The 57,671-nt window shown below is 34.9% G+C and carries 54 protein-coding genes (1 of these 54 running past the window's edge); 19 read left to right on the top strand and 35 right to left on the bottom strand.

The genetic code is table 11. The features are described from left to right. Positions 1-328, top strand: the 3' portion of a protein-coding gene (gene rraB / locus GQ596_RS08370) for a ribonuclease E inhibitor RraB (protein WP_160401223.1). 68 nt of this gene lie to the left of the window's left edge; the window shows 328 of its 396 coding nt (coding positions 69-396); its start codon lies off the left edge, out of view; the stop codon is at positions 326-328. Between the two features lie 136 nt (positions 329-464). Here rraB and kdsA read toward each other — a convergent pair whose 3' ends face one another. The 3 genes from kdsA to prfA are packed head-to-tail and all read right to left on the bottom strand — an operon-like array spanning position 465 to position 3,254. Next, the gene (kdsA, locus tag GQ596_RS08365; protein WP_160401234.1) at positions 465-1,319 is read right to left on the bottom strand and encodes a 3-deoxy-8-phosphooctulonate synthase; all 855 of its coding nucleotides are present in this window, start codon (positions 1,317-1,319) and stop codon (positions 465-467) included. 16 nt (positions 1,320-1,335) lie between these two features. Further along, positions 1,336-2,172, bottom strand: coding sequence for a peptide chain release factor N(5)-glutamine methyltransferase (gene prmC / locus GQ596_RS08360; RefSeq protein ID WP_160401222.1), 837 nt, complete (start codon positions 2,170-2,172; stop codon positions 1,336-1,338). Then, positions 2,169-3,254 (bottom strand): peptide chain release factor 1, encoded by a 1,086-nt coding sequence (gene prfA, locus GQ596_RS08355; protein ID WP_160401221.1) that lies wholly within the window; start codon positions 3,252-3,254, stop codon positions 2,169-2,171. The genes prmC and prfA overlap by 4 nt, the downstream gene beginning before the upstream one ends. A gap of 542 nt (positions 3,255-3,796) precedes the next feature. On the opposite strand from prfA, the gene manA reads away from it, so the two are divergent. Next, positions 3,797-4,984 carry a mannose-6-phosphate isomerase, class I gene (gene manA, locus GQ596_RS08350; RefSeq protein ID WP_160401220.1) on the top strand — a complete coding sequence of 396 codons (1,188 nt, stop codon included), beginning with the start codon at positions 3,797-3,799 and terminating at the stop codon, positions 4,982-4,984. Positions 4,985-5,084: 100 nt separating this feature from the next. Further along, positions 5,085-5,813, top strand: a complete 729-nt coding sequence (locus GQ596_RS08345; RefSeq protein ID WP_160401219.1) for a GntR family transcriptional regulator — start codon at positions 5,085-5,087, stop codon at positions 5,811-5,813. 78 nt (positions 5,814-5,891) lie between these two features. On the opposite strand, the gene deoC is transcribed toward GQ596_RS08345, so the two are convergent. Next, on the bottom strand, positions 5,892-6,602 hold the full coding sequence (gene deoC / locus GQ596_RS08340) for a deoxyribose-phosphate aldolase (protein WP_160401218.1): 711 nt from the start codon (positions 6,600-6,602) through the stop codon (positions 5,892-5,894). A 184-nt stretch (positions 6,603-6,786) separates the two neighbouring features. On the opposite strand from deoC, the gene GQ596_RS08335 reads away from it, so the two are divergent. Genes GQ596_RS08335 through GQ596_RS08320 form a run of 4 tightly spaced genes read left to right on the top strand, consistent with a single transcriptional unit; the run spans position 6,787 to position 9,422 of the window. Next, positions 6,787-7,206, top strand: a complete 420-nt coding sequence (locus tag GQ596_RS08335; protein WP_160401217.1) for a PTS sugar transporter subunit IIA — start codon at positions 6,787-6,789, stop codon at positions 7,204-7,206. Positions 7,207-7,233: 27 nt separating this feature from the next. Further along, entirely contained in the window at positions 7,234-7,725 is a 492-nt protein-coding gene (locus tag GQ596_RS08330) for a PTS sugar transporter subunit IIB (protein WP_160401216.1), read from the top strand. Positions 7,726-7,749: 24 nt separating this feature from the next. Then, on the top strand, positions 7,750-8,580 hold the full coding sequence (locus GQ596_RS08325; protein ID WP_160401215.1) for a PTS sugar transporter subunit IIC: 831 nt from the start codon (positions 7,750-7,752) through the stop codon (positions 8,578-8,580). Between the two features lie 14 nt (positions 8,581-8,594). Next, positions 8,595-9,422: a PTS system mannose/fructose/sorbose family transporter subunit IID gene (locus GQ596_RS08320; protein WP_160401214.1), complete on the top strand. Its 828-nt coding sequence runs from the start codon at positions 8,595-8,597 to the stop codon at positions 9,420-9,422. Positions 9,423-9,519: 97 nt separating this feature from the next. Here the strand turns inward: GQ596_RS08320 and lpdA are convergent, their stop codons facing one another. From lpdA to aceE, 3 genes are read right to left on the bottom strand one after another with little or no spacing between them, the layout of a single operon-like run. Beyond that, positions 9,520-10,944, bottom strand: coding sequence for a dihydrolipoyl dehydrogenase (gene lpdA, locus GQ596_RS08315; RefSeq protein WP_160401213.1), 1,425 nt, complete (start codon positions 10,942-10,944; stop codon positions 9,520-9,522). Between the two features lie 11 nt (positions 10,945-10,955). Beyond that, positions 10,956-12,560: a pyruvate dehydrogenase complex dihydrolipoyllysine-residue acetyltransferase gene (aceF, locus tag GQ596_RS08310; protein ID WP_160401212.1), complete on the bottom strand. Its 1,605-nt coding sequence runs from the start codon at positions 12,558-12,560 to the stop codon at positions 10,956-10,958. A 12-nt stretch (positions 12,561-12,572) separates the two neighbouring features. Then, positions 12,573-15,239 carry a pyruvate dehydrogenase (acetyl-transferring), homodimeric type gene (gene aceE, locus GQ596_RS08305; RefSeq protein ID WP_160401211.1) on the bottom strand — a complete coding sequence of 889 codons (2,667 nt, stop codon included), beginning with the start codon at positions 15,237-15,239 and terminating at the stop codon, positions 12,573-12,575. A gap of 375 nt (positions 15,240-15,614) precedes the next feature. Here aceE and lipB point away from each other — a divergent pair, with 375 nt between their 5' ends. Next, a complete protein-coding gene (lipB, locus tag GQ596_RS08300; RefSeq protein WP_160401210.1) occupies positions 15,615-16,235 on the top strand; it encodes a lipoyl(octanoyl) transferase LipB in 621 nt (206 codons plus the stop codon). Positions 16,236-16,245: 10 nt separating this feature from the next. Beyond that, positions 16,246-17,205: a lipoyl synthase gene (lipA, locus tag GQ596_RS08295; RefSeq protein ID WP_160401209.1), complete on the top strand. Its 960-nt coding sequence runs from the start codon at positions 16,246-16,248 to the stop codon at positions 17,203-17,205. Between the two features lie 36 nt (positions 17,206-17,241). Here lipA and GQ596_RS08290 read toward each other — a convergent pair whose 3' ends face one another. Continuing rightward, positions 17,242-19,014, bottom strand: a complete 1,773-nt coding sequence (locus GQ596_RS08290) for a DUF3413 domain-containing protein (RefSeq protein WP_160401208.1) — start codon at positions 19,012-19,014, stop codon at positions 17,242-17,244. A gap of 386 nt (positions 19,015-19,400) precedes the next feature. Here GQ596_RS08290 and GQ596_RS08285 point away from each other — a divergent pair, with 386 nt between their 5' ends. The 3 genes from GQ596_RS08285 (at position 19,401) to GQ596_RS08275 (ending at position 22,279) form a co-directional block, all read left to right on the top strand. Continuing rightward, positions 19,401-20,978 carry an AAA family ATPase gene (locus GQ596_RS08285; protein ID WP_370516492.1) on the top strand — a complete coding sequence of 526 codons (1,578 nt, stop codon included), beginning with the start codon at positions 19,401-19,403 and terminating at the stop codon, positions 20,976-20,978. 107 nt (positions 20,979-21,085) lie between these two features. After that, positions 21,086-21,607: a bifunctional 3-hydroxydecanoyl-ACP dehydratase/trans-2-decenoyl-ACP isomerase gene (fabA, locus tag GQ596_RS08280; protein WP_160401207.1), complete on the top strand. Its 522-nt coding sequence runs from the start codon at positions 21,086-21,088 to the stop codon at positions 21,605-21,607. Between the two features lie 189 nt (positions 21,608-21,796). Then, positions 21,797-22,279 carry a thermonuclease family protein gene (locus GQ596_RS08275; protein ID WP_202113774.1) on the top strand — a complete coding sequence of 161 codons (483 nt, stop codon included), beginning with the start codon at positions 21,797-21,799 and terminating at the stop codon, positions 22,277-22,279. 16 nt (positions 22,280-22,295) lie between these two features. Here the strand turns inward: GQ596_RS08275 and GQ596_RS08270 are convergent, their stop codons facing one another. The 4 genes from GQ596_RS08270 to GQ596_RS08255 all read right to left on the bottom strand — a co-directional run bounded on the left by GQ596_RS08270 (position 22,296) and on the right by GQ596_RS08255 (position 25,130). Next, positions 22,296-22,577: a DUF5339 domain-containing protein gene (locus GQ596_RS08270; protein WP_160401206.1), complete on the bottom strand. Its 282-nt coding sequence runs from the start codon at positions 22,575-22,577 to the stop codon at positions 22,296-22,298. A 175-nt stretch (positions 22,578-22,752) separates the two neighbouring features. Beyond that, positions 22,753-22,962, bottom strand: a complete 210-nt coding sequence (locus GQ596_RS08265; protein WP_160401205.1) for a cold shock domain-containing protein — start codon at positions 22,960-22,962, stop codon at positions 22,753-22,755. 299 nt (positions 22,963-23,261) lie between these two features. Next, positions 23,262-24,071, bottom strand: a complete 810-nt coding sequence (gene proC / locus GQ596_RS08260) for a pyrroline-5-carboxylate reductase (protein WP_160401204.1) — start codon at positions 24,069-24,071, stop codon at positions 23,262-23,264. 117 nt (positions 24,072-24,188) lie between these two features. After that, positions 24,189-25,130, bottom strand: coding sequence for a type IV pilus twitching motility protein PilT (locus GQ596_RS08255; RefSeq protein WP_160401203.1), 942 nt, complete (start codon positions 25,128-25,130; stop codon positions 24,189-24,191). 37 nt (positions 25,131-25,167) lie between these two features. On the opposite strand from GQ596_RS08255, the gene GQ596_RS08250 reads away from it, so the two are divergent. After that, on the top strand, positions 25,168-25,869 hold the full coding sequence (locus GQ596_RS08250; protein WP_160401202.1) for a YggS family pyridoxal phosphate-dependent enzyme: 702 nt from the start codon (positions 25,168-25,170) through the stop codon (positions 25,867-25,869). A 36-nt stretch (positions 25,870-25,905) separates the two neighbouring features. After that, the gene (locus tag GQ596_RS08245; RefSeq protein WP_160401201.1) at positions 25,906-26,463 is read left to right on the top strand and encodes a YggT family protein; all 558 of its coding nucleotides are present in this window, start codon (positions 25,906-25,908) and stop codon (positions 26,461-26,463) included. Positions 26,464-26,737: 274 nt separating this feature from the next. Here the strand turns inward: GQ596_RS08245 and GQ596_RS08240 are convergent, their stop codons facing one another. The 4 genes from GQ596_RS08240 to corA form a co-directional block, all read right to left on the bottom strand. After that, positions 26,738-27,160 carry a YcgN family cysteine cluster protein gene (locus tag GQ596_RS08240; protein WP_160401200.1) on the bottom strand — a complete coding sequence of 141 codons (423 nt, stop codon included), beginning with the start codon at positions 27,158-27,160 and terminating at the stop codon, positions 26,738-26,740. Then, positions 27,157-27,405 carry a YcgL domain-containing protein gene (locus GQ596_RS08235; protein ID WP_160401199.1) on the bottom strand — a complete coding sequence of 83 codons (249 nt, stop codon included), beginning with the start codon at positions 27,403-27,405 and terminating at the stop codon, positions 27,157-27,159. Before GQ596_RS08235 ends, GQ596_RS08240 begins: the two co-directional genes overlap by 4 nt. A gap of 25 nt (positions 27,406-27,430) precedes the next feature. Further along, positions 27,431-28,390 (bottom strand): glucokinase, encoded by a 960-nt coding sequence (locus tag GQ596_RS08230; protein ID WP_160401198.1) that lies wholly within the window; start codon positions 28,388-28,390, stop codon positions 27,431-27,433. Between the two features lie 192 nt (positions 28,391-28,582). Next, positions 28,583-29,524, bottom strand: a complete 942-nt coding sequence (corA, locus tag GQ596_RS08225) for a magnesium/cobalt transporter CorA (RefSeq protein ID WP_091122078.1) — start codon at positions 29,522-29,524, stop codon at positions 28,583-28,585. A gap of 216 nt (positions 29,525-29,740) precedes the next feature. On the opposite strand from corA, the gene GQ596_RS08220 reads away from it, so the two are divergent. Continuing rightward, positions 29,741-30,259: a single-stranded DNA-binding protein gene (locus GQ596_RS08220; protein ID WP_160401197.1), complete on the top strand. Its 519-nt coding sequence runs from the start codon at positions 29,741-29,743 to the stop codon at positions 30,257-30,259. Between the two features lie 112 nt (positions 30,260-30,371). After that, a complete protein-coding gene (locus GQ596_RS08215) occupies positions 30,372-31,034 on the top strand; it encodes a MarC family NAAT transporter (protein ID WP_160401196.1) in 663 nt (220 codons plus the stop codon). Between the two features lie 22 nt (positions 31,035-31,056). Here the strand turns inward: GQ596_RS08215 and GQ596_RS08210 are convergent, their stop codons facing one another. The 12 genes from GQ596_RS08210 to prfC form a co-directional block, all read right to left on the bottom strand. After that, on the bottom strand, positions 31,057-31,749 hold the full coding sequence (locus tag GQ596_RS08210) for a DUF2461 domain-containing protein (protein WP_160401195.1): 693 nt from the start codon (positions 31,747-31,749) through the stop codon (positions 31,057-31,059). 3 nt (positions 31,750-31,752) lie between these two features. Beyond that, positions 31,753-32,517: a 3-deoxy-manno-octulosonate cytidylyltransferase gene (gene kdsB, locus GQ596_RS08205; RefSeq protein WP_160401194.1), complete on the bottom strand. Its 765-nt coding sequence runs from the start codon at positions 32,515-32,517 to the stop codon at positions 31,753-31,755. A gap of 18 nt (positions 32,518-32,535) precedes the next feature. Continuing rightward, entirely contained in the window at positions 32,536-32,721 is a 186-nt protein-coding gene (locus GQ596_RS08200; protein WP_160401193.1) for a Trm112 family protein, read from the bottom strand. Positions 32,722-32,724: 3 nt separating this feature from the next. Beyond that, on the bottom strand, positions 32,725-33,732 hold the full coding sequence (lpxK, locus tag GQ596_RS08195) for a tetraacyldisaccharide 4'-kinase (RefSeq protein ID WP_160401192.1): 1,008 nt from the start codon (positions 33,730-33,732) through the stop codon (positions 32,725-32,727). 100 nt (positions 33,733-33,832) lie between these two features. After that, complete coding sequence (locus tag GQ596_RS08190) at positions 33,833-36,142, bottom strand: DNA internalization-related competence protein ComEC/Rec2 (protein WP_160401191.1); 2,310 nt, start codon at positions 36,140-36,142, stop codon at positions 33,833-33,835. Between the two features lie 332 nt (positions 36,143-36,474). Continuing rightward, positions 36,475-36,765: an integration host factor subunit beta gene (ihfB, locus tag GQ596_RS08185; RefSeq protein WP_160401190.1), complete on the bottom strand. Its 291-nt coding sequence runs from the start codon at positions 36,763-36,765 to the stop codon at positions 36,475-36,477. Positions 36,766-36,863: 98 nt separating this feature from the next. Further along, a complete protein-coding gene (gene rpsA, locus GQ596_RS08180; protein WP_160401189.1) occupies positions 36,864-38,546 on the bottom strand; it encodes a 30S ribosomal protein S1 in 1,683 nt (560 codons plus the stop codon). Positions 38,547-38,662: 116 nt separating this feature from the next. After that, positions 38,663-39,343 carry a (d)CMP kinase gene (gene cmk / locus GQ596_RS08175; protein ID WP_160401188.1) on the bottom strand — a complete coding sequence of 227 codons (681 nt, stop codon included), beginning with the start codon at positions 39,341-39,343 and terminating at the stop codon, positions 38,663-38,665. A 4-nt stretch (positions 39,344-39,347) separates the two neighbouring features. After that, the gene (gene aroA, locus GQ596_RS08170) at positions 39,348-40,628 is read right to left on the bottom strand and encodes a 3-phosphoshikimate 1-carboxyvinyltransferase (RefSeq protein ID WP_370516491.1); all 1,281 of its coding nucleotides are present in this window, start codon (positions 40,626-40,628) and stop codon (positions 39,348-39,350) included. 26 nt (positions 40,629-40,654) lie between these two features. After that, the gene (locus tag GQ596_RS08165; RefSeq protein ID WP_160401186.1) at positions 40,655-41,527 is read right to left on the bottom strand and encodes a helix-turn-helix transcriptional regulator; all 873 of its coding nucleotides are present in this window, start codon (positions 41,525-41,527) and stop codon (positions 40,655-40,657) included. A 114-nt stretch (positions 41,528-41,641) separates the two neighbouring features. After that, the gene (gene ptrA / locus GQ596_RS08160; RefSeq protein ID WP_160401185.1) at positions 41,642-44,530 is read right to left on the bottom strand and encodes a pitrilysin; all 2,889 of its coding nucleotides are present in this window, start codon (positions 44,528-44,530) and stop codon (positions 41,642-41,644) included. 97 nt (positions 44,531-44,627) lie between these two features. Beyond that, positions 44,628-46,220: a peptide chain release factor 3 gene (prfC, locus tag GQ596_RS08155; protein ID WP_160401184.1), complete on the bottom strand. Its 1,593-nt coding sequence runs from the start codon at positions 46,218-46,220 to the stop codon at positions 44,628-44,630. A 208-nt stretch (positions 46,221-46,428) separates the two neighbouring features. Here prfC and ilvY point away from each other — a divergent pair, with 208 nt between their 5' ends. Both ilvY and GQ596_RS08145 read left to right on the top strand, forming a co-directional pair. Then, on the top strand, positions 46,429-47,331 hold the full coding sequence (gene ilvY / locus GQ596_RS08150) for an HTH-type transcriptional activator IlvY (RefSeq protein WP_160401183.1): 903 nt from the start codon (positions 46,429-46,431) through the stop codon (positions 47,329-47,331). A 129-nt stretch (positions 47,332-47,460) separates the two neighbouring features. Then, complete coding sequence (locus tag GQ596_RS08145; RefSeq protein ID WP_160401182.1) at positions 47,461-49,698, top strand: 3-hydroxybutyrate oligomer hydrolase family protein; 2,238 nt, start codon at positions 47,461-47,463, stop codon at positions 49,696-49,698. 104 nt (positions 49,699-49,802) lie between these two features. Here GQ596_RS08145 and GQ596_RS08140 read toward each other — a convergent pair whose 3' ends face one another. The 4 genes from GQ596_RS08140 to GQ596_RS08125 all read right to left on the bottom strand — a co-directional run bounded on the left by GQ596_RS08140 (position 49,803) and on the right by GQ596_RS08125 (position 54,165). Continuing rightward, positions 49,803-50,384, bottom strand: a complete 582-nt coding sequence (locus GQ596_RS08140; protein WP_160401181.1) for an ACP phosphodiesterase — start codon at positions 50,382-50,384, stop codon at positions 49,803-49,805. A gap of 18 nt (positions 50,385-50,402) precedes the next feature. Continuing rightward, positions 50,403-51,209 (bottom strand): siderophore-interacting protein, encoded by an 807-nt coding sequence (locus GQ596_RS08135; protein WP_160401180.1) that lies wholly within the window; start codon positions 51,207-51,209, stop codon positions 50,403-50,405. A 233-nt stretch (positions 51,210-51,442) separates the two neighbouring features. Beyond that, positions 51,443-52,948 carry a glycine betaine/L-proline transporter ProP gene (gene proP, locus GQ596_RS08130; RefSeq protein WP_160401179.1) on the bottom strand — a complete coding sequence of 502 codons (1,506 nt, stop codon included), beginning with the start codon at positions 52,946-52,948 and terminating at the stop codon, positions 51,443-51,445. A 323-nt stretch (positions 52,949-53,271) separates the two neighbouring features. Then, positions 53,272-54,165 carry a DMT family transporter gene (locus GQ596_RS08125; RefSeq protein ID WP_160401178.1) on the bottom strand — a complete coding sequence of 298 codons (894 nt, stop codon included), beginning with the start codon at positions 54,163-54,165 and terminating at the stop codon, positions 53,272-53,274. 219 nt (positions 54,166-54,384) lie between these two features. Between GQ596_RS08125 and GQ596_RS08120 the strand changes: the two genes are divergently transcribed. After that, positions 54,385-55,242, top strand: a complete 858-nt coding sequence (locus tag GQ596_RS08120; RefSeq protein WP_160401177.1) for a neutral zinc metallopeptidase — start codon at positions 54,385-54,387, stop codon at positions 55,240-55,242. A 73-nt stretch (positions 55,243-55,315) separates the two neighbouring features. Here GQ596_RS08120 and GQ596_RS08115 read toward each other — a convergent pair whose 3' ends face one another. The 3 genes from GQ596_RS08115 to GQ596_RS08105 form a co-directional block, all read right to left on the bottom strand. Beyond that, positions 55,316-56,512, bottom strand: a complete 1,197-nt coding sequence (locus tag GQ596_RS08115) for a sugar efflux transporter (protein WP_160401176.1) — start codon at positions 56,510-56,512, stop codon at positions 55,316-55,318. Between the two features lie 236 nt (positions 56,513-56,748). Next, a complete protein-coding gene (locus tag GQ596_RS08110) occupies positions 56,749-57,168 on the bottom strand; it encodes a four helix bundle protein (RefSeq protein WP_160401175.1) in 420 nt (139 codons plus the stop codon). A 46-nt stretch (positions 57,169-57,214) separates the two neighbouring features. Continuing rightward, on the bottom strand, positions 57,215-57,373 hold the full coding sequence (locus GQ596_RS08105; RefSeq protein WP_160401174.1) for a hypothetical protein: 159 nt from the start codon (positions 57,371-57,373) through the stop codon (positions 57,215-57,217). Positions 57,374-57,671: the final 298 nt, after the last annotated feature.

Raw genomic sequence — 57,671 nt, 5'->3', positions numbered from 1 at the left:
TAGCGATCCTCATGCGCTTTATATCATTGAACACCACGTTTCATCACAAGATTTTGATAAATTAGAAAAAGTAGCAGTAGAAGTCTATAAATTAGGTTATGAAGCAACCGATCCTGATGAAGATATAGACGATACAGGCAATGTTGTTATCGCTTTTGATATTGTTACCGAAAGTCCACTCAATGCTGAACTAATAAATGCTCAAATTGCAGAAATCATCGTACTTACTACTCAATTTGGTGTCAATTATGATGGTTGGGGCACTTATTTTGAAGATGGGAATGATGACGATTTTGATGAAACTGAACTAATGAAAACGCTTCATTAAATATCATCAATTCCCTTTCTTACGCGTTATTCTTATCCAGTAACTGGATAAGAATATTTATAGTTTTTCTAACTTAACGACATAACAAACAAAAAAGAGAAATAATTCACATTTCTCTTTTCTTAATATCTATATATTAACTTTCTGTATCAATTTCATCAAAGCTTTTTACTAGCTCATCAATAGCTTTCATCTGTTTTAAGAAAGGTTCGAGTTTTGCTAGTGGTAAAGCTGATGGTCCGTCACATTTTGCATGATTTGGATCTGGATGTGATTCTAAAAATAGTCCAGCAATTCCAACAGCCATACCTGAACGAGCTAGTTCAGTTACTTGACCACGGCGGCCACCTGAGGCCGCTCCCATAGGATCACGACATTGCAGTGCATGAGTAACATCAAAAATAACGGGTGATCCGTTGCTTGCTTTTTTCATAATGTTAAACCCAAGCATATCCACAACTAAATTGTCATAACCAAAACAACTACCACGATCACAAAGAATGATTTGATCATTACCCGCTTCTTCAAATTTTTCGACAATATTGCCCATTTGTCCTGGGCTGACAAATTGAGGTTTTTTAACATTAATGACCGCTCCAGTTTTAGCCATAGCGACAACTAAATCAGTTTGTCTTGCTAAAAAAGCGGGTAATTGAATTACATCTACGACATCAGCAACAGGCTGACATTGCGCTTCAGTATGGACATCGGTAATAATTTTAATACCAAACTGTTGCTTAAGCTCTTGGAAGATTTTAAGCCCTTCTTCTAAACCAGGACCACGATAAGAATGCACTGATGAGCGATTAGCTTTATCAAAAGAAGCCTTAAAAATATAGGGGATATTTAGTTTATTAGTAACTGTCACGTAATGTTCACAGATTTTCATTGCTAAGTCACGAGATTCGAGCACATTCATACCACCAAATAGTACAAATGGGAGATCGTTAGCGACCGTAATATTACCAACATTGACTTTTTTTTGCTGCATCATAAAATTTTCCTAGTTAGGGTTTAAACCAGCGACCAAGAGTAACTCTATCATTACCACTATAGTCGGTAAAGGTTTCTACTAATTGAAATCCGTGTTGTTTAAAAATGGTTTGTACTGCTTCGCCTTGTTTCCAGCCATGTTCTATTAGTAACCAACCATATTGATTTAAGTGTTTAGTTGCGCCTTGTACAATAAGTTTTATATCAGCTAAACCATCATCTTCTGAAACTAATGCACTTCTTGGTTCATAACGAACATCACCTTGTGATAAGTGAATATCAGTTGGTTCGATATAAGGTGGATTACTGACAATCATTGAAAATTTACGGTTTTTTATTGGTTTATACCAATCACCTTGTAAAAAATAGACATTATTTACCCCTATTTGAGCTGCATTTTGTTGCGCTAATATTAGAGCATCTTTACTTTTTTCAATGGCGGTAAATAAGCAGTCTTGGCGTTCAGTTGCCATAGCAATCACTATCGCCCCAGTACCAGTACCAAGATCCAATACTTCACAAGGTACTTTAGGTAAATATTCTAAACTTAGTTCGACTAATTTTTCAGTATCAGGCCTAGGTATTAACGTCGCACTGGAGACATTAAATTTCAAAGACCAAAACTCTTTTTCGCCAGTAATATAAGCGATAGGCTCACCATTTTTCCTGCGTTCTAAACATTCAGATAAAGCGATCAATTCTTCATCAGTTAGCAATGTTTCACTGAACGCCATTAAAAATGTCCGCGTTTTTTGCGTAACAAAACTCAGTAAAATTTCAGCATCTCGCTTTGGGCTTTCACTATCTGTTAAGGTTTGAGATGCACTTTTAAGCCATTGTAAATAGGTCATTCATCTTGTTCCGATAAAGCGGCTAATTGATCGGCTTGATATTCTTGTACAATTGGTTCGATCAACATGTCTAACTTCCCTTCCATAACTTCATCCAAACGGTAAAGCGTTAGGTTAATTCGATGATCAGTAACACGACCTTGTGGATAATTATATGTTCTGATTCTATCTGAACGATCACCCGAACCTAATAAATTACGTCTTGTAGATGCTTCTTCTTGTTGGCGTTTACGTAGTTCCGCATCTTGAATACGAGCGGCTAAAACTGACATCGCTTTAGCTCTGTTTTTATGTTGCGATCGCTCATCTTGACATTCAACAACGATGCCCGTAGGAATGTGGGTAATACGAATAGCAGAATCTGTTGTATTAACATGCTGACCACCGGCTCCAGATGAGCGATAGGTATCAATTTTTAAATCAGCTGGGTTGATTTCAGGCATTTCTGCTTCAGGGACTTCTGGTAAAACAGCAACAGTACAAGCAGAAGTATGAATTCGACCTTGTGATTCGGTTTCTGGCACACGCTGAACTCGGTGTCCACCCGATTCGAATTTTAAATTACCATACACCCCATCACCACTCACTAACATAATGACTTCTTTATAACCGCCATGTTCGCCATCATTTGCGCTCATAATTTCAACTCGCCAATGGCGCGACTCGGCAAATCTTGTATACATTCGAGCTAAATCACCAGCAAAAATAGCCGCTTCATCACCACCCGTTCCTGCTCTAACTTCAACAAAGCAGTTATAATCGTCATTGGGATCTTTTGGTAATAATAGTACTTGTAATTGTGTTTCTTGTTCTTCAACCCGACTAAGTGCTTCGTTGAGTTCTTCTTGTGCCATTTCGCTCATTTCAGGGTCAGACAGCATCATTTTGGCTGTTTCAATATCCTCTTGGGTTTGCTTCCAGTCGGTAAAACACTTAACTACACCAGTTAATTGTGAATATTCTTTAGACAAAGTGCGAAAGCGATTTTGATCGGCAATAACCGAAGCATCAGACAATAGAGCTTGAACTTCTTCATAACGCTCTTGTAGCGTTTCTAACTTACTGATAATTGAAGATTTCATAAAAATATATTTTTATAGAGATTAGTTGAATTTGCGTGGCATTATATACTTAATTGCCTTGAAAATATAGTTTAGGCTTATCCTTGCAATGCCCAAGCTAATTTATGTAACAAAGAAAATTTGTAATTCATGATAAATCAATATGCTAAAAATGTTACTCGTGTCACAGAAATAAATTTTTAATGTTTTAAAAAAAACAATCACCCTATAACATCCAAAACAGAAAAAAGAAAAATATTGTTTTTTCTTCCTGTTTTATCGTGGGAAATGAGTAATTTTTTCAGCAATTACCACTAAAACTAACATAATAAAAAATACTTATAGTTATTATGATAGCGATCAAATCATTTTATCAGTCATAAAGCGCAGAGGGGTAGTACAATATTTTCTTAAAATAGAAGGATTAGAATCCAGCCAATAAAAAGCTAAAATCAATACTAACTTTATTTATATGAATTCTAAAGATGAAAAAAATAATCATCGGTACTGACATCACATAGGAAAATATTGACATTACTAGATAAATTTTGGGAGGCAAAAATATGAACCAAACTATCTGGAAACTTGAAAATACTTTCAAAAATTATTACTGGGGTAGTGTTGATAATATCCCCAAATTATTTGGATTCAAAAATTCAACACGAGAGCCAATTGCAGAAGTTTGGATGGGGGCCCATACTATGGGGTGTTCTTTAGCTGTTATTAACAAAAATCACAAAATCCGGCTTGATGAACTTATTAAAAATAATCCTTTAGATACTTTGGGTGAAAAAACGACCACTCAATTTGCTTCTCTTCCTTTTTTGTTTAAGATTCTTTCAGCAAATAAAGCTTTATCAATTCAAGTCCACCCAACCAAGATAAATGCCGAACAGGGATTTGAACGAGAAAACTTAATCGGTATTGCAATTGATAGTCCTAGTCGAAATTATAAAGATTCTAATCATAAACCAGAACTGATTTATGCTTTAACACCATTTAAAGCCATGCGTTCATTTCGACCTATTAATGAGATTTTATCTTTTTTTGAAAATTTAGATTTACCTGTTATTAATTTACAAATATCACTTCTTCGGAAAAATCGCACTCCTTTTCAGTTAAAGAAATTCATTGAATTTTTACTTAATCTTTCACAAGAAGATAAAGCCCATGCGATTAAACAATTATTAGTCAATATTACTAAACTTGATCAGGAACCTTATACAACAATTAAATCACTAATTAATGATTACCCGAATGATATTGGTCTTTTTATGCCATTAATTTTAAATATTATAGAACTACAACCTGGACAAGCGATGTTTTTAGAAGCTGAAACGCCTCACGCTTATTTATGCGGTACAGGACTTGAGATTATGGCAAATTCAGATAATGTTTTAAGAGCTGGTTTGACAAATAAATTAATTAATACGCAAGAGTTTATTCAAAATACCAATTTTGAAAGTCTAAAATTAGAACAGTTATTAATAAAACCAGTAAAGATGCAAAATAAAGACATTTTTTCGGTACCTGTAAATGACTTTAAATTTGAAATTATTCAAAGTAATAACCAGCTACATGAAGAGCAAGTAAACAGCCCTCAAATTGTTTTATGCATTACTGGAGAAATAACCATCACAACGAAATCTAAATCATTAACGTTAACAAATGGTGAATCAGCTTTTATTGCATATAATACTAAAATTTATCGATACAAAGGAAATGGTATTTTGGCTAAGGTTTTTAATTAAACTATACCTATATAATATAACTAGTTTTAGGATAATAATTTTACATACTAAAAACAATATATTAACATGTATTAACATATTAATACATGTTATCATCATTATGAGTCATAAAAATAAAATTCCACGTCATCTCTTCATCCAACAAGATTTATTGAAAAAAATTCAATCAGGTGAGTATGCACAAGGTCAATTAATTCCTAAAGAAGCTGAATTGACAGAGATTTATCAAGTCAGTAGACCCACCGTGCGTCAAGCAATTCAATATTTAGTTAATGATGGCTACCTTGAACGTAGAAAACGCCGAGGAACTATAGTCAAACAACAAAAAATAAATCAAGAGTTTACACATATTATTGAAAGTTATGATTTGGAAATGAATAGAAAAGGTCTTCATCCTAAAACACAAGTTATTACATTCAAAATTGATAGAGCAACTAATGATATAGCGAACCATTTAGAAATCAATGAACAAGATGAAATTTATAAATTAGTCCGCTTACGTTATGCAGAAAATAAACCAATTGTATTAGTCACTACTTATTTGCCATTAAAACTTTTACCTGACTTTTTGAATAATGACTTTGAACAAGAAAAGCTATATTCAGTATTACAAAAAATGAATTTTCCAATATTACAAATTCGTAGAAAGCTGGATGTTATCAAAGCTGATGAAACAACAAGTGATTTATTAGATATAGAAGAAGGGAACCCCATTTTTTATTTCCATTCAATTGGTTACACGCATAGAAGAACACCAATTGAATATTCAATTTCTAAATATCGTGGCGATATCAATTCATTTATTTTTGAGTTAAATCACACTGCTTAAACTATAAGTTATGATAAAGATACCCACTTATTAGTGGGTATTTTAAGACGTGAAAAAACTGCTTAGATATAGATTATATTAAATCACAATCATGTCTTTTTTGCTGTTTTTTAATTCTTGTTTTAGCTCTTCAATAATAGTAATACCAGCACTTGTACCTATCCGCTCTGCACCAGCTGCAATCATTTGCTTAAATGTTTTAGCATTACGTATTCCTCCCGCAGCTTTTACCTTTACAGTATCTCCTACATGTTTTTTCATTAATTCAACATCAGCAAGAGTTGCTCCCGAAGGCCCAAATCCTGTCGATGTTTTTATAAAGTCAGGTTTGACTAGAACAGCAATTTTGCACAGTGTTATTTTTTCTTCTTTTGTTAGATAGCAATTTTCAAAAATAACTTTCGAGACTACATTATGTTTGCGACATATATTAACAATTTGAGTCATTTCATCTTCTATATATTTCAGGTTTTTAGCCTTTAATTCAGATATATTAATTACATAATCAATTTCAGTTGCTCCATTTTCGATCGCATTTTGCGTTTCAAAGCATTTTGACTCAATGCTTGTTTGACCAAGGGGAAAAGCAATTGCAGCACCTATATCTACTTTAGTGTGTTTTAATAATCCTGCACATAACTTCGATTGAACCTGGTTAATCGCTACCATTTTAAAATTATAGTCGCTTGCTTCTTTACAAAGCTTTTCCATCATAGCGGCTGTTGCATCAGGTTTTAAATTTGTGTGATCAATAAATTTGCTTAACTCTAATAAAGAATAACTTTTCATAATGTTCCTCACCTTAAATATGTAATTACATTATATTAAAAAAAATAAAATCATTGTCAATACCATTTGTTTTAAAAGCGTGATTAAGCTCTCAATTACTGAAAAACACAACTCAATTCATTTGTTTTAGCAAAAATAATATGTAAATATATATTTAAACAATAATCACAAGGAGTCCATCATAATGAAAATAGTTATAACGTCACATGGCGATTTATGTGAAGGTATTTTAACGAGTTATAAAATGATTGCAGGTGATACTTCAAATATCATTGCAGTCAAACTTGATGAAAACGGAATTGGCGATTTTTCATTTAGATTGACGAAAGTTCTTGACGAACAAATAAGTAATAATAAAGCGGTGATCGTTTTAAGTGACATAATGGGAGGGACTCCTTACAACGAGACATTACGTTACATGCTTGCTCATCCTGATAAAGTTTTTTTATTTGCTGGATTAAATTTACCTATGCTAATCCAAGCAGGCACTTCATTAGAAGAATCCAATACACCGGATATGCTTAATTCAATTTTAGAAGCTGGCAAAACTTCGGTTTTATTGGCTCCGATTACAATAAATAATGATGAAGACATTGATTTTTAATAAATTATAAGATAGGAGCTAGAATTTATGACAATTACATTAACCAGAGTAGATGATCGTGTCATTCATGGTCAAATAATGACACGTTGGACAAAAGTCAGACCGGTGGATGGGATATTAGTTGTAGGTGACAATATTGCCTCGGACGAATTACGTAAACGTGTATTAAAAGCAGCTGCAGGTACATTAAAAATTGGTATTTATACCGTTGAACAAGGTGTAGATAAGATAAAACAAGGTATGGAATCAACAAAAAACTTTTTTTTAATTAGTGATTCACCACAAACGTTTGAAAAACTCCTCAGGGCTGGAGCTAAACTCAATCCAACATTAAATATAGGATGTATGAATACTAGAGAAGGAGCCAAAGTATTAGGACGAACAGTTGCTATTGATGAAAATGACTATAAAGCTTTTGAATATATTGAGGCTCAAGGTATCAAGATTGAATTTCAACTTTTACCAGACGATGAGCCTAAAAGTTGGTCAATTATGAAAAAAAAATATGACACGTTATAAAGTTCATCCATTGAGGAGAATATTATGGAAACAACACTCTTTATTCCAGCTTTACTTACAGGAATATTTTGTTATTTAGGCGCAATAGAATCACCTTGGTTATTTGGTATGTCAGGCGGTTTTTATATTGTAGGTAGACCCATAGTTGCAGGACTATTGGTTGGATTTGCTTTTGGGAATGTACAAGCAGGTGTTTTGTGTGGTTTGGCTGTTCAAGCTGTTTTTATTGCTAATTTATCAACAGGAGGAGCCACTAATAGTGAGATCACTTATGCTGCTTATGGTGGTATTGGTTTAGCTTTAGCAACAACAAAAGAACCTGCTGTAGCTGTAACATTATCGGTATTATTGGGACAAACTTTTGGTTTAATATTTTACAATACTCGAATGGCACTTTACTCCTTCTGGAATAATAAAGCTCAACAAGCTGCAGAACATAATGATACTCGAGGTATTATGTTGAATCATTTGCTTTACCCTCAAGTAACAACATTTTTATTACGTGCCGTCCCTATCTTTTTAGCTATTTTTTATGGTTCAGGTTTAGTTGATTGGCTATTAAGTAATGTCCCTGAAGTTATCACAAAAATTATTTCTGTTTTAGGTGGCGTCTTACCTGCGCTTGGTATTGCCATGTTAATGAATATAGTTATTAAGTCAAAAATTCAGCTTATATTCTTTTTTGCTGGTTTTGTTTTATTAGCTTTTGCCGGTTTAAGTATGATCGCGTTGGTGTTTATTTCTGCTTTAGTTGCTTACTTATATTATATGGCAATTAACAAACCAACTACTTCAGCTGTTAAAGAATCTAGTAACTCAAATTCAGATGTTTTTGAAGATGATGATCTATTTTGATAGGAGAATTAAAAATGCACAAAAAAACGAATGACCAATCAAAATTAACCAAAAAAGAATTACGTCAAATTTGGTATCGATGGGGATTTACTCATTTATCATCTATGAGTTATGAAAAGTTACAAGCACATGCTTGGGCATTTTCTTATATTCCATTCGCTGAAAAGTATTACAAAAATGATCCTGAAGCAAAACGTCGATTACTAACAAGACATTCAATGTTTTACAATACAGAACCACAAACAGGCCAAATTATAAATGGTATTGTTGCTTCAATGGAAGAAGAAATAGCATTAGGAAATAATGTGCCAGAAGAATTACCAGTGAATATTAAAGCTACATTAATGGGTCCATTAGCTGGTATAGGTGATTCTTTAATTCAAGGTATTATCGTTCCTATTTTGTTATCAATCGCTATGGGAATGGCAGCTGGAGGAAATGCGATTGGTCCGATTTTTTATATTTTATCTTATGGTATTTTAGGTCCTTTAATTTCTTATATGAGCTTCCATTATGGCTATAAACTTGGTGTAAATGCCATTGATAATATTATTGGCGATAATGTAAAACGAATTACCGATGCTTTTAATATATTGGGAATTATGGTAGTTGGAGGTCTTGCTGCTGGTAATATTGTGCTAAACTCACAACTAGAAATTCCAATGGGTGATAGCATACGGTCATTACAAAGTGTACTTGATGGTATATTTCCCAAAATACTACCTTTATCTATGGTTTTACTTGCTTGGTGGTTAGTATCTGCGAAACAAATGACAGCCACAAAAGTTATCTTAATTCTGACTGCTATTACATCACTTGGTGTAATTATTGGTATATTTTAATCTAATAAGTAAATAAATATCAGAAGTCGAAAAAAATAAAAATGCCGTTAGTTTAAACTAACGGCATTTTATTAAGTAAATAAATTATTTATTGTTACTATTTCTTCTTCGCTTTAGCATTTGGTAAATCAGTGACAGAGCCTTCATAAATTTCAGAGGCTAAGCCAATTGATTCATGCAATGTTGGGTGAGCATGAATTGTTAATGCAATATCTTCGGCATCACAACCCATTTCAACAGCTAAGGTGATTTCACCAAGTAATTCACCGCCATTTGCGCCAACAACTGCACCACCTAATAGGCGATTATCTGCTTTATTGAAGATCAGTTTTGTCATCCCTTCAGAGCAATCAGAAGCAATAGCTCGTCCTGAAGCTGCCCATGGGAAGATTGATACTTCATAATCAATACCTTTTTCTTTCGCTTCTTTTTCAGTTAAACCAACCCAAGCAACTTCGGGTTCGGTATAAGCGATAGAAGGAATGGTTTTTGGATCAAAGAAGTGTTTTTTACCTGCAATTACTTCTGCTGCCACATGACCTTCGTGTACGCCTTTGTGCGCAAGCATTGGTTGGCCAACAATATCTCCAATTGCATAGATATGTGGAACATTGGTACGCATCTGTTTATCGACTTCAATAAATCCGCGATCGGTAACATTAACGCCAGCATTTTCTGCACTAATTAATTTACCATTTGGTGTACGACCAATAGCCACTAATACCGCATCATAAGTATGGGTTTCGGTGGTACCGTCTTTCTTTTCCATGGTGACATAAATAGCATCATGTTTTGCTTCAACGGTAGTAACTTTAGTTTCCAATCGTAAAGTGAATTTCTTTTGGATCTGTTTAGTAAAGACTTTAATCACGTCTTTATCGGCAGCCGGAATCACTTGGTCAAACATTTCAACTACATCAACTTCTGAACCAAGCGCATGGTATACAGTCCCCATTTCAAGACCTATAATTCCACCACCCATTAATAATAATTTTTTAGGAATAGTGGTTAAAGCTAAGGCATCTGTAGAATCCCAAATACGAGGATCATCATGCGGAATAAAAGGCAACTTAATTGGACGAGAACCCGCTGCAATAATTGCATTATCAAAGGTGATTTTAGTAATTCCTTTTGAAGATGTCACATCCATGGTATGACTACCTGTAAATTGAGCTTCACCTTGAATCACATTGACTTTGCGCATTTTTGCCATACCGGCAAGTCCATTAGTTAGCTGGCTTATAACTTTTTCCTTCCAACCTCGGACTTTATCAAGTTCCAATCTAGGTGTACCAAAGTGGATACCATGTTCGGTTAATGATTTGGCTTCATCCATTACTTTAGCAACATGAAGCAATGCTTTTGATGGAATACAGCCTACATTTAAACAAACACCACCAAGTGTTGAATAACGTTCAACAAGAGTAACTTCTAATCCAAGATCGGCTGCACGGAACGCAGCGGAATACCCCGCTGGTCCTGCACCCAAAACAACAACTTGAGTTTTAACTTCTTGACTCATAATATTTCCTCCTACATCACTAAACGACGTAAGTCGGATAAGACGTTAACAATATGGCTTAAGAAACGCGCGCCATCAGCACCATCAATCACACGGTGATCAAATGATAATGATAAAGGTAACATTAAGCGTGGTGTAAACTCTTTACCATTCCAAACTGGTTTCATGCTAGAGCGAGATACACCTAAAATACCGACTTCTGGCGCATTAACAATTGGTGTAAATGAGGTTGTACCAATACCACCAAGACTAGAAATAGTGAAGCAGCCACCTTGCATATCGCTACCAGTTAATTTACCTTCACGTGCTTTTTTAGAAATTGTAGCAAGCTCACGAGAAAGCTCAACAATACCCTTTTTATCAACATCTTTAAATACTGGCACGACAAGACCATTTGGTGTATCAACAGCAACACCAATATTAATGTATTTTTTGATAATTAAGGTTTGGGCATCTTCAGATAATGAGCTATTAAAGCGTGGATACGCTGTTAATGCACTTGCTACCGCTTTCATGATAAACACAAGTGGCGTGATCTTAAGATCAAGTTTCTTCTTGTCTGCTTCTGCATTTTGTTGCTTACGGAATGCTTCTAAATCAGTAATATCCGTTTCATCAAATTCTGTCACATGCGGAATCATTACCCAGTTACGGTGTAAATTGGCACCTGAGACTTTTTGGATCTTCGTTAATGGTAAGCTTTCAACTTCACCAAATTTACTGAAATCAACTTTAGGCCATGGTAATAAACCAGGTAATGCACCACCAGTAGCACCACTTTCAATTTGTTTTACCGCATTTTTTACATAAGTTTGAATGTCTTCACGTAAGATACGATGTTTAGGCCCCGTTGCAGTAACTTTAGCTAGATTAACACCAAATTCACGTGCTAAACGTCGAACCGATGGTGTTGCATGTGCATAGGCATCATTTTCGACAAAATCGTTACCTGCTGGCGTTGCTGCCACAGCGGCTGTCACTGGTGCACTACTACTTGTAACAGGTGCTGCTGGTGCTGGTTTTTCAGCCACAGCAGGAGCTGCGTTAGCAACTGTAGCAGGAGCATTACTTGCAACAGTTTCAAATTCCATAATTTTGGAACCTGTTTTTACTTTATCGCCCACTTTTACCGTAATGCTTTTAACTGTACCGGCAATAGTTGCAGGAATTTCCATTGACGCTTTATCACCCTCAACAGTAATTAACGAATCATCAACAGATATAGTATCACCTACTTTTACCAAGATTTCGGTCACTTCAACTTCGTCACCACCGATATCAGGTACATTAACATCAACCGTTTGGCTAGCTGTCGCCACCGCAGGTGCTACTTCAGATTTTGGTGCTTCTTGTGCTGGAGCAGGGGCAGCCGATGCAACTCCGCCCTCTTCATCAAAGACCATGATGTCAACACCTGTTTTGACTTTATCACCAATTTTTACTGAAATGGATTTGACAATACCAGCTTGTGGGGCTGGAATTTCCATTGACGCTTTGTCACCTTCGACAGTCATGATTGACTGATCTGCTTCAACTTTATCACCAACATTAACCAGAATTTCGGTCACTTCTACTTCATCACCACCGATATCAGGTAATTTAATTTGAATACTCATTATGACAACCTCTTATGCAATTCTTGGGTTAAGTTTATCAGCATTGATTTCGAACTTTTTGATCGCTTCTTCAACAACACTTGTGTCAATATCACCGCGTTTAGCAAGTTCACCCAATGCAGCAACAACAACATAAGATGCATCGACTTCAAAATGATGACGTAAATTTTCACGGCTATCACTGCGACCAAAACCATCTGTACCAAGTACTCGGTAACTTTCAGCTGGGACAAATCCGCGAATTTGTTCAGCAAAGAGCTTCATATAATCAGTTGAAACCACAGCAGGGTTGTTATTCATAATCTGAGCTACATAAGGAACTTTAGGTGTTTCACTTGGATGTAACATATTGTAACGTTCACAATCTTGTCCATCACGAGCAAGCTCTGTAAATGATGTTACGCTATAAACTTCAGAGCTAATACCATAGTTTTTCGCTAAGATATCAGCTGCTTCACGTACATGACGTAAAATTGAACCAGAACCTAATAACTGTACCGTCGGTTTACCTTTTTGACCTTCAACAGTATCAAGTTTATAAATACCACGACGAATACCTTCTTCTGCATCTTGTGGCATTGCAGGTTGTGCATAATTTTCATTAAGTGTTGTAATGTAGTAATAAACATTTTCTTGCTCACCATACATACGACGTAAACCATCTTGCATAATCACAGCAACTTCATACGCATAAGCTGGATCGTATGATATACAATTAGGGATGGTTAATGCTTGAATGTGGCTGTGACCATCTTGATGTTGTAAGCCTTCACCATTTAGTGTTGTACGACCAGAAGTACCACCAATCATGAATCCTCGAGCTTGCTGGTCACCCGCTGCCCACATTAAATCGCCAATGCGTTGGAAACCAAACATAGAGTAATAAATATAGAATGGGATCATTGGGAAGTCGTTAGTGCTATATGAAGTTGCTGCAGCTAACCATGAAGCAGTCGCACCACATTCATTGATTCCTTCCTGCAGAATTTGACCTTTTTCGTCTTCACGATAGTAAGCCACTTGCTCTTTATCTTGTGGTGTATATTGTTGACCATGTGGGTTATAAATCCCAATTTGGCGGAATAAGCCTTCCATACCAAAAGTACGAGCTTCATCAGCTAAAATTGGCACTAATCTTGGCGCTAATTCTTTGTCCTTAAGCATAATGTTAAGTGCACGAACAAACGCAATTGTAGTTGATATTTCTTTCGATTGAGCTTCAAGTAATGGCGCAAATTCGCTTAATTCAGGAATAGAAACTTTTCCTGAAAAATGAGTTAATCTTGAAGGGATATAACCATGTAAGGCATTACGGCGCTCATGAATATATTTGTATTCAGGAGTGTGCTCTTCAAATTTGATGTAAGGCAATTTTTCAAGCGCTTCATCGGTTACTGGAATATTGAAGAAATCACGCACATGACGCACACCATCCATATTCATTTTTTTCACTTGGTGTGCAATATTTTTCGCTTCAGCAGCTTCACCCATACCATAACCTTTAATGGTGTGAGCTAAAATAACTGTTGGACGATCTTTTGTTTCTTTTGCACGTTGAAATGCAGCAAACATTTTAGCAGGATCTTGACCACCACGGTTTAATCTAAAGATTTCTTCGTCAGACATGTCTTTAACTAATTCTGCAGTTTCAGGATATTTACCAAAGAAATGCTCACGAACATAAGCACCATCTTTAGATTTTAAGGTTTGATAGTCACCATCAAGCGTTTCATTCATCAATCGGATTAATTTACCAGACTTATCCTTTTGAAGGAGTTTATCCCAACGGTCACCCCAAAGAACTTTGATGACATTCCAACCAGCTCCTCCAAAAACGCCTTCTAATTCATTAATTATTTTACCATTACCGGTTACTGGACCATCTAATCGTTGTAAGTTACAGTTGATAACAAACACTAAATTATCGAGTTTTTCACGTGTTGCAACAGTAATTGCCCCTTTTGATTCTGGCTCATCCATCTCGCCATCGCCTAAGAAAGCGTAAACAGTTTGTTCAGAGGTATCTTTAAGACCACGATGATTTAAGTATTTTAAGAATCGTGCTTGGTAAATAGCACTAACAGGACCTAATCCCATAGAAACAGTTGGAAATTGCCAAAATTCAGGCATTAATTTAGGGTGAGGATAAGATGATAACCCTTTGCCATGCACTTCTTGACGGAAATTATCGAGTTGTTCTTCAGTTAAACGACCTTCAATAAAAGCTCTCGAATAGATACCCGGTGAAATATGCCCTTGGAAGTAAACTAAGTCACCACCATCTTTTTCATTGCGAGCACGGAAAAAGTGGTTAAAACAAACTTCATAAAATGTAGCAGCAGACTGGAACGATGCCATGTGCCCACCAAGTTCTAGATCTTTTTTTGAAGCCCTTAGTACCATCATAATTGCATTCCAACGAACAATTGAACGAATGCGTCTTTCTATTTCCCAATCGCCAGGATAAGCAGGTTGTTCTTCTACTGGGATAGTATTTATATAATTACTTGTTGAAGAACCAAAAAGTAGTGGCACACCACCATCTCTCGCTTTATTGACTATTTGTTCAATAATATACTGCGCACGTTCGATTCCCTCTTCGCGAATAATTGACTCAACACTTTTAAGCCAATCTTGAGTTTCAATGGGATCGATATCATTCATTTGCATGTCTGACATATAAAAACCTCTTTTTTGTTTAGAAAAATGCAGTATTTGCTATCCTTAATTAAATTGAAAAACATAACTAAACAAGCTAAAACTCTGCATTATGGAGCTTTATTCGTATCAGTCTGCCATTTATAAAAAAAAAGTAAAGCAAACTGCCTCTTTGAAAAGAATGTTAATTCCTATCAAATTAATCAACTATTTCAATACTAATAATTAAATCAACATTATTTATTTGATAAATAACAACATTTAACTTAATAGTAAATATAAATATTATTTTTAATAGCTATACTGAGAATAACTACAAGTTGTCAAGTTATTATAAAATCTGTTATATAACTGTAAAAATTACGGTAATACTACTTGAAGATAACAAAAAAAACTATGATCATTAATAATATCATAATCAAAGACTTAAAAATTAAACCATATGCGTACACCTATCAAGCTATGCATAACTTTACGAAACAACGTAATGAGAATTCCTTTGATGAAATCTGGTTAGTCGAACATGAACCTGTATTTACACAAGGTAAAGTTGGTAAAGCTGAACATATATTAAATCAGACGAATATTCCCGTTATTCAAACCGATCGCGGTGGACAAATTACTTATCATGCTCCAGGTCAACAAATCATGTATATTTTATTTGATTTAAAAAGACTTAAAATAGGTATCCGAGATGTAGTTAGTTATTTAGAAAATAGTGTCATTCAAACATTGCTCCATTATGGTATTATAGCTCATGCAAAACCTGATGCACCGGGTGTTTATATCAACCAAAAAAAAATTTGCTCACTTGGTTTGCATATCAGTCGAGGTTGCACTTTACATGGACTTGCATTTAATGTTGATATGGACCTTTCCCCTTTTAATAACATTAACCCTTGTGGCTATTCCGGATTACAAATGACTCAACTGAAAGAATATGTCTCTAAAATTAACCATAAAGAGATAAAACAACTATTAACTAATAACTTTATTAAACAGTTACCTCAAAGGTAAGATACTAATTATGCAAAATAATGAAACAATAATCAGAAGCACAAAATATCGCGATGCAGATAAAACACGCTTAATTCCAACAATAACATTAGAAGATGCAGCGCCACTAAAAAAACCAGAATGGATGCGAATTAAATTATCTGCTCACTCTGATAATATTGCGCACATTAAAAATACTATGCGCAAACATGGATTACATTCAGTTTGTGAAGAAGCTTCTTGTCCTAATTTAGCTGAATGTTTTAATCACGGTACAGCTACTTTTATGATTTTGGGCGACATTTGTACCCGCCGCTGCCCTTTTTGCGATGTCGCACATGGAAGGCCATTACCACCAGACAGCAAAGAACCAATTAAACTAGCACAAACCATTCAAGAAATGAAATTACGGTATGTTGTTATTACCTCGGTTGATAGAGATGATTTAAAAGATGGTGGAGCTAGCCATTTTGCTAATTGTACTCGAGAAATAAGAGCATTAAACCCAAATATAAAGGTTGAAACATTAACACCTGACTTCCGTGGTTGTATTCATGAAGCAATTGAAGTTTTAAGTGATAATCCACCTGATGTATTTAATCATAATTTAGAAAATATACCTCGCTTATATAAGAGAATCCGTCCTGGCGCTAGCTATGAAGGATCACTTAAATTATTGGCAGCGTTTAAAGAACAACATCCAGAAATTCCTACAAAATCTGGTTTAATGGTAGGACTTGGTGAAACCAATCAAGAATTAGTTCAAGTGTTAAAAGATCTGCGCAGTCATGGTGTTACTATGTTGACACTTGGTCAATATTTACAACCAAGTAAATATCACTTACCAGTGGAGCGTTATGTTTCACCACAAGAGTTTGAAGAATTGAAGCAAACGGCGTTAAATATGGGATTCACTCATGCCGCTTGTGGACCATTTGTGCGTTCATCTTATCATGCTGATTTACAGGCAATGGGCAAAGAGGTGAAGTAATCTTCACCTCTTTTATTATTCCATTCAAAAATTAAATCAATTATCTACTACCATAAAACGGCGATTTTCGGTAACGATTTGTAAAAAAATCGGTAAGCTAATTTTTTCGCCTTTTCGTAATTTACCATTAAGATCATAAATTTTAGAACGCCCAAAAGCATCTAAAACTACTGTTTTATCATCATACAGTGCAGCAATAGTATTTTCACTACCTGCAACTAACCATTGTCTAGAATTAAGATTAAATAGATTTCTACCTTGGCTATACTGTTTTGGCGGTGTAGTAACATAAAATACATCTTGCATTAATGTACGCATAATATCAGTTTGCGAAGTTACTTCTGTTATCTGGGCTTTCCCTTTATTTGGCCATGACATAATTAAAGGTACTTTTAATGATGCTCGATTAAAATCATTACCTACATTGCGTAATGCTAATTTTTTTGCTTCATCAATTTTAATATCATTCGTTCCAGTAATAATAATAACCGTATTATTATAAGCATTAGATAATTTTAAATAAGCAATTAATGATTCAATATACTGATCTAGCTTTTTAGCATCAGATTGTAGTTCAGATATCGAAACTTTTTTGTTTATATTACCTAATGAATATTGGATTATAGAAAACAAAGGTGCATGATTATCAAGCTTATTCTGTTCTTCATGCCATGCCATCCAGTTTTCGGTTATTTTTTTATTAGATTGTTTTTTAGGTTCTGGTATTGAAAAATTAGATAATAATGCAGAACGATATAATGGTTCTGCAAAACCATCTGCTGAAAATAATCCCAAATTATATTGCTGGTTAGTAACAACATCGAACAATACAGACGGTTTATGCCCGACGAGAATACTGTTGTAGTAATTCGGATCCAATCCATAAAACAGTGAAAAATCATTCAAATAAGATTGATTACTTGCACCATAGTGATTAATAAAAACAATATTATCTTGAGAAAACTCATTAAGCCACGACATATGTTTAGTTAATAAATTAGTATTCCATCCATCAATAACAATCATTAATACGTTATTTTTTATTGGTGGTTGATCATAAACAATGCGCCCCAAAGGATACTCAATTGTCATTGCAAACGGATTTCCTTCTTGAGTAATACGATCGTGATAATCATTTTCTTTCATGAAACCATAACGCTCAAGAAAGTGACGAGCGGTTAAAGGATAAGAAAGCGGAAGGCTTGAACGCTGCATAGTAATTGGTCGATAAAAATTAGCATCCGCCCAGATATGAATCAAATGAGAAGTAATGAAGCAAACAATAAAAATTATAACGACTGGTTTAGCGTAGCGTTTACGTTTACTTAAACTACGTAGTTTTTTCCAGCTCCAGGCTGAAAATAAGATCTCAATCAATAAAATAAATGGTATAGCAATAAATACTGTACTCAAATAAGAAACTTTTTGTGATGAAAACAATTGCCAAATTGATAAATTAAGATGCATCCTAAAATGAGAAAAAACTTGAATATCAATAATCAGTAACGAAAGCCCTACTGTTGCAAAAAATGTCGCAATAATCCTTTGCCATCGAGAAGAATGAATAAAAAAGCTTAACGGAAAAATTAAAATTAAATAACCAACAAAAGTTAAATAACTAAAATGACCAATAGCACTAATAATTGCATAAAATCGCCCCATAAAGGTACGAGGCCAATCGGCAATAAGTAAATATTGACTACCAAGTAAAATGACAACAAAAATATTAAACAACGTAAACCAGTGACCCCAGCTAACAATTTGTGAGGCACGATCGTCTTTGAAGTAAGTATTTTTGATTTTGAGCATATTTAATTGTTGATAATGGTAGTAATGAAGTAAAACAAACAGCAAATTGTGACTTAGTTTACCCGATTTTAAAAAATCTTTCTGTAATTTTTTTATTCGTTAGCATAAAGATTTTGGTAATCTGTTGGCGATACAATCGATACTTGTTATAATTTAAAGATGAAAATAAGCTAACAAAAAAGACAATAATTTTGGCAATTACACAACTCAACGTACAACAGATCCAACCTGATTTAACATATATTTCTGAACTGAAAAACCAAACTAATACTTCAAAAACATTAGAGGAAAAAAAGTCAGAACATTTACTCATGTGGCAACCACGTGTTGCATCTGCCTTGTCACTGTTATGCCCCAACAAAAGAAAATACTATAGCCCACGCTTTATGTTGCTTAAAGCACCTGAAAGTGAGCTTTTTTTTGATCTATTACAGCAAGCTATTAAATGTAATTTGCCTTCATCACAATTAGGTTACAGTTATTTTTTTAGTGAAAACAAAATTACACTTACCAAAGCAAAAAGTAAACAAGATAATTTTGCTGCTCAAGACAATTGTTTATTTGCATCTTCTGTGGATGCTGAAAAGCTTTTTGGCTGTGTTAGACAACCAGAAAGTAACCCTATAAAATTACAAGCAGGACTTGTTCATCAGGCTAATGGTGGCATTTTAATTTTGGGTCTTCGCTCTCTACTGAGCCAACCTTTACTATGGACAAGACTAAAACAAATGGTAATAAAACAAGAGTTTGAGTGGGTTTCAACAGATGAATCTCATCCTTTACCTTTGTCGATTCCACCAATGCCTCTTGACTTGCGCATAGTATTGGTTGGGGACAGACTAAGTTTAGCTGAATTACAAGATTTTGAGCCTGAATTTTATTCAACGTCTATTTATGCTGAATTTGAAAATGAATTACAAGTCACATCAGCATCGCAAATTAAGCAATGGTTTAATTATTTAAACTTTATCGCAAACAAACAACAATTACCGAATATTGACACATTAGCGTTTGAAAAAATTCACAAAGAAGCAACACGTTATACCGGTGATCAATATTACTTACCGCTTTCAGTTGATTGGTTGAATTCGCTATTAGTCAATGCGGCTCACTTTACAAAAAAAAGCACTATTGACCAATCAGCGGTCGAAGAAGCGATAAAACAAAAATCGTGGCATGAAGATTATTTGAAAGAAAGACTACTCGATGAGATCTTCAGTCATCAAATAATGATTAATACTAAAGATCAAGTTGTTGGCCAAATAAATGGATTATCAGTCATTGAATATCCAGGGTATCCAAAAGCTATTGGAGAACCAACACGGTTAAGTTGTCTTATTCATTTTGGTGATGGAGAACTAATTGATATTGAACGAAAAACAGAACTAGCGGGTAACATTCATTCAAAAGGGATGATGATAATGCAGGCATTTATTATGTCTGAATTTGCGATTAATCACCAATTACCTTTTTCAACTTCTTTGGTGTTTGAACAATCCTACAATGAAATTGATGGCGATAGTGCTTCACTTGCAGGACTTTGCGCTATCATTAGTGCATTATCCCAACAGCCAATCGATCAACAATTAGCTGTTACTGGTTCAGTAGATCAGTTCGGGCATGTTCAATCAATTGGTGGTGTGAACGAAAAAATTGAAGGATTTTTTGCTGTTTGTAAGCATCAAGGGTTAACAGGGCAACAAGGTGTAATCATTCCTGCTACCAACCAACGTCACTTAAGCTTAAGTGATGAAGTCATTGAAGCAATCAAACAAGAAAAGTTTTCGGTATGGACAGTTGAACATATTGCTGATGCGCTTTATTTACTGACAGGCATTCCTTACAAAGATAAAAGCAGTATTAATCTTTACCAGTTAATACATGCTCGTATGCAATCAGTATTATTACAAGATAAAAAACAAGATAGTTGGCTAAGTAAATGGCAAAAATATTGCAAAAAGTAACAATACCCAATAAACTCTAAACCCAAATTTTATTAAAAATAAAAATAACTAGGCAACTTTCAATTTTTAAAATATGTTTTAATTTATATTAAATAAAAGGTTTTTTTATGACATTTGAACGTAAATCATCATACGATAAAGCAGATTTAATTAAATCAGGAAATAATGAACTATTTGGTCATGATGGGCCACCATTACCGTCTGACTCAATGTTAATGATGGATCGTGTTATCGAGATGAATGAAAATGGCGGTAATTTTGGCAAAGGATTTGTCGAAGCAGAGCTTGATATTAATCCTGATTTATGGTTTTTTAAATGTCATTTCAAAAATGATCCAGTTATGCCAGGCTGCCTTGGGCTTGATGCTATGTGGCAATTAGTTGGCTTTTATTTAGGCTGGATTGGTGGTAAAGGTAAAGGTCGTGCTTTAGGTGTTGGTGAAGTAAAATTTACAGGGCAAGTATTACCAACCAATAAAAAAGTGACTTATAAAATCCATTTTAAACGTGTAATTAATCGTAAACTAATTATGGGAATTGGTGATGGTGAGGTTTTTGTTGATGGCAAACTCATTTACCAAGCGTCCGATTTAAAAGTAGGTCTATTCCAAGATACCAACGCATTTTAATTTAACATTCTCTTTTGTCAGCTTTACTCTATATGAGTGAAGCTGCATATCATGGATTTTTTTATCATATTCAAAACATGAACAATTGTGAAATAACTCATTAATTGTCAATTAAAAAAACATCGCAGCTTACTGAGTTTCAATAACCAATGTATAATGCTACAAATTTCATTTTTTCCTTAATTAATAATGAATCACATAAAACATCTATTTGTTTGTATTATTTTATTTTGTTTATCAAACACATTAGCTTACGCTGATTTCAGCGGTAAAGTTGTCAAAGTCATTGACGGCGATACCGTCGATATTCTAACCTTCACAAAACAAAAAATCCGCGTTCGTTTACTTGATGTCGATGCACCTGAACGCAGTCAAGCTTATGGCAATGCATCGCGAAAACACTTAGCCTTACTCATTGCAGGGAAAAACGTGTTCGTTAAAGAAAATAAAAAAGATATCTATAAAAGAGCCTTAGGTACTATTTTCTTAAATAAAGTCAATATCAATGCCAAAATGGTCGAAGATGGTTATGCTTGGGCCTATCGTTATCACAACACAGCTAACAACAAAGCAATGGTAAAACTAGAAGAAATTGCTAAACAAAACAAAAAAGGACTATGGAAGGATAAACATCCAATAGCCCCATGGGATTATCGTCACAATAAACAATAATCACGTTCAGAAGTACTTATTTTTTAGGAATTGAAGCTTCAAGTTGTTTAAGCAAACCCATACCTTGTTTACAAGCTGACTCTTGTTTGTCTTCGGGCATTGAGGAAATTTGTTGTTTTCCCATTTCTAAGTTTTGTTTAATCATATCAGATTGTTGCTTCGTTAGAGAACCTTCAGGAATAGCTTTAACTAAACTATCAACTTTATCAAAATAGGTTTTACATGATTCAGATAAATCCTCCGCCATAGAAATGGTAGAGAAACTTAGTAACACAACAGATAATAATAATTTTTTCATTTTACTTTTCTTTCCTTACATCATAAATTTATTAGAAATATCATAAAAAATGATAATTAATGCTAAAAATAGCCAAAGTATAATAAAAAATTTAAAGTGGCAAGTCTATATACAAAAATACCCTACCAGTAACTACTTACTGATAGGGTATTAATCAAAAAATAAAGTCTAAATTTTAGATAACGGTAACATCAGCAGCCGCGGGACCACGTGGACTATCTTGAATAGAAAATTCTACTTGTTGACCTTCACCTAAGGTTTTAAAACCATCGCCTGAAATTGCAGAAAAGTGTACAAATACATCTTTGCTACCATCAGCAGGAGAAATAAAACCAAAACCTTTACTTTCGTTGAACCATTTAACTTGACCAGTTTTCTTAGACATAATAATCTTCCTATAAATAAATTAATCTCAGCCACTAAGGGCTATATTCAAAAACATAAAACCTAGATTACTTATTAACACTAAGAAGAAGATACTAAAGAAAACTAATTCCAAAGACGAGTAAACTACAAACTACATATATCTAAATGTTATAAAATAAATCCGCATGTCATATGCTTATGACTATTTACGCATAAAAAGATCACTAATGCAAGCAATCTTTTGAAAGATTTATTTAAGAAACGAGCATAAAAAAATTATAGTTTGTTTATTCAATGGGATAACATTATAAACTTATATTAGCTTTCTGCCATTTGTTTCGATTTTTTTATCGTAGCTTCAACTGCATCAATCACAGCTGCTCTAAATCCATTTTCTTCTAGCGCATGAACGCCTTCAATAGTTGTACCTGCAGGAGAACAGACCATATCTTTTAACTCGCCTGGGTGCTTACCTGTTTCTAATAATAGTTTTGCCGATCCCAAAACAGCTTGTGCAGCAAACTTATAAGCTTGTTTTCTGGATAATCCCCCTTTTACTGCACCATCAGCAAGTGCTTCAATAAACATAAAAACAAAAGCTGGAGAAGATCCACTAGCACCAATAACAGCATCAATTAAATACTCAGGCACAACTTCTGTTTCACCAATACAATTTAATAACTGTTGAACGACAGACAATTCCTCATCGGTAACTTCAGTATTCGGTGTAATTGAACACATAGCTGCATTAACAAGCGCGGGGGTATTTGGCATAACACGAACAATTTTTTGCTCATAACCAACACATTTTGCAATTGTTTTAATAGTAACACCTGCTGCAATTGAAATAACGATAGTGTTCTTTTTTAATTCTTTTTGAATATCACTAAGTACATCCACAATCACATTAGGTTTAACGGCAACAAAAACAATATCCGACTCACGAGCAACATCTCTTGCAGAATCAAGATTATAAATAGAATAATTTTGATTAAGAACTTGACCTTTATCAGGATGAGGGTCATAAACATACATTTGTGTTCCAGATACGATATTACTTGCTAAAATACCTTGTAATATCGCATTACCCATATTGCCTAAACCGATAAAACCAATTCGTTGTTCCATTTATTACCCTCTTTTAAGAAAGACTATTTAAAAGATTATAAATGATTTTAAATAGAAATCTCAAAATTTTGTATTAAAAAAACTCAACATCAAGTTCTATAAAAATAATAAATTATGTTAATTTTCTGGCATCACTTGCATTCCATATTGCTGTCCTGTCTGCATAAGGGATAAAATCTGCTTAATTTTGCCTTCATTGATTAAATTACTTACAGCAGGAGTGTTAATAAGTACTTCAAATAAAGCTTTACGTCCATTTTCGGTGTTGACTAGTTTCTGACTTATTATTGCCTTTAAACTATGAGATAATTGAGTACGAATAAAATCTCGTGAACTCTCTTCAAATACATCAATAATACGATTAATAGTCTGAATAGCAGAATTTGTATGCAAAGTAGCAAAAACTAAATGTCCTGTTTCAGCTACTGTTAATGCGGTTTGAATAGCTTTTTTATTACGTAACTCTCCAAGCAAGATTATGTCAGGATCTTGCCTTAAAAGGCTATCAAGTGCATGATCAAAAGTTGTAAGTTCCCTTTGTTGAATTAGTGAATATTGATTGTGATAAATAAATTCAATAGGATCTTCTAAAGTAATAATGTGTTTAGATTGAGTCAAATTAATGTACTCAATTAATGATGCAAGTGTCGTTGATTTACCACTTCCTGTGGCGCCTGTCACTAAAATAATACCGCTTTCATGCATTATTAGCTTTTTGAAAACCTCAGGAGCACCTATTTCAGCCAGATCTGGAATATCATTTTTAATGATTCGAAACACAGCCGAAATACCACGTTGTTGATAAAAAATATTGACTCTAAAACGCCCTATTTCAGGAGATTGATAGGCTAAATCAATTTGTTTTTCCTGTTGTAATTGTATTTTTTGTGATTGATTGAGTAACGTTAATAATTCAGTTTCTAACGCTAAAGGTGATAACTTTTCATTTGATAAACACTGTAATTGTCCATTAATGCGAATGCGTGCAACTTCACCACTTGAAAGGTGCAAATCGGACGCTTTTTGCGTTACACTAAGCGACAACATTGAATTTAACATTACATTTGACCTATTGGTTTATTAATTGGGAATTAACATGAATACAGTACGTGACAATTTACTTACTATCAGAAGCACAATTCAAAAAATAACCGAAAAATGCGAAAGAGATCCCAATACAATCGAACTTATTGCGGTCAGTAAAACAAAACCCGTGACCTTAATCAAACAAGCAATAGATGCCGGTCAACTTTCTTTTGGTGAAAACTATGTTCAAGAAGGTGTTGAAAAGATCCTGCACTTTAAACAAACCCATCCCAACACGCCATTAACATGGCATTTTATTGGTCCATTACAATCGAACAAAAGTAAATTAGTCGCCGAACACTTCGATTGGATGCATACCATTGATCGTTTTAAAATTGCTAAACGCTTAAATGACCAGCGCCCTACATCAATGGCTAAATTAAATGTATTAATTCAGGTCAATATTAGCCAAGAAGCAAGTAAATCAGGGATTTTACCTAACGAAGTAGCAGATTTGGCTAAGCAAATCCTTACACTACCCAATTTGAATTTGCGTGGTTTAATGGCCATTCCTGAAATTGAAAATGATTTTGACAAACAATTACATGTCTTTATTAAAATGCAGGAACTACTACATTCTTTACAAGCCGATTATCCATTTATGGACACATTATCTATGGGCATGAGTAACGACATGCAAGCAGCGATTATTGCTGGTAGCACAATGGTTCGCATTGGCACGGCAATTTTTGGAGCAAGACAGTATTTGTGATATATTGCCTAGATAGTTTATTTTAAGGAGTCTTAAATGGCATCGCTTTATTTTTTAGGAAAAACCCTTTTAACGGTATGCTTATACGTTTTAATTCTACGTTTATGGATGCAACGTGTACGGGTCAATTTCTATAATCCATTTACCCAATTTATTGTTCGAATAACCCAACCAATTATTGCACCACTCCGCAAAGTTATTCCCTCTATAAAACATATAGATACAGCTACATGGGTTCTTTTATACTTTTTTGCTTTCATAAAAATTACGTTTATTGGCTATTATGGAATCATCAATAATTTAAACTGGCCTGTTGGATATCTTTTATATGCTATTGCGGCTATCGCTCACGCATTTGGGCATTTATTATTTTGGTTATTACTATTTAGAGCAATTTTAAGTTGGGTAAGCCGAGGGCAATCGAATGCTGATGAATTGCTTGCCCAGCTAACAGAACCACTTATAGCACCAATTCGACGCATCGTACCACCTATTGGCATGATCGATATTTCATTTATGATTTTTGTATTTATTTTGATGTTTTTAAATATGTTTGCTATTGATATTGTAGGATATTTATGGCTTGTACTTTAAATCCAAATAACAGGGAGCAATAGCAACCTTAGCTTGTTAACAAAAAGCGCGCTTTTTAGCGGGCTTTTTTGATCTAATCGCACAATAGACAAATAACAACAAACCTTGCTAAGTTTGAAAATCGCCCACTAAAAAGTGATTTTATTACGAATAAAAACCGTCAGAAAAGGTATTGATTTTATTTAATTTTTCAAAACAAGATCATATCATCAATATGCTAGTTAAATTAAATGATATCAAGGCGGATAAACAAGCTGATAATGCCATAGCTTTTTTAGATAATATGATCTTCCCAACAAATTACATCTTTTTCATAAACAATGCGATTTTTAACCGAAATTTTTAGCTTGTGCATAAGTTTCTTATTGCCCGTAATAAGCGGATGCCAATCAGGTAATTGCCCCGTTTCAGAAAAATAACGATAAGTACAAGTTAATGGTAACCATTCAATAGTGAGAAGGTTATCACGAGTTAACTTGATACAATCAGGTTCATAATCGAAGCGATTATAATAGTGTTTACATTGACAAGTATTAGAATCAAGCAAATTGCAAGCGACATTGGTATATAATATTTCGTCAGTATCTTCATCCATCAATTTATTTAAGCAACACTGACCGCAACCATCGCAAAGTTGTTCCCATTCATCGTCGCTCATCTGTTCTAACGTTTTATGCTCCCAAAATGGCTCAATCATACTTTAAAATCATCTTCTTTTAACATTTGTAAAAAAAATCCATCTGTTTTGATTTTTTTTTCAATTTCATCCGAAGTCCCCACAACAAAACGTCTTTTGCCATCAAGAAGCACTTTCATCACAAATACCGGCGAACCAAAAATAGACATTATTTTTTCAGGAATAGCTGAAAAATCATTTTCATTTTCCATATATAAATAACAATTTTCTTTTTTGGTACTTCGATAAATATAACACCACATCATAAAATAAAACCTTCACTCATCAATATTATGTAAGACAATTTTGTAAATAAACACCAGCGCCAAATAGACCAGGGTCATCATGTGTTATCACATAAACAGGGATTTTCTTGACTAAATATGACATACGACCTTTATGTTCAAAAGCCTGTCTAAATGGTGATGTTTTAAAAAATTCAATAAAACGTGGTACAATCCCACCAGCAATATAAACACCGCCTTGTGTATTAAGTGTTAATGCTAAATTACCACCAAAACGCCCCATAAAAGTACAAAAATAGGTTAATGTTTGTAAGCAAAGTGGACAGCTTTTTGATAATGCTTTTTTGACAATAATATCGGGTGTAATTTCTTCTATTGGTTCATTGTTAATATGTTGTAAGGCTTGATAAATATTAACAATCCCATTACCCGATAAAAACCGCTCTGTAGAGACACGCCCAAATTTTTTTCGTAGTTCGGCTAAAATACGATCTTCATCATCGCTTGTCATTGGCAATTCAGTATGTCCGCCCTCTCCTGATAACGTAATCCAATGTTCATTGACTTTAATCAAATGTGACACACCAAGCCCTGTTCCAGCACCATAAATCGCAATGGGGTAATTTAAATTAGGTTCGTCACCACCAATTTTTACAAGATCTTGTTTTGGTAATTTAGCAATTGACATTGATACTGCTGTAAAATCATTAATCACTTCAAGCTTAGTCAAATTTAATTCTTTAACAAGCTCTGAACGTGAAAATGACAAATTGTTATTTGTCATTTTTATCACATCACTATCATCGATCGGGCAAGCAATAGCAATACATGCCATTTTAACGATTACCGATTGGGATGCTAAATAGTTTTTAACTAATGTTAATAACACATCATCTTTTGCAATAAGCACTTTAGTAATTGATGATAATTCATTAGTTGCTAAGTTATAAAGTGCAAATCTGGCATTGGTTCCACCGATATCGGTAACTAGAGCATATTGACTCATGTTATTTCCTTTATGATAAATCAATTTTTTTATTTAAATGACAAGCATTAACTATCAATTGAAGAAAGTATAACTGCTAATGCCCTTAAATACTGACATAAAACTCACTCAATTACCTAAAATGATAACCACAAAGATGATCTCCATTAATTCACAAAGTATTAACGGATAAAGATAATAAGATAGAGTAATCTATAGCCACTTCTTAAGCTTAAAATAAATATAAGGTGCAACACCCGCTAATAACATCAATAGTAATGAAAATGGGTAACCATATTCCCATTTTAATTCAGGCATAAATTCAAAGTTCATACCGTAAGCTGATGCCACCACTGTTGGTGGTAAAAACACAACCGAAACCACCGAGAAAATTTTAATAATTCGACTTTGTTCAATATTAATAAAACTGGTTGCAGCCTGCATTAAAAAGTTCACTTTTTGAAATAATGATTCATTATGTGGCACAAGCGATTCAATATCTCGAATCACCTCACGAGCTTGTTCTAGCTGATCCACAGGCATTTTAGCTCGACGAACTAAATAATTGACCGCACGCTGGCTATCCATTAAACAAAGACGCACTTTCCAAGCAGTATCTTCAAGTTCAGCTAACGAAGTAATGGCTTCATCATAATGTTCTTGAGCTGAGCGATCCATAATAATTAAGCTCAACTCTTCAAGTTCACTATAAATATTTTCAATTTGATCGGCTAACTGTTCAACTTTAACTTCAAATAAATCAAGTAATACTTCGTAAGGATTTCCATCACCCATAGTTTGATAACGTGAACGCATTCGATATAAACGGAATGCAGGTAAATCGCGTTCACGCAATGTAAACAAACGTCCATTATGCACAGTGAAAGCCACTGTCGAGTTACCAGCTCGATCTTCAGCATCTTCGTAAAAAAAGAATGAGTGGACATGTAAACCTTCATTATCTTCAAAAAAACGCGCTGATGCTTCGATATCATCTAGCTCAATACTGGTTGCTAAGTTTTGTCCTAAATGTGTTAAAACAAAATCACGATCGGCTTCTTCTGGTTCAATTAAATCAATCCAGGTCGCATTATTGATATCGCCTTCATTAATTTTTACTAATTGTTTGTTTTTTAATCCAAACGCATTAATCATAAGGCCTCCTATTGAGGGAATTTTTTAGAACATTACATTAACAAATGCTTGGTATTATACTCGTTATAGCAACAAATTCCTATGTCCACACCAATCTTTCTATATCTTTATAAAAAGAGAGCAAAATTCCATAATTGAATTAAATTCGCTGATATTACTGTAGTCTCATGTTACAATACGCAACTTAAATATTTATGCAATTTTTAGGAGTCAATAATGGCCAATCGAGGAATAAATAAAGTCATTTTAGTTGGTAACTTAGGTCAAGATCCCGAAGTTCGTTACATGTCTAATGGTAACGCCGTTGCCAATATTAGTATTGCAACGTCAGAAACATGGAAGGATAAACAAACTGGTGAAAACCGTGATCGTACTGAATGGCATCGCGTTGTTATATTTGGTAAATTAGCTGAAATTGCGGGCGAATACCTAAAAAAAGGTTCACAAGTTTATCTTGAAGGACAATTACAAACTCGAAAATGGCAAGATCAGTCAGGACAAGATCGTTACACAACAGAAGTTGTAATTAACCCTATTGGTGGTACTTTACAGATTTTAGGCGGACGCAATAATGGTGAAAACATGGGCGACAGTTCACAAAATTGGGGACAAAGTGCCAATAACACATCATCTGCACCAGCGGCTCAATCCCGTTCTACAACACAAAATGCACCAGCACAACCTGCAGCAACACCAGAACCGCCTATGGATTTTGATGACGATATTCCATTCTAAATTTACCTATTATCTCTTACCCAATATTGGGCGTTAACTTACGCCCAATATATCATTTTCTGTTTATTTCAATTATACTTAGCTGTAATTTTTAATAGAATTAAATAAATTTATGTTGGAACTTATACAAACTGTCGGCTTTGGTTTAATTTTGTTTATCCCCCTAACGAATCCTTTAACCACTGTAGTACTTTTATTGGGTCTATCTGGTGATATGACCAATGAAGAGCGTAATTACCAGTCAAAGTTAACCTGCATTTACGTTTTCATGATTATGGTTGTGTCATTTTATTGCGGACAATTAGTAATGAGTACATTTGGCATATCAATCCCCGGATTACGCATCGCTGGTGGTATGATTGTGGGGATTATTGGTTTTAGAATGTTGTTTCCACAACAGCCATCACATAAAACCCTTGAAGCCGATGCCAAAAAGAAAGAAATTTCAAATAATATTGCTTTTGTACCACTCGCTATGCCAAGTACTGCAGGACCAGGAACCATAGCAATGATAATTAGTATGTCATCAACAGTAAAAAGTGGCGGTTACGATGTTTCAAATTGGGTTGTATATACCGCTTCCATTTTAGTGCCTTTATTATTATGTATTATTCTTTGGTTTTGTATGCGCAGTGCAGGCAGTATAATGCGTTTTATGGGAAAAAGTGGCATTGAAGCCACTTCAAGAATTATGGGATTTTTATTAGTTTGCGTTGGAACACAGTTTATAATTAATGGTATTAAAGAGCTTATATTGAATTTTCCTAATATTTAATATTAAAACTAATTTAAAAAAGCTAAAGAGTTGGTATGTTTTTTATCATTTCTACTCGCATTAAATAATCATAAAGCGGAACTAACTGTTTAAACCCTTTAACTAATTTTTGGGGTAAGTCACTATTTAACACATCTTCAATATGATTACTTGTGACCATAACTGCAAGATTTTTTCTGTTATACCATGTTGCAATTTTTTCATCCTGCTCTTTGATTAAAGGACGTTTATAACTTTCTCCAACAAGTTCAAATGGTTTTTTGACACAACGTGTCATGGATAAAAACTTCTTAGTATCGTTAAGAATTTCATCTCGAAAAATATCCATCGTTTGTTTTGATGAACAATAATAGCCAAGTCCATATTGATAGCTGCTTGGGCTAATTTCAAAAAAATAAGCAGGTGCTTCTTTCCAATCTCTATTAGGTCTTTTAAATGTCAACCATAATCGGCTACGATAAAGTGATTTATCATTTGAAAAACGGGTATCTCGATGTATACGTGAAATCGTTTTACCAATAGCGGGGCGAGTTTCAAACCACTCGTCAATTTTAAGCATTTCTGGTGCTAATTGTTCAACTAAAAGCCTAAATGGTTTAACTAAATCGTTATCATAAATAGCACGATGTTCTTCAAACCATGGTTTGCTGTTATTTATCCAAGCATCTTGTAAGAAATTAAGTCCCTCTTGCGTAAATCCAGTAAAGTTTGCCATTGCTTACTCCTTGAATAACGCTCTGACTTTTTCTAAATCTTCCAAAGTATCAACACCAATCGCTGGAAATTGTTTTGCCACGGCAACATGGATCCTTTCGCCATACCAAAGCACTCTAAGTTGTTCAAGCATTTCAATTTGCTCAAGTAAAGATGGTGCCCAATTAATATACTGACGAATAAAACCAGCACGATAGGCATAAATACCAATATGACGAAGATAAAAATCACCAATGCAGGACTGTTTTAATAGATTGGTCGATTTTGCAAATCGATCTCGTTCCCAAGGAATCGTAGCACGAGAAAAATAAAGCGCATAACCATCTTTATCAGTCACAACCTTAACCGCACCAGTATTAAATGCCTCTTCAACAGAGTCAATTGGTACGGCCAACGTTGCCATTCCTGTTTTATATTGCACTAAATTTTCAGCCACTTGGTTAATAATAACAGGTGGAATTAAGGGTTCATCGCCCTGTACATTGACAATAATTTCATCATCTGCAAATTGATAAGCATTAATAACTTCTGCCAACCTTTCAGTGCCTGAATTATGCTTATCACTTGTAAGAATGACTTCTCCGCCATGCGTTTTGACCACATCAAAAACTTGCTGATGATCGGTTGCAATGATCACTCGATTGGCTAAGGATTTTTGAGCTTGCTCCATTACACGCACAATCATAGGTTTTCCATGAATGTCCGCTAGTGGCTTAGCTGGTAAACGGCTTGAACCATATCTAGCAGGAATAATAACCGAAAAATTCATAACTAATATCCTATCTTTTTATTCTGGAATAGATACTGGTTTATTAAGTGGCTTTGCTTCACATTCAAGCAAAACAGGAATATTATCTTTTACTGTATAAACTAAGTTATCAGCTGAACAAATTAGTTGCTGATTGCTGGCATCGTACTGTAGTTGCCCATGGCATTTTGGACAAGCAAGTGCACTCAAAAGGATTTCTTTCATATTTTATTCTCTTTGGGAATTTATTTTATCTAATAAAGAACAGATCTGCTCAATTGCTTGCGCGGGTATTACCGCATCAACAGGAAGATACCACCAATTTGGTTGAGCAAATTGTCTGCACTTAACCGCATCTTTTTCAGTCATTAAAAGAGTTTGGTCACAATTTGCAATATCGTTTAACAATGACAACGTAAATTTTTGATGATCAGCAAAAGGAACGGTTTTAATCACATTCGTTTGCATTTTAATCAACATATCAAAAAAACGGTTGGGATTACTAATGCCTGCAATAGCGCAAATACTTTGTAATGAAGATAATGGTTTTCTTTCTTGAGTAAGCAAATTTACTGCGTATCGCGGTGCTAATTGCATGGTATAGGCTTTATTCGGGTACTGTTGAGCTAGGTCATTTACACTATCACCATTTATAATAATCAAATCAACCGATTTTAATCGACTTTCTCGCTCTCGCATTGGCCCCGCTGGCATCCACCATCCATTACCAAATAAACGTTTTCCATCAACAACTACCACCTCAATATCACGCGATAATGCATAATGTTGCAAACCATCATCAGTCAAAATAACATCTAATTGATATCGCTTTAATAGCGCTTGAACAGCTTCAGAACGATGCGGAGATACCGCAACAGGCACATTAGTACGTTGATAAATCAGCACAGGCTCATCACCGGCTTGTTCGGTTGTTGTTGTTTTATCTAAAATAAGAGGATAACTGTCAGCATTACCGCCATAGCCACGAGAAACAACGCCAACTTGTAACCCTTTTTGTTTTAGTGATTCAATTAAACCAACAACTAATGGTGTTTTACCATTACCACCAACAGATAAATTGCCAATAATAATGATAGGCACGGGTGAACGCCAAGCTTTTAAAATTCCAACTTGATATAAAGAGCGACGAACAAAAGCAATCAAACCATATAATAAAGAAAATGGTATGAGTAACCAAAATAAACGATTTTTACCATACCATAGTTTTTCAATCATAACTTTAACATCACTCGATTAAATTTAGTAAAATTGCGTATATCTTAATGTTGATATCACAATTATAAAAATAGCAACTTATAACCAAAGGTAGCTTATTTTACTCATAAATTGGAAAACTACCAAACCAATCATGATACCATCTAGGTTTAATTTCACCTCGCATAGTTTTTAGCTGCCAAGTTTGTTTATCAAAAAATAGACTTATTTGCCCTGTTTTAGCCGTAACATAGCTATCTAGTTGTAAATCTTGATACTTCCTTATTACTTTAGAGGAAGGTAGTTTCCAAGGATTATACCGAGAAGTAGAAACTAATAACTTTACTGGTTTAACATGATTTAAAAATGGATAACTTGATGAAGTATTACTACCATGATGTGGCGCTTGTAAAATAGTCGAAGTTAGCTGGTTTTTGTATTTAGTCACTAATTGATACTCTTGATTACGCTCTAAATCACCCGTTAATAATACAGAAAACCGCCCATCACTAATTTGCACTACACAAGAGTCTTCATTTTGAGCATAATCAACTAATTTATTAGGCCATAACACACTAAACGTTAGTTCGTTCCAAATAAAATGATTGCCAGCTAAGCATTGATAGTCATTATTAAAACTAGAAGAAGAGCTCATTAACCATGCTTTAGGATAAACATATTGTAACATATCCAAACCACCAACATGATCATTGTGTTGATGGCTAATAATAATGCCTTGTACATTCAAATTATGCCATTGTAAAAAAGGAATGATGATTCTTTCTACCGCTGAACTTTTTTCCCATTTTGCACCAGTATCATACAAAATTGCTGACTTTCCATCATGAATAACAATCGCCAATCCATGGCCAACATCTAGCATATCTAACCGCCAGCGATAATGTGGCTGTTTAAAAATAGGCGTAATTAATAACATAAAAATAACAGCTAAAGTAACGCTAAAACGGCGCCAAGATCCTGTGCGTATGATAATGACAGTAAGCCAACCAACAAAACTTAACAAATAAAAATTTGCAGGAATTTTAAGCCATAGAAAATTGAACCAATTTAAACTAAAAAATAACCACTCTAATGATTTATCAGCAATTGACCAACACCATAATGCGATATAAAAACAGTCCATAAGGCTAAATATCAACGCAAATAAAACAGCAGGAAAAGTACATAACGAAATAATAGGAATTGCAATTAAATTCGTTAAAATAGAAACGCCACTAACTCCCTGAAAAACAAAACATTGAATAGGAAGCAATAACATAGTTAAACCCAATTGCAAATGTAATAATCTAACCATATACCAACGCTTTTTATATTTTATTTCTTGAGGTATTGGTAACCATTCAAATAAAAAAATTAAGCTAATTACGGCATAACAAGATAACCAAAAACTTTCAGACAAAATCATCAATGGATCAAATAACAATAGTAATGCAATAATTCGGTTAACCTTTTGCCATGCACTAATTTGATTTTTTTTATAACACAAATAAATCCAGATAGATAAGGCCAATATAGCTCGCAAAGTGGGGGGATTTAATCCTGTCAACCAAGCGTAAAAAAATGCAGATAACCAACCTATTACAATAGGCACAAAAAAATGGATGAAACGCTTTGGAATAAAAAACAGAACAATCTTAACCAAAAGACGACTAAGACCAAAAACGACTAAAATATGCATACCCGATATTGCCATTAAATGAGCAATCCCGGTTTGCATCATTACCATACGATGAGATTCATCTAGCTGAGAACGATCACCAAAAGTAAGAGCAAGCAAGATGTCTCGATAATCAAATAAATCGATGTAAGGAAGTGCCAAATCAACAATTAATTGTTTTAAATTAGATTTATCGTCTAATAATTTTGCATCAACTAATTTTGCTGATAATAAACTTCGGTTTGCTATTGAAAAGCGCTGGCTATCAAATCCCCCCTCATTAAGATAGCTATGCATAACTTTTGTCTTTAATGTTAATTGCCAAGTTTGCCCTGATTTTGGTGCTATAGGATTATCCCAATAAACCGAAATGGGAATATTATTAGAAAGTGTAAAACCTGAAATAGAAAAAATAGAAAATGACAAATAATAAGGAGATATTGCAGTTGTTTTTTGACGGGTATTAATGTCTACAACTTTTGCTTTAACAACTAACGTTTTATCAATATAAGGTGAAATATTGGTTAAATATTGCTTAGAATAAGCAACAGACCATAAAAAACCTAAGCCAAATACGATAATAATAGATAAATACCAGCAAAATTTAACCAGAACAAACAATACCAAAACAAGCAAAATAATAGCAATAAAATACCACTGAAGATCAGACAATAAATGTGGTAAAAACAGTATTGGTAAGCAACCCAATGAAAACATGGTAGCTAATAAATCAAGAGAATAAGATTGTCGCATTAAAAGTTGTCATATTTATTTTATATAAATAATCAGCTTATCACTTGATATCGTAAAAAAAGAATTGTGTTTGAAATTTTAGATCTAGCTTCCAATTTTATTATTAATCTAGAAAAAATTTATTAAAACTATTCATAGCATTTTAAATTTTGGAAAAATAAGAAAGTACGGAGATCACACTAGAAAATATTTGAGGATGTTAAATTGATAAATTATTAATTGATTGGAGTAACTAAACTACTGAAAAATGGCTAAATACAAAATTAAATTATTAAAAATAAAAAGCCATTGATTTTACCCAATGGCCTTTTGCTAAATATAGAATTTAAAGACTATGCATTTACTGCCTTATTTACTCTTTCACGTAACTCTTTACCCGGTTTGAAATGAGGGATATATTTATGTTTAACTTCAACATTACCACCAGTTCTTGGGTTTCTAGCTTTACGTGGAGCACGGTAGTTTAAACTAAAACTACCAAAGCCTCGAATTTCTACACGATCGTTACTTTCCATAGCTAAAGCGATCTGTTCGATGATATCTCTAACTGAATCATCAACCAGTTGAACAGGAAGATGTGTTCGCCAGTTAACAATTCGTTCTACTAAATCTGATCTATTCATGATCACTCCTAATTTATTTATGCGGTATGTAACTTGTTCATTTTATACCACAAAAGAAAAAGAGGGCAAGCCCTCTTTACTCTTTACATAAATATTTTTTACTCAGTTTTTGATGCGGCTTTGAATGCTTCAGCCATTGCATTAGTAAATGACACATCTTCTTGAGTTGCAGTATTATTTACAGCAGCAAGAGCTTCTTTTTCGTCAGCTTCATCTTTTGCACGTACTGATAATGAAATTGCGCGAGTTTTACGATCGATATTCACAATCTTAGCTTCAACTTCATCACCAACTTTTAATGCTGTTGTTGCATCTTCAATACGCTCACGAGCAATATCTTGAGCTTTTAAGTAGCCTTCAATACCTTCAGCGATTTCGATAGTTGCACCTTTAGCGTCAACAGTTGTTACAGTACCTTTAACGATAGTGCCTTTTTTGTAGTTAGACGCAAAGCTACTAAATGGATCATTTTCTAGTTGTTTAACACCTAAAGAGATACGTTCACGTTCTGCATCAACTTGCAACACAACAGCTTCAATATCGTCACCTTTCTTATAAGCTTTAACCGCTTCTTCGCCAGGCATATTCCAAGAAATATCTGAAAGATGAACTAAACCATCAATACCGCCATCTAAACCAATAAAGATACCGAAATCTGTGATTGACTTAATCTTACCGCTAACTTTATCACCTTTATTGTGTGATTCAGCAAATTGTAACCATGGGTTTGGTTTACATTGTTTAAGACCAAGAGAAATACGACGACGTTCTTCATCAATTTCAAGAACAATAACTTCAACTTCATCACCTAAACTAACTACTTTAGATGGGTGGATATTTTTGTTTGTCCAATCCATTTCAGAAACGTGAACTAAACCTTCAACACCAGTTTCGATTTCAACAAAACAACCGTAGTCAGTTAAGTTAGTTACTTTACCAGTTACTTTAGTACCTTCAGGGTAACGTTTCGCAATTGAAACCCATGGATCTTCGCCTAATTGTTTTAAGCCAAGAGATACACGTGAACGGTCTTTATCAAACTTAAGTACTTTAACAAGTAATTCTTGCCCCACCTCAACCACTTCGCTTGGATGTTTAACACGTTTCCAAGCCATATCTGTGATGTGAAGTAAACCATCAACCCCACCAAGATCAACGAACGCACCGTAATCAGTAAGATTTTTAATAATACCTTTAACTTCTGAACCTTCTTGTAGATTTTCAAGAAGTTGTTCTCTTTCTGCACTATTTTCAGATTCAATAACCGCACGACGTGATACAACAACGTTGTTACGTTTTTGATCTAATTTAATTACTTTTAATTCGATTTCTCTGTTTTCGATATGAGAAGTATCGCGTAATGGACGAACATCAACAAGCGAACCAGGAAGGAACGCACGAACGCCATTAAGATCAACCGTAAAGCCACCTTTAACTTTACCATTGATAACACCTAAAACTGTTGCAGCATCTTCAACTGCTTTTTCTAGTATTATCCATGCTTCATGACGTTTAGCTTTTTCGCGAGATAAAATTGTTTCGCCAAAGCCATCTTCAATTGAGTCAAGCACAACATCAACAATATCGCCAACTTGAACTTCTAGTTCACCTTGGGCATTTTTAAACTGCTCTACTGGAATTGCGGATTCAGATTTTAAACCAGCATCAACTAAAACAACATCTTTGTCGATTGCAACGACAGTACCACGGATCATATTACCAGAACGAGTGTCTAGTTGATTTAAAGACTCTTCAAAGAGTTGAGCAAAAGATTCAGTCATATTTATATACTTAAAATTAATTTAACGTCCACATTACATCATGTCTTGTGGGGGTTATTTACGATACTCCACTCATCCTTGTGATGGAGCTTGGTTTACTCACGTTGTAAACTAACTTACAACGCAATTTTTTTGTTTATATACGCAATAGATTGTTCAAAGACATCTTGAATAGAAAGCGATGTAGTATCAATTATTAACGCATCAACAGCAGGTTTAAGTGGTGCAACAGCCCGATTACGATCACGCTCATCACGCTCTGTTATCTCCTGCAAAATTTCGGCGAATTTAACATGATTTTGCTTATGTTGCAACTGTTTCATTCGTCTTTCGGCACGAGATTGTACACTTGCATCAAGAAAAATTTTAACAGGCGCATCGCTAAACACCACACTGCCCATATCTCGACCATCTGCAATAAGTCCCGGCGCTTGTCTAAAATCACGTTGACGCTGTAGTAATGCAACTCTAACTTTATTGAGTGCTGCTACTTTTGAAGCAGCGCCACCAGTTTCTTCGGTGCGGATACGTTTAGTTACATCAATACCGCTTAATAAAACTTTAACTTCAATATCATCACAGTTAAAAGTCAAAGGTAAATTTAATGCTAAATTCGCTAACTGGTTTTCATCATCCAATGAAATATTTTTTTCAAGAGCGGATAATGCCAGTACGCGATAAATAGCACCTGAATCTAAAAGATGCCATTTAAAATGATTGGCTAATGCCTGACATAACGTACCCTTACCAACACCACTTGGCCCATCAACAGCAACAACGGGAACTATTTTATTCATTTTATTATTCACTTAATTGTTTAAATTGTTCAAAATAATCAGGGAAAGTTTTCATTGTGCATTTAGGATCTAATATTGTCACAGGCGTATCTGAAAGCGCCACTAATGAAAAACACATAGCAATACGATGATCATTATAAGTTTCAATTTCAGCATGAATTAATTTATTGGGTGGCACAATGGTAATATAATCGTGACCTTCATCAACTGTTGCACCAACTTTTCTTAATTCAGTTGCCATCGCATATAAGCGATCAGTTTCTTTTACTCGCCAATTATAAATATTACGAATCGTAGTAGGACCTTTAGCAAACAACGCTGTCGTAGCAATAGTCATTGCAGCATCGGGGATATGGTTCATATCCATATCAATACCATACAATTCACCACGTGAACATTCAATATAATCATCTGCCCAAGTAATTTTAGCGCCCATTTTTTCAAGCACATGAGCAAACTGCGTATCGCCTTGCAAACTTTTTTTACCAATTCCCGTAACACGGACTGTACCACCTTTAATAGCAGCAGCAGCTAAAAAATAAGACGCAGATGACGCATCACCCTCAACCAAATAATCACCAGGAGATTGATAATATTGATTTGCCTTGATAACAAATGATTGATAATTATTATTAACTATAGTCACACCAAACATTGCCATCATTTTGATTGTAATATCGATATAAGGCTTAGAAACAAGATCACCAATAATAGTAATTTCAGTGTCTTGTTTTGCTAACGGTGCAGCCATTAATAGTGCGGTTAAAAATTGGCTTGATACCGAACCATCAACTTGGATTTTACCACCTGCAAAGCCACCATAAAGATGTAACGGTGGGTAGCCTTCATTTTCAAGATAATCAATTTTAGCTCCACCTTGACGCAACGCATCGACTAAATGACCAATTGGGCGCTCTTTCATGCGTGGCTCGCCAGTTAGCACAATATTATTATGACCAAGACATAAAGCTGCCGTCAGTGGACGCATTGCTGTACCGGCATTACCTAAAAATAGCTCTAATGCATGGTCAGATTGCAACATCCCCCCTACACCCTGAATATCACAAATAGTGCGATCATGTGATAGCTGGTACTTCACACCTAATGCAGCAAGAGCATCAAGCATATAACGCACATCATCGCTATCCAGTAAATTAGTTAAACGTGTATTGCCTTTACTTAGAGCTGATAACAATAAAGCACGATTAGACACGCTTTTAGAACCTGGCAAATTAATAGTGCCACTAAATGATTTTATTGGTTGTAACGTCAAGGATAACATAATGTCTCTCGTTAAGATTTCATAAATATTTAAAATTTATCTAATGTTGCTTTTAGCAAATCAATAGCGTGATAATCTTTAGCGCTATTTTGCCATAACTTATCAAAAAGATGACGATAACGTTTAATAGCATCTTGCGATGAAGTAATAGAAGCAATACCTGTTGTCACATTCGGCAATTCACCTAAACGGAATGGACTCATCGCCAACGAAATAGGGTCATCGTTTTGGTAAAAAATTTGAAATGTAATCGATGGAATAGCTTCTTGTGTAATTGCAATAGTTGAAGCAAAAGTCTGTTGTTCTATTAGCTCAATTAAATGATAAATTTCGTTACGAGCAAGTAGCATTCTTTCGGACTTCTTACCGGGTGAAATAGTCAAATTACCCACTAAGCCAATATGCAAAAACCGTTCAATATTACGCAAGCTAATCAAATTAATTACTTTAGGAATAGATTGATAAAACTGCTTTTTACGTTCTTTTAAAATCGACAAAATCACTGAGTATTTCTGAGATTCAATTGACTGGTTTGACTCATTTAACATCATAGATAAATGAGTTAAGTAATCAGGGGAAGTTAATAAAAATGAAAAGGGATCGAAGTGAGAATAGATATGGGTTGATTGTTCTTCTAACTGGCGCATACGTTCAAAAAAACCTTCACCACTCGAATAATATTCAGTATCAATACCGAGCAAACTCGCAAAAGAGGTGCCAAGTAAAGATGCCAGTCGTTCTAAAGTTTCGATTTTAACAATTTCACCTTTTTCTAACCGATATACTGCAGCTCTTGAGATTTTAAGACTTTCTGCAACATCCTCAGCTTTCAACGAAGCGGCAATTCGATATGCACGTAAACGCTGGCCTATAGCACAATAATCAATCGATCCTGTAATCATAATACACTCAAATTATTAAGATTTTGGCAGTGTATCACAAGGTGATAGCAATGCCAATTTTTGGCAAAATGTTTCAGGTATAGCCTATATTTTCATCAACAACTTAAATAACACCTATTTTAATAACTCATTTTGCAATGCCGATACATTTTCAAATTCAGTAAACTCAGAAATTGCCTCTGGTTGTTTAGCATTATCTTCACGCTTACCAAGAACTTGCGATGCAAATACAAAACCTTTTTTATCCATAACTGAACGGTTATAAAAATCAACTAAATCTTGTTGAGTGATTTTTTTCAATTGTTCAATTTTTTTGTGCTGTGAATCAAACGCAAAACGCGAATTACGGTAATCTGCCATATAGCGACTAAACTCTTCATCCAATGTTTGCGGAGGCATTTTCAATTCATCAAGTACCGCTTTTTTATATTGCTCAATATCTTCTTTAGATAATGCTTTAAGCTTACTTAATATAACAGGATAAAATTCTTGGTAACGCTTAAATAAATAAACTGGATCGTATTGGTTGCTTTGAATGATAAAACTCATTCCAACTGAATCTCCAACTGTAACAGGGCCTGCAAATACAGCGTAGCCGAGTTGCTCGTTAGTACGCAATTGATCAAAAAACCATGGTGATATGATTTTAGACAGCGTATAACTTAGCATACGACTGCTAATTCGATCATAACCGGTTGGAATATAGCTCATCATCAAAGCATTATCAGTGCTTTTCGCGTGTTGAGTCATTTTGGCCTCCAATGATTTTTTAATCTGAATATTATCAACAGGAGTAAATTCAACATCACGCACTAGTGTTTTTTGAATGGAATGATAAAGATCTAAAGAATCCTCGTTAGACAAATTACCCAAGCTAAGCATATAAGGTACTGAGTGGGTTAATAAATGATCGCGATAAGTTAACACGTCATTAATAGTCATTGTTGCTGTGATTTGACGTCTTTCATCCCGTTCAAAATACGGCAAATTTGACAATTCATTAACAGGATTAACCGCCAACCAATAACTTTTAGCATGCTCAGATTTATCCAATTCTTGCAAATACCAAGATTTAGCTAATGCTAAACTTTGCTCATCAATGGTAGCATTACGATAGCTATCAAGTATGGCCGTAACCATTTTTGGTAAATGCTGACTAAAGCCGCTAGCTGAAATCATTAAACCATTATCATTATCAGTTGATAACGAAATACCCGCAACGCCTGCCTGAAATCGTAATTGTTCTAAATTACGACTTGCAATGTAATCAAGTAAATTAAAAGCGACCTCTGCTTTAGCATCACTAAAAGCCTCGTTATTCCGTAACGAAACCACAATCGCCGCTTTAGGTTCATTATAAAAATATTGGCTGCAAAAATGGAAATGGTTACCACGTTTGTTAAATTTAGCTGTTTTAACTTGATTACGATTTTGTTTTAAAATCTTGAAATTATCTGGAATATAAGGATTTAATTCAGGTAAACTAAATGTGAAATTTTTACCTAGAGCCAACCAATTTGCTTTTTGCTCACTAGTAATATTATCAATTTTGTAAGGTGCATCAACAAAATAAGCCGTCTTATTAGTCGTTTGATTTGGCGAAATCACCCAAATTCTAGCATTATTGGCAGTCAAACTTTTTAAACGTGAAGCGATCGCAGTTTTATCAAAATTAGTGGCAATAAAATCAGAATTTAGTATATTTTGAACTGGATATAACAACATCTGATCAGATAACCATTCGACATAAGACATATCACGCTCAACATCTTGATACTTAAATTCTAACGCTAAAACTTTTTTTAGCTCTTCATAATAAGCATCAGAAATTCCTTGCTTTTGAATTAACTGTAAATAATTAAAAATAGCGCCAATGACTTTATCTTTTTGAGCAAGTCCATCGTCGGTTAAACTTACATTAATACTAAATATACCACTATTACCATAACGGATGGGATTGATAGACGAACTAATTCCTTCAATCAAACCTTGCTTTTGTAACTGATCAGATAGCGTATTATGGCTACTGTTACTGATTAAATAAGTGATATACTCATCGGTTTTATCGGCAAATTTAGCCAGATTATTTTCAATCGGAAACTGTAAAAACAATAGTTTTTTGGGTTGTGCAGGTACCATAGAAATCTGTTTATTTAGCACATTTGGCGTTATAGCAGGCTTATCAACTATTGGGGCATTAATATTTTTATTAGGGATTTTACCAAAACTATTTTCGGCTAGTTTTGCCAATTTATTGATCGATTGATTGCTATACATCACGCCAACCATAATATTGGCTGAATAGTAATCTTTATGAAAATTCACTAAAGCATCTTGCAATTTACTATTTTCTTTATCACTTAATGTTTCTAAATTACCGCCTGAAAATTGAGATGCAGGGTGACTTTGATTAATTGTTTCCGAATCAACTTGCCCAATACGAAATCCATCATTCGATCTAGCCATTGTCATTTCAGCATTAACAGCATTACGTTCTTTATCGGCAAATTTAGGATCCAAATTTGGCTCGCTAATAGCATCGGCTAAATGATCAAGCGCTTTATCAAAAGCGCTATTTTCGACCTCAAAATAAAACGCAGTTCGATGCGAGGCAGTACTTGCGTTATAACTACCAGCATGACGACTTAAAAACTGAGAAAAGCTAGCAGGTTCGGGATAATTCTTTGACCCCATTAACACCATATGTTCAGTATAATGAGCCAACCCTTGCTGATCTTTTGGGTCTTGCAACGAACCAACAGGTAATGCTAATGATGCCAGTGATTTTACGGCTTTAGGATCAGATACAAGTAACACTCGCATTTTATTTGCTAGCTCAATCACTTCATATTGACGCTTATCACGTTCGCTTTGTTGCACCTTTTCTATCAAAACTGGCTTTGTGAGCTTATTTTCGATGGCAAAAGACGAAGAAGTGATAAGCAGTAACCCAATAATTCCACTAAAAATAAAATTAACTAATTTTTTGTTTTTATAAACCATAATATCAGCTAGCTCACCTCAGTTTTAAAAAAATACAAAAATGATTTTACCAAAACACGAATGTATCTTAATAAATTTATCATTAGAAAATGAACATTTAATGTTCACGAGTTTTCCTAAATTCAACATCGGGATATCGCTCTTCGGTCAAATTCAAATTAACCATACTTGGCGCAATATAGGAAAGGTTATCCCCCCCATCCAATGCCAAATTCTGTTCACATTTACGTTTAAACTCTTCCAGTTTTTTCACATCTGAGCACTCAACCCAACGCGCTGTTGTCACATTAACCGGCTCATAGATGGCTTCAACGTTATACTCAGATTTTAATCTAGCAACCACAACATCAAATTGTAAAACCCCAACAGCTCCCACAATTAAGTCATTATTTGCTAATGGACGGAACACTTGTACAGCCCCCTCTTCTGAAAGCTGAACAAGTCCTTTCAAAAGTTGCTTTTGTTTTAGCGGATCTTTCAGACGAATGCGACGGAACAATTCTGGAGCAAAGTTAGGAATACCCGTAAACTTAAGATCTTCACCTTGAGTAAAGGTATCACCAATTTGAATTGTTCCATGGTTATGTAAACCAATAATATCACCAGCATAAGCCTCTTCAACATGTTCACGATCACCGGCCATAAACGTCAAAGCATCAGAGATATTAATATCTTTAGCAACACGCACATGGCGTAACTTCATACCTTTTTGATATTTCCCCGACACAATACGCATAAATGCCACACGATCACGATGTTTTGGATCCATATTGGCTTGAATTTTAAACACAAAGCCACTGAATTTTTCTTCTGATGATTCAACTTCACGCTTATCGCTTTGACGAGGCTGTGGTGTTGGAGCCCAAGCAGTTAAACCATCAAGCATATGATCAACACCAAAATTACCCAATGCCGTACCAAAAAAGACGGGGGTTAAATCGCCCGATAAAAAGGCATCTAAATCAAACTCATTAGATGCCCCTTGTACTAATTCAAGTTCTTCACGTAGTTGCTGTGCTAGATCATCGCCGACCGCTAAATCTAAATCGGGATTTGTTAACCCCTTAATAATACGAACTTCCTGAATAGTATGACCTTGACCTGATTGATAAAGATAAGTCTCATCTTTAGCTAAATGATAAACACCTTTAAATAATTTGCCACAACCAATTGGCCAAGTAATTGGTGCGCACATTATATTGAGTTCATTTTCGACTTCATCAAGCAATTCCATTGGATCACGAATATCACGGTCTAACTTATTCATAAACGTCAAAATTGGCGTATTACGTAATCGTGTCACTTCCATTAATTTACGTGTACGATCTTCAACCCCTTTAGCCGCATCGATCACCATCAAACAACTATCAACTGCTGTTAACGTACGATAAGTATCTTCAGAAAAGTCCTCATGCCCTGGTGTATCTAATAAATTAACTAAGCAGTCATTATAAGGAAACTGCATCACAGAGGTAGTAATTGAAATACCACGTTGCTTTTCCATCTCCATCCAATCAGATTTAGCATGCTGAGCATTAGCACCACGCCCTTTAACTGTACCTGCGGTTTGGATTGCATGACCAAATAACAATACCTTTTCGGTAATAGTTGTTTTACCCGCATCGGGGTGAGAAATAATTGCAAAAGTGCGACGTGCATTAACCTCGTCTAAATAAGCTTGTTCTGTCATAAAACTATTTTAACCCACACAAAAATAATCACCCATTTTAGCAGGTATCTGCCTGTTTTGCCATTAACGTTATACGCAACGTAATTTGCCTTATTTATTTATCTATGCATAATATCTGCCTAATCAGTAATGCAAAATTTACTGCTTACTAGCTTCTTATAAAAAGTTTCTGGAAAGCATGCATTTAAGTATAAAACCGGAATTTATTATGAACATTCGTGATTTAAAACTGTACTTACATTTATGCGAAACCTGCCACTTCGGTGTAACCGCAAATGCAATGCATGTTAGCCCATCAACCTTATCTAGGCAGATCCAACGACTTGAAGAGCACTTTGGACATCCACTATTTATTCGCGACAACAGACAAGTGCAAATCACCCAAGTAGGCGAAAAGGTAAAACGTTTTGCTAAACAAGTAATAAATATGCACCAACAGCTAAAACACGATTTAGATCAACCTAATCAACAAATTGTTGGCGAACTAACACTTTTTTGTTCAGTCACTGCCGCATATAGCCATTTACCCGAAATATTGGATCGTTTTAGAAGTCTCTATCCACTCGTTGAAATTAAACTATCAACTGGTGATGCTGCCGATGCAGTAAAAAAAATACAAACCAATATGGCCGATTTGGCTATTGCAGGCAAACCTAAACAACTTCCAACTGGTATTGAGTTTCTAAAATTTGGTGAAATTGAAATGGTCTTGCTAATCCCAAAACTTAATAGCTCGTTTAGCGATAAATTGCATCAAAAACAACCCGATTGGCATAATATTCCCTTTATATTGCCAGAACATGGACCAAGCCGCCACCGCATCGATTTATGGTTTAAACAAAGAAAAATTACCAATCCCAAAATCTATGCAACAGTTGCAGGACACGAAGCCATTGTATCAATGGTTGCTTTAGGTTGTGGCGTCGCCTTATTACCAAAAGTCGTGATGGACAACAGCCCAGAACGGATAAAAGATCGCATAACCGAATGGTCTACTAACTTGATGGAACCCTTTGATGTTGGTATTTGTGTGCAAAAAAGGCGACTATCTGAAAAAATTATTGCTGCTTTCTGGGAAATTAGCAATCTAAATTTGCCCAATAACGAATAACTAAAATATAATATATAATCATAAATTAAAGACTAAAACCGGAATATAAAGGTGTGACAAACTAACCCGTCACCAACGTGTTTTTAGCAAAATATAACATAGCTAAACGTCATTATAATGGAATTAAAAATGAAACAGATAACAATAAAAACATTAACCTCATTAATACTTCTTGTCGCTTTTTCCATGCCATTAACCGCACAAAGCAATCCAACAAAATCAACCAAAACGGACAAAAGCACAAAAACAACTACATCGAAAAAAAATACCAATGCTAACAAAAATAAAAACACTAACAATAAAGCAAATACTAATTCAGACGCCAATAAAAATAACGACACAATCACAACTTCACCACAAGCATTGACAACCAATGCTAATGTAAACACCAATAATAACTTTCAAATTGGCAGTGCAATCACAAAACCTAAGTGGCTAGTTCGTAGCACCTTAGCTTACTATGATGGTGATGAAAACGATCTTGCTACTGCAGGTCTTGGCTTTACGCCATTATCTACCAGCATTATTACACCAGAAGTGGAAATCCCAACCAAACCAAACTTTGAAGAACGCCGTCAAGCCAAGCTAAACCGCTATATTGACACTAAAATTGGTGAAGGAACATTATTTGGTTTTAGAAAACAAGAATTAACTCCTCTATTTGATGGCAAAATTGCAGGCACTGAAATATCCGCCGTACAAAGGGAAGACGGCGTAGGTATGTTATTACAAATTCCACTTGATTTTAATAAAAACAAACCTTGCATTGTTGCTATTCCTGCTATTGACTCAGACGGAATATACAATGCCAAAGATATACAAATCCGAGGATTATGGGGACTTCGCCATAATTGCGCAGTGGTATATAACGACAAAGGAGTAAGTGGTATTTATGATATTAAACACAAGCTTGGTTTTACCGTATGGGGCGAAGTAAAAGATGGTAATATTTTATTTGGTCCTTCAATAAAAAACAGAGAACAATACATCAAAAAATACCCTCATCGCTACGCAGTAAAACAGTTGCACTCAAAACTAAATGCTGAAGCACGCTGGGGGGAACATGTATTAAGATCTATTGAGTTTGCCTTTTATGAACTCAATAGTATGTTTTCAACCAATCAACAAATTATCTACAACAAAGATAATACCCTTGTTTTAGTATACGGTGCCGGCGACGGTGGTGGAGCGGCACTAAAAGCAGGCGAATTAGATGACCAAAACCTAATTGATGGTATTGTGGCAGTCAATCCACAAATTCAACCCAATATCGATAAAACGCAGGTCACACTCAAAATTGGCAATAATGCTTCACAAAAACTAGAAGCCAAATCCATTGCAAATTACAGTGCTTACGGCGCCTTATATATACCATGTGCGATCCCAGCAATAAAACCTAATAAAGATGATACTTATATACCTTATGCAAATTATTTTCTTTATTCACAAGAACGGTGTAATGCGCTAAAAAAAGCAAAATTACTCACCAAAGGAACGCCACAAGAAGCCTTAGAAAAATTACACAAAAACGGTTGGACTCCAAATATGGATATTCAACTACCGTATTTTTACTACACCGAATCCATCGACCTACCATATCAATACATTAGCGCTTATGGCAAATATGATGTCACTGAAAACATGTGTGATTTTTCGGTAGCAAGTACCCAACAAACGCCTATTTACTACAGTGGTAAAGTAGCACCATTAGAAGAAATATCGTTTGAACAGATATGGGGAATGACAAACAGTCATTTACCGCTTTGGAATGGACATAATGCAACAATTTTGGATTTGGTTGAAAATGGTGATCTCAATACACCAAGACGTGAATTTTACTCAAGTTCACAATCAAAAACCACTGTTGATTATGGTACTACTGGATCAATTTGTGTCTATAAAAAGTCACAAGAACCTCGGGTTAAACAAGGCATAAAGCAAGTTATGGCATCAGGCAACTTACATGGTATAAAAACCTTTATTATACATGGCCGTAACAATGTTAAACAGCTACCAAACTACACATCACGCCCTTATGTAGCATTAAATAGCTTGGTTGAAGGTAAACAATCTCAACTAAGATACATTGAAGTTGAAAACGCAAGCTACTTAGATGGTAGAGCACCATTTGACAATACATTATTACCTATTGACTATTATGGCGAAGATGCTATTGAATGGTTATGGGCTAACTTAACCAACGAAGCTACATTACCAGTAAGCCAAGTCGTACATGCCAAGGCCCGAGGAGGAAAAAGTGGTTATGCGAACCCACTAACTAGTAAAACTCTACAGCCGATAAAACAATTACCAAATAGCAAAGAAATTATTCAAAATGACAAGGGTAACTTAATACTACCAAATTAATAGACTATATAATTAAATCGCTATCGAATTTAAACTTAAGAACATTTAGACTGAAGAACAGTTAGAATAAAAAAATAATTTAAATCGATAGCGCCCAACTTCATTTAAAAAATCCCCTCTTTTACTACCAAACAGATTTTAGGATATAACAAAAAAAACAACGACTCTAATTGTGCATAATGTTGCTTAATATCAACGATCGTTTCTTTTAACAAATATAATTTTGGTCGCCTATTTGCCATGCCTCTTAACACATCACCAACAAAATCAATAGAAGCATAATTTTCAAGCCATTGCCCTTGCCACATTGCATTCATAAAATGCTGATACTCGACAGAATAAGCTGTAACATAAGGTTGGATAAGTGCTTTTGTTGTTTGATTAAATTCAGCGACACTACCCTGTAGTCCATAACTTGCCCAATGTTTTGACAAAAAATGATCCCACACAATATCTAATGTAATGGAAGCAACACGTTGATGTGATTTTCGAAATAGCAGTTTGGCTTGCTTAACTTCAAATAGATTATCGGTCAAACTATCGATTTTACGATGTAGCATAATGCCATCAGCAATATCAGAATCATAAACGACATAAGGATCGCCTTTAATGAAATCCGCTACGGTATTACCAATTAACGAACTATCAGCTAATGTAGCCAAATGCAAATGAGCCAAAATATTCATAAAAATAATAACAATCAATTATTCACGATGTTTAAATTCACCTTCAGCAAAACCTTCTCGCCAATAGCTAGTAATCTGGAAAGCATCTAACGACAAATGAATATATTTATCCTTAACCGCTTGACGAACAGATTGTGCCAGCGAACGCTCCATTCCCCCCCAAAACAACAGCTTATCGTGCCCTAATAAATCGGCATTCATTACCGCATCAACTAATTGGTAAGGATTACCTGCATTTTTCACAAACCAACGAACCTCAATATTTTTATTATCGGACAATGACACCATATCATTCTTATGATTAACCTCAATAAAAGCAAATGCTTTTTGCCTTTTAGGAAGATGTTCAAGTGTATAACAAATCGCTGGCACAGCCGAAACATCCCCCATTAACACCAAATAGTCATTAGTAAACTGCAACTTACTACCAATACTAATCAAACCAATCTGATCGCCAACTTTAGCTTTTTGAGACCACACCGAAGCCAATCCTGTATCATGAATAGCAAAATCAACAAAAAATTGACTAGTGACACTATCAAATTCACGCACACTATAGCTACGCACTAGCTGACGTAACTTATCATCAACGACAATTTTATTATTATCATCAAGCTTAGGGAACGCAATTTTGCCAGTTAAAGGATCAGGAAAGAGTAGCTTTAAATGTGGACAAATCCATAATGGATTAACATCAAATGATTTATCGCTACTAAACTGCACACGAATAAAACTAGGTGATATTTTTTCAACCTTCAATACTGTTAATAATGAATTAACAATGGTTTTTTTCTTTATTTTATTTTTTTGGTTTTTTTCATCCATAGCAGTCAATCCTTACATTTTTAATAGTTAAAATCATCATACAACAAAAAATGTTAGGACAATGCTATTTTTACAATCGAAAAAATAGATAACTTGTTCCACCTAAAAATGTAAACACTAAGCATAATGAGTAAGCCACGCGAATGAATAAGGTAAGTTTAAAAGACAGATAACGTCTTTTAAACTCTTAATATTTGTAAAAAGATATTTTTATTAAAAAAAATATATTATCTTCAATCTAACTTAGGATGCTGATCCACCAAATCTTGGCGCTGTTTTTGTAAAGTATCGATCTGCTGCTGGATATCTTCCACTTTTTGCTCTATCGAATCGAAGTGATCCGATAAAATCTCTTTGGCTTCTGAGCGATCCGATGCGGCAGGTGTTGCACCTCGAAGCGGTTTATTGGCGGTTTCTTTCATTTTTAAACCTGTCACCAACCCAACTAACGCAACTACCATTAAATAATAGGCTGGCATATATAAATCACCACTCGCTTCAACCAACCAAGCGGCAACGGTTGGTGTTGCCCCAGCAATAAGTACCGAAATATTAAAGGATATAGCCAAAGCACTGTAACGAATACTTGTTGGGAAAATAGCAGGTAAAATAGAGGCCATTACTCCTGTAAAACAGTTAAGTAGCACAGCTAAAATCAATAAACCAATAAAAATAAGTCCAATAACATCACTGTTAATCATCATAAACGCAGGATAAGCAAGAATCAGTAACCCTAAACTTCCCCCAACAATAAAAGGCCTGCGTCCAATTTTATCACTAATCAAACCAATCATAGGTTGTACAAATAACATTCCGATCATAATAGCGATAATAATCAACACACCATGATCAGCACGATAATTTAAGTTATGCGATAAATAACTTGGCATGTAAGTAAGCAACATATAATAAGTGACATTGGTAATAATCACCAATCCAACACAAACTAACAAACTCTTCCAATATTGAGTGAAAATCGTTTTAAAAGTCATTTGAGGAGGATTTGCGGTATTTGTATTTTCATTATTTTCCATCTCATCGGTATGTTGCTGAAATGCGGGGGTTTCTTCTAATGCGTGGCGTAAATACAAACCAATCAATCCCAATGGCAAGGCAAACAAAAATGGAATTCGCCAGCCCCAATCTTGGAATTTCACTTCGCCAAGAATGCTTGATAATAGTACGACCAAGCCAGCACCAACTAAAAACCCAGCAATCGAACCAAAGTCCAACCAACTCCCCATAAATCCACGCTTACGATCTGGCGAGTATTCTGCAACAAAAATTGCCGCACCTGAATATTCACCGCCTATCGAAAACCCTTGAGCTAATTTTGCGAGTAATAATAAAAGCGGTGCAAAAATACCAATGGTGGCATAAGAAGGAATAAGCCCAATACAAAATGTACTGAGTGACATAATAATAATAGTGACAGAAAGAATTTTTTGGCGCCCCAACTTATCACCAAGCACACCAAAAACTAAACCGCCTAATGGACGCACTAAAAAAGGAACCGAAAAAGTCGCTAAAGCAGCCACAACTTGAATACTTGGCGACGCATCAGGAAAAAACACCTGTCCTAAAACATACGCCAAAAACCCATAAACCCCAAAATCAAACCACTCCATCGCATTGCCCAGTGCTGCTGCAATAATTGCCTTTCTTAATTTGTTATCATCAATAATGGTAATATCATTAATATTTAATGGCTTCCTTTTAAATCTTATTGCTTTTTTCATAACATACCGCCTATTTTAATTTAGACAAAGAAAAGGAATAACGAAGTAACACCATTGATATCATTGTGTAATACAAAATGAACATCATTGATATTACAAAAAATACGCTAAAACAGTTAATAAAGATTGATGCAAAATCCAATAAAACAAAAAAGAGGAAAATAAAAAGCAAAAACAGGTAAGTAATTTCGACTAGCTATATTGCGACTTGATAACAGTAAAACAATTCCTTTTCACAAAAATTGTCCATCAAGTATAACAAAATATCCCATTTTGTAAAATGCAACCACTACACACCCTCATTTTGCTTTTGCTAAATGTAATTATGAACCATCGTTTTTTTTCGAACAAAGGTAAATACCAATCACAATAAACAATGTACTGATAATATGAAAGTTGGCAATTTCGGTGTGCAAAAATAGAATACTAAAAACACCGCCAGATAAAGGAATAATGTGAGTATAGATCTGCCCACGGTTTGCGCCAATTTCAGCAATCCCCCTATTCCAAAACAAGTAAGATAGCCAAGAAGCAAAAATAGCAATATACAATATACCAAGCAAGAAACTGCTATCAGTATAATGCGCTAAATTTTCAACAGGATAAAAATAAAAATACACTAAAGCAATAGGCAATAACATCAAAGAGCCTAACACGGCACTGACGGTAACAAAAGCATTACCTGCAATCGACTTATCTTTTAAACGTAAAAAGGCACTATAACATGCCCAACTCATTGCCGAAGCCATTGCCCACAGATCACCTTTATTAATATGACTCAATGAATTTAAATTGGTTAGATTACCTTGTAAAATCAAATAAATCACACCCATGGTACTAAACAACACACCTAAGATATTATTTTTTGAAATTGAATCATTAAATAATAATTTATTCATCACCAAAACCATACCTGGCGTTGCCGAAAGATAAATTGATGCATTAAGCGACGAAGTATATTGCAATCCAACATAAAGCGTTAAAGGAAACAAGATCTGACCAAAAATTGCCAATAAACAAATCGGACCAATCGACTTTTTAATTTTAGAAAGATCATTACATACTTGATGATGATACAATCCTAATAACAACACAGCAGTAATAACCCAACGCCCTTCAGATATAACAATGGGATCGGCTTGCGTTACCAAAACACGCCCAACAACATAATTTCCGCCCCAAAAACAAGCAGCTAAAGTCAGCAATAGATACGGCATATAATACCCTGATATCAGAATGAAGATACGATGGAATTTAGCCACATTATATACCTAAATTAATGCAAAAGAATAACCCCTTTCATTACATTTTTTACCTACTACTATCATTTTGCTCATTATTATTTTTCCAAATCACAACGATAGCATTGACTTAATCTAGTATCCTTAATCATTATCCATTAAAATAACAAAATCAAAACTGACAAGGTACTCCTTATGCGTTGGAAAGACCAAAGAGAGAGCGACAACATCGAAGATCGCCGCTCACAATCAAGCAGTGGAATGGGAACCGTAATCCCTATTAAAGGCAAAGGCAAAATTGCTTTATTTATTGTGGTTTTAGTGGCAGGTTATTATGGTGTTGATTTAACGGGATTACTCGGTTCCGACCTAACAACCCCAGACAGCACACAACAAACCTCGTCGGAATATACCGCAGATGACCGCGAAGCGGCCAAATTCACCTCGATCATTTTAGCCAGTACCGAAGATTACTGGAGCGAACAATTCCAACGCCTAGGCAAAACTTATGTTCCACCTAAATTGGTGCTATATACTCGCGCAACCCAAACATCGTGTGGTACTGGTCAAGCAATGATGGGACCATTTTATTGTAATATTGATAAAACGGTATATTTAGACCTTTCCTTTTATCAAGAAATGAAACAACGCCTTGGCGGTGGGGGAGATTTTGCACAAGGTTATGTTATCGCCCACGAAGTGGGACACCATGTACAGAATTTACTTGGAACATTTAACCAAGTCGAACAACTAACACAAGGACAATCAAACACCACCAAAAACCAAATATCGGTAAAATTAGAATTACAAGCAGACTGTTATGCGGGTATGTGGGGTAATGCAATGCAAAAACAGAACATCCTTGAAGTGGGCGATATAGAACAAGCACTAAAAACGGCACAAGCCATTGGCGACGACCGATTACAACAACAAAGTAGTGGTTATGTTATGCCAGACAGCTTTACCCATGGTTCATCAAAACAGCGTTATACATGGTTTAAAAAAGGATTTGATAACGGTTCGCTTAGTCAGTGCAATACCTTTGCCGAATAATTTGCTGAATAAAAAGTAAAAACGTTAATAATTGTCTTCCTTAATTAGGAAGACAATTTAGCAACGACCGTCATCAACTTTTATCATTCACCAAAGCACAAAACAGCAATGAAATGGCCACCATCGCAAATGCAATCCAATAAATAACCTCATGCCCATAAGACTCAGAAACAAAGCCTTGAATTACACCTGCCAAAATCACACTACAAATAATACCATTATTAAATAAGGTAGAGGCGACTCCCATTCTTGTTGGTAGCAGATCTTGAAAATAAATAATACCAATGTTTGCCACAATACCAATAAAAAGCGCATTAAAAAGTTGCAAAGCAAATAAAGCAAATTTATTAGTCAATAAAATCATACCGATATAAAATAACAAACCACAAACAATGGCGATAAAAAATAAATTTCTTTTGCCCAATTTTGGGACTAAATAGCCTGCAATCAACATAACAGGAATTTCAATACCTGCCGCTAACCCCATTAATTGCCCAGGTAATGAATTTGATAAATGTAATACAGAATCCACATAAAGTGGCATATCGATGATATACATCATATTGGCTGTCCACATAAACACAGTAGAAAGCAATAAACAAACTACATTTCTATTTTTAAATAGCGGTTGTTCGGTTGATTTTATATCAATCGAATTATCAAGTTGTGAGGTTGGATTTTTTTCAACCGACGGTAAAAAAAACGCAACAAACAACATTGCCACAACAAACATAGACATGGCACTTAAATACATGGCAGTAAAACCATAATGAACGGCTAAACCAAATGAAAGTGGCGGTCCAATCACCCACGCCAAAGAAAGCTGTGCACGAATTAACGAATTAAACGCCACCACATTGCGCCCTGTTTTTACCGCATATTCACGCGCAAGAGCAAAAACTTGAGGCATTGCCGCCGATGATAAAGCCGCGAATAAAACACCCAGCGTAATCAAAACAACATAGTGCCGAGAAAAGGCAAATATCACACTATTAGCAACGCCCATTAAGCAACAAAATATAACAATATGTCGCCTATCGCCTTTTTTGTCTGAATATTTAGCTAATAAAAAGCTACCAATAATACTTGCTAACGCATTCACCGAAAAAAACAACCCCACCAAACGGGGGTTAACATTTACTTCAAACGATAAAAAACGGCTTAACGTAGGCGATTGCAACGCCCCTGCCACACCAACAATAAACGTAGTGGCTAAAAAAGCAATAAAAATAACGCTCTGTTTTTGACGAAACGAAGATATCTTAGTCATAACAATACATAGTAGAGGGATTTGTGCCGATTATATACTTAAAATTGGCATAAAAGTAATAAAATTCAAAGGGAAGTGAGCTAGGGGGAGGAGTGCTGTTTTTTATCAAAAAAACAGCCAATAAAAACTTCAATAAAATCAATACCTTTCCTGACCATTTTTTTGCAACTAATACAACATTTTTTTATTAAATGAAAAGATTTAAACTAATGCGATTTTTTAATTTTGCTTTAAATTTAGTTTAAATCCTCATCATCCACCTGCGCCATAAACCAACGTTGCCAGCCAGTAGTCTGTTTTTGGATGTTGTCGATGGATTGGTTGAATGAAGCAAAAGCACCGTGCGAAATCATTTTCATCTTCCAACCCACACACAACAACCCTTTAATCACATCTAACGAAGCACGAATAAGTTGTAACTGTTTGACGGCTGATTGGCATTCTTCGGTGTTATCTCGGTCAACGATATTAGACAATACCGCAAAGCGTATTGCCCCTGTAAGCTCGGTTAAAATCGCTTCGCCTGTAGTAAATTTAAACGATTTAGGTAAATGACAATGCGTTTGCCAATAGCATTGGTATAATGTGACTAAATCATTAAATATTTTAGGTTGAACAAAAGTTGATTGAGTAGGGTTAGTTAATTTATTATGCATAATAGTCCTACAAAACAGAAAACAGTTTATATCCATTAATTCCAATTCACCCATAGCAGAGCACACTGTAATAAGGCCTCGGTGCAAACAGCGTAATTACTGTTGGAAGCGCTGTTGCTGTTGACGTTGCCGTTGTTCGAGTTGACATTGAACTGGTTGCTACCTGTTGCGTCGCTCGTCCAGTAGTTGTTGACGAAGCCCGCATCAGCGTAGTTGTTCATGTAGCCCGTTTTTGCACCTTAATCTTAATACTACCAGCTTACTGCGTTGCCGCATTCGCCCTTAAATAACGTAAAAAGCCGTTTGTAACTTTTACTGACTTTTCCCGTGAAAGGTGCTGACCTTATTTGTAGCCCTTTTTCTATCACCCGATTTAAACGCTAAACCTAAGCGATAGCCCCATCGGGCACAGTGTGCTCTGCTATTGGCTGAAATAGTTTTTTAACTCTTGAATAAACGCACTATCCACAATCGGGGGATATTTGTTAGGTTGCCATGATGAT

Source organism: Gilliamella sp. Pra-s60 (assembly GCF_009795755.1).
Classification (GTDB): domain Bacteria; phylum Pseudomonadota; class Gammaproteobacteria; order Enterobacterales; family Orbaceae; genus Gilliamella.
The sequence above is the reverse complement of the archived record's forward strand: the minus strand, read 5'-3'. Positions and strand labels throughout refer to the sequence as shown.

Excerpts from the sequence above, each read along its gene's own strand:
- ihfB (WP_160401190.1), bottom strand. The coding sequence starts at position 36,765 with ATGAATAGATCAGATTTAGTAGAACGAATTGTTAACTGGCGAACACAT.
- lpdA (WP_160401213.1), bottom strand. The coding sequence starts at position 10,944 with ATGAGTCAAGAAGTTAAAACTCAAGTTGTTGTTTTGGGTGCAGGACCA.
- rpsA (WP_160401189.1), bottom strand. The coding sequence starts at position 38,546 with ATGACTGAATCTTTTGCTCAACTCTTTGAAGAGTCTTTAAATCAACTA.
- prfC (WP_160401184.1), bottom strand. The coding sequence starts at position 46,220 with ATGACAGAACAAGCTTATTTAGACGAGGTTAATGCACGTCGCACTTTT.
- proC (WP_160401204.1), bottom strand. The coding sequence starts at position 24,071 with ATGGAACAACGAATTGGTTTTATCGGTTTAGGCAATATGGGTAATGCG.
- GQ596_RS08105 (WP_160401174.1), bottom strand. The coding sequence starts at position 57,373 with ATGCGGGCTTCGTCAACAACTACTGGACGAGCGACGCAACAGGTAGCA.
- ilvY (WP_160401183.1), top strand. The coding sequence starts at position 46,429 with ATGAACATTCGTGATTTAAAACTGTACTTACATTTATGCGAAACCTGC.
- kdsB (WP_160401194.1), bottom strand. The coding sequence starts at position 32,517 with ATGAATTTTTCGGTTATTATTCCTGCTAGATATGGTTCAAGCCGTTTA.
- lpxK (WP_160401192.1), bottom strand. The coding sequence starts at position 33,732 with ATGATTGAAAAACTATGGTATGGTAAAAATCGTTTATTTTGGTTACTC.
- GQ596_RS08235 (WP_160401199.1), bottom strand. The coding sequence starts at position 27,405 with ATGATGTGGTGTTATATTTATCGAAGTACCAAAAAAGAAAATTGTTAT.
- GQ596_RS08145 (WP_160401182.1), top strand. The coding sequence starts at position 47,461 with ATGAAACAGATAACAATAAAAACATTAACCTCATTAATACTTCTTGTC.
- GQ596_RS08110 (WP_160401175.1), bottom strand. The coding sequence starts at position 57,168 with ATGCATAATAAATTAACTAACCCTACTCAATCAACTTTTGTTCAACCT.
- GQ596_RS08330 (WP_160401216.1), top strand. The coding sequence starts at position 7,234 with ATGACAATTACATTAACCAGAGTAGATGATCGTGTCATTCATGGTCAA.
- prfA (WP_160401221.1), bottom strand. The coding sequence starts at position 3,254 with ATGAAATCTTCAATTATCAGTAAGTTAGAAACGCTACAAGAGCGTTAT.
- GQ596_RS08285 (WP_370516492.1), top strand. The coding sequence starts at position 19,401 with ATGTTGCTTAAAGCACCTGAAAGTGAGCTTTTTTTTGATCTATTACAG.
- GQ596_RS08230 (WP_160401198.1), bottom strand. The coding sequence starts at position 28,390 with ATGAGTCAATATGCTCTAGTTACCGATATCGGTGGAACCAATGCCAGA.
- GQ596_RS08125 (WP_160401178.1), bottom strand. The coding sequence starts at position 54,165 with ATGCCGTATCTATTGCTGACTTTAGCTGCTTGTTTTTGGGGCGGAAAT.
- GQ596_RS08255 (WP_160401203.1), bottom strand. The coding sequence starts at position 25,130 with ATGTTAAATTCAATGTTGTCGCTTAGTGTAACGCAAAAAGCGTCCGAT.
- GQ596_RS08140 (WP_160401181.1), bottom strand. The coding sequence starts at position 50,384 with ATGAATATTTTGGCTCATTTGCATTTGGCTACATTAGCTGATAGTTCG.
- deoC (WP_160401218.1), bottom strand. The coding sequence starts at position 6,602 with ATGAAAAGTTATTCTTTATTAGAGTTAAGCAAATTTATTGATCACACA.
- aceE (WP_160401211.1), bottom strand. The coding sequence starts at position 15,239 with ATGTCAGACATGCAAATGAATGATATCGATCCCATTGAAACTCAAGAT.
- GQ596_RS08265 (WP_160401205.1), bottom strand. The coding sequence starts at position 22,962 with ATGTCTAAGAAAACTGGTCAAGTTAAATGGTTCAACGAAAGTAAAGGT.
- GQ596_RS08335 (WP_160401217.1), top strand. The coding sequence starts at position 6,787 with ATGAAAATAGTTATAACGTCACATGGCGATTTATGTGAAGGTATTTTA.
- aceF (WP_160401212.1), bottom strand. The coding sequence starts at position 12,560 with ATGAGTATTCAAATTAAATTACCTGATATCGGTGGTGATGAAGTAGAA.
- lipB (WP_160401210.1), top strand. The coding sequence starts at position 15,615 with ATGATCATTAATAATATCATAATCAAAGACTTAAAAATTAAACCATAT.
- proP (WP_160401179.1), bottom strand. The coding sequence starts at position 52,948 with ATGAAAAAAGCAATAAGATTTAAAAGGAAGCCATTAAATATTAATGAT.
- GQ596_RS08215 (WP_160401196.1), top strand. The coding sequence starts at position 30,372 with ATGTTGGAACTTATACAAACTGTCGGCTTTGGTTTAATTTTGTTTATC.
- GQ596_RS08135 (WP_160401180.1), bottom strand. The coding sequence starts at position 51,209 with ATGGATGAAAAAAACCAAAAAAATAAAATAAAGAAAAAAACCATTGTT.
- GQ596_RS08250 (WP_160401202.1), top strand. The coding sequence starts at position 25,168 with ATGAATACAGTACGTGACAATTTACTTACTATCAGAAGCACAATTCAA.
- lipA (WP_160401209.1), top strand. The coding sequence starts at position 16,246 with ATGCAAAATAATGAAACAATAATCAGAAGCACAAAATATCGCGATGCA.
- GQ596_RS08325 (WP_160401215.1), top strand. The coding sequence starts at position 7,750 with ATGGAAACAACACTCTTTATTCCAGCTTTACTTACAGGAATATTTTGT.
- GQ596_RS08245 (WP_160401201.1), top strand. The coding sequence starts at position 25,906 with ATGGCATCGCTTTATTTTTTAGGAAAAACCCTTTTAACGGTATGCTTA.
- fabA (WP_160401207.1), top strand. The coding sequence starts at position 21,086 with ATGACATTTGAACGTAAATCATCATACGATAAAGCAGATTTAATTAAA.
- GQ596_RS08115 (WP_160401176.1), bottom strand. The coding sequence starts at position 56,512 with ATGACTAAGATATCTTCGTTTCGTCAAAAACAGAGCGTTATTTTTATT.
- ptrA (WP_160401185.1), bottom strand. The coding sequence starts at position 44,530 with ATGGTTTATAAAAACAAAAAATTAGTTAATTTTATTTTTAGTGGAATT.
- GQ596_RS08240 (WP_160401200.1), bottom strand. The coding sequence starts at position 27,160 with ATGATTGAGCCATTTTGGGAGCATAAAACGTTAGAACAGATGAGCGAC.
- GQ596_RS08120 (WP_160401177.1), top strand. The coding sequence starts at position 54,385 with ATGCGTTGGAAAGACCAAAGAGAGAGCGACAACATCGAAGATCGCCGC.
- GQ596_RS08190 (WP_160401191.1), bottom strand. The coding sequence starts at position 36,142 with ATGCGACAATCTTATTCTCTTGATTTATTAGCTACCATGTTTTCATTG.
- GQ596_RS08165 (WP_160401186.1), bottom strand. The coding sequence starts at position 41,527 with ATGATTACAGGATCGATTGATTATTGTGCTATAGGCCAGCGTTTACGT.
- manA (WP_160401220.1), top strand. The coding sequence starts at position 3,797 with ATGAACCAAACTATCTGGAAACTTGAAAATACTTTCAAAAATTATTAC.
- GQ596_RS08290 (WP_160401208.1), bottom strand. The coding sequence starts at position 19,014 with ATGCTCAAAATCAAAAATACTTACTTCAAAGACGATCGTGCCTCACAA.
- GQ596_RS08275 (WP_202113774.1), top strand. The coding sequence starts at position 21,797 with ATGAATCACATAAAACATCTATTTGTTTGTATTATTTTATTTTGTTTA.
- GQ596_RS08200 (WP_160401193.1), bottom strand. The coding sequence starts at position 32,721 with ATGAAAGAAATCCTTTTGAGTGCACTTGCTTGTCCAAAATGCCATGGG.
- GQ596_RS08210 (WP_160401195.1), bottom strand. The coding sequence starts at position 31,749 with ATGGCAAACTTTACTGGATTTACGCAAGAGGGACTTAATTTCTTACAA.
- cmk (WP_160401188.1), bottom strand. The coding sequence starts at position 39,343 with ATGAATAAAATAGTTCCCGTTGTTGCTGTTGATGGGCCAAGTGGTGTT.
- prmC (WP_160401222.1), bottom strand. The coding sequence starts at position 2,172 with ATGACCTATTTACAATGGCTTAAAAGTGCATCTCAAACCTTAACAGAT.
- GQ596_RS08345 (WP_160401219.1), top strand. The coding sequence starts at position 5,085 with ATGAGTCATAAAAATAAAATTCCACGTCATCTCTTCATCCAACAAGAT.
- GQ596_RS08220 (WP_160401197.1), top strand. The coding sequence starts at position 29,741 with ATGGCCAATCGAGGAATAAATAAAGTCATTTTAGTTGGTAACTTAGGT.
- GQ596_RS08270 (WP_160401206.1), bottom strand. The coding sequence starts at position 22,577 with ATGAAAAAATTATTATTATCTGTTGTGTTACTAAGTTTCTCTACCATT.
- corA (WP_091122078.1), bottom strand. The coding sequence starts at position 29,524 with ATGATTAATGCGTTTGGATTAAAAAACAAACAATTAGTAAAAATTAAT.
- GQ596_RS08320 (WP_160401214.1), top strand. The coding sequence starts at position 8,595 with ATGCACAAAAAAACGAATGACCAATCAAAATTAACCAAAAAAGAATTA.
- kdsA (WP_160401234.1), bottom strand. The coding sequence starts at position 1,319 with ATGCAGCAAAAAAAAGTCAATGTTGGTAATATTACGGTCGCTAACGAT.